This window comes from Acidovorax sp. Leaf160 (assembly GCF_001424265.1).
Classification (GTDB): Bacteria; Pseudomonadota; Gammaproteobacteria; order Burkholderiales; family Burkholderiaceae_C; genus Paracidovorax.
Genome location: NZ_LMOV01000012.1, coordinates 56,232 through 111,001 on the forward strand (window position 1 = coordinate 56,232; position 54,770 = coordinate 111,001).

The following is a 54,770-nucleotide window of genomic DNA, read 5'->3' on the forward strand; positions in this document are numbered from 1 at the left end:
GGCCAGCAGGGCCTGCAGCAGTGTGGCGCGCGCCGCGTCGCTGCGGGCCAGCAGGCGGGCGCCGGGCACGGGGGTGAAGGGCACGGCGACCACCGCTTTCGGGTAGTAATCCAGCCCGTGACGGCCGTAGGCGTCGGCCCAGGCCCAGTCGAAGACGTATTCGCCATAGGAATGCGCCTTGACGTACAGCGCGCAAGCCGCCTGCAAGGTGTCGCCCTGCCAGAGCGTGAAGAAGCGCGCGGTCCAGCCGGTGCTGGGCGTTGCGCTGCCGCTGTCCTGCAATGCGGCCAGATACGCATGGCGCAGGAAAGGCGTGGGGTGCGGCTGCCCGGCCAGCAGGGCATTCCAGGCCGCCGCGTCGATCTGGCCGGCCTGATCGGTGACGCGCAACTCGTACTCGCAAGGCATGGAGGGGGCGTCTGGCGTGGAGGGGGGAGCGGAGGGCGATGGCAAGGGCGGGTCTTTCGGTCGGGCAGAGATCGCCAGGTGGGGCGCTGCTGCGATGGTGCCACCGGATCGGCCACCCCGCGCACGCTGGGGTCGTGCCGGGGTGCGCGCCGGCCGGCACAATCACGGCCATGACGTCTTCCCGCCTCCGCCAACCCGTCCCCCTCGACCGCGCCACCCGGCTGATCAACCATGGCCCGACCGTGCTGGTCAGCGCCCGCCACGGCGGGCGCAGCAACGTGATGGCGGCGGCCTGGAACATGGCGCTGGACTTCGCACCGCCCAAGGTCGCGGTGGTGATCGACAAGGCCACCTTCACGCGCGGGCTGATCGAGGCTTCCGGGCACTTCGCGCTCAGCGTTCCCTGCCGCGCGCAGGCCGCGCTGACCACGGCCATCGGCGGCGTCAGCGGCCAGACGGTGGACAAGCCGGCCACGCTGCCGGGCCTGGCCTGGATCGATGACGAGCCGGCCAGCCCCGCGCCGCTGGTGGCCGGCTGCGTGGCCTGGCTCGCCTGCCGGCTGTTGCCTGAACCGCACATTCAGCAGACCTACGACCTGTTCCTGGGCGAAGTGGTGGGCGCATGGGCCGACACGCGCGTGTATTCAGACGGGCGCTGGCATTTCGACGGGCACGACGAACTGCGCACGCTGCACCATGTGGCAGGAGGGCACTACCTGCTGGCCGGAGCGGCCGTGGGCACGGACGCAGGCGCGGCCGGCTGACCGTGCAGGCGCCGGCCGCCCGGCGCGCCGCCCCGCTGCTGCTGGCCGCTCACTCCACGGCGATGGCGGCCCGGTGGGCCAGCGCGCGGTAGCGGCTGATCTCCTGCTCCATCATCTGCCTAAAGGCCGGGGCGCCCAGGGCAACGGGTTCCATCCCCTGATTGCGCAGCTGGGCCTGCAGTGCCGGGTCGGCCATCAACGCCGTGGTTTCACGCGCCAGCCGATCCACGATGGGCTGGGGCGTGTTCCTAGGCGCCGACAGCGCGTACCAGCCGTCGAAGACTGCATCGGGAAGCTGCAGCTCGCCCATCGTCGGAATGCCTGGCAGCAGGCTGGCGCGGGTCGTTCCCACGATGCCGAGTGCGCGCAGCCTGCCCGACTTCACGTGGGGTGCCACCGAGGCGACCGTGTCGACCGCCATCTCGATCTCTCCGCTCATGAGCGCCATGGCGCTCTGCGCGCTGCCTTTGTAGGGCACGTCCTGGAGCTGCACGCCGGCTGCAAGGGCGAAGAGTTCGCCGGCCAGATGCGGCGCGGAGCCCGGCCCGAAGGTGGCGTAGTGCACGGATCCGGGCCTGGCCTTCGCGGCGGCGATCAGGTCGCCCACCTGCCGCCAGGGCTTGTCGCTGCTGACCACCAGCACCAGCGGCGTTCGCGCGACGACCATGACCGGCGCCAGGTCGCGCAGCGGGTCGTAGGGCAGCTTGCTGCGCAGTGCCGGGTTGACGGTGTAGCTGGTCGAGCCCGACAGCAGCAGCGTGTAGCCGTCGGGCGCAGCCTTGGCGGCAGCGTCGGTGCCGATGATGGTCGAGGCGCCTGGACGGTTGTCGATCACGACCGGCTGCTGCAGCCGCTCGGCCAGCCGCTGGCCCACTGCGCGGGCCACCAGATCGGTGCCGCCGCCGGGCGGGAACGGCACGATGAGCTTGATCGGGCGGACGGGCCATGGGCTGTCGGCCCGCGCGGCAGCAGGTGCCAGGCTGGCGCCGGCAGCGACTGCCAGCGCGGACGCGGCGGAGAGGGCGAAGCGGCGGCGGGAGAGGTGCATGGTGTGAGGGCTCGGCAGGGTTTCAGGATCAGGCTGCGGGGGAGGCGGCAGAAGCGCCGGATGCGGCAGGGCGGGCGGGCCAGGGCGCTCCGCCGTGCGAGGCGGGCTCGCCCAGATCCCAGTAGAGGCCCGCCATCACCCGCAAACCCTCGCGCACGACGGGGGCCAGCAGGTGTTCGTTGGGCGCGTGCTGGGCGCAGGCAGGGTACGAGTGCGGCACCCAGAGCGTGGGCAGTCCCAGCACGTGCGCAAACGCATCGTTGGGCAGGGAGCCCGCCAGGTTCGGAAGCACGTCGGGCCGCTGCCCCGCGCTGCGCTCGATGGAATGCTGTGCCCATTGCGCCCAGGCGTGGTCGGGCTCCAGCCGCGTGGCCGCGCCCGACAGGGTGATCGCGACGTCGATGCCCTCGAAACCCTGGGCCGCCAGGTGGTCCTGCACTGTCTCTGCCAGCCGTTCCCAGGCCGTGCCCACCACGAAGCGCAGCTGGCAATGCACCACCGCCTCGCCCGGAATCGCATTGATCGGCCGCTGCGGGTTGCCGGCGCCCATGGCCAGTACCTCCAGCGTGTTCCAGCCCATCAGCCGTTCGGCTGGCGACAAACCCGGCTCGCCCCAGCCTTCGCTGAGCGCCGGGTCGTCGGCGCCACCGCCGATCGCGATGGGAGCGAGCGACTCGCGGACGGCGGGCGAGATCGGCGGTGGACGCAGCCCGGCGATGGTGATGCGGCCGCGCGTGTCGACCATCGACGCCACCGCGTTGCACAGCACGGTGGCCGGGTTGGCCAGCACGCCGCCCCAGTTGCCCGAGTGGAAGGCGCGCGCCCGCTCCTTCAGGCGCAGGGTGAAGTTGACGGCCCCGCGCGATCCGAGAAACAGGGTCGGCCGGGCTGTGCTCACGCGCGGGCCGTCGCTGGCGAGGAACACGTCGGCCCGCAGTGCCTGGCGCTGCTGCTCGCAGAAGGCATGCAGGCCCGGCGAGCCGGCCTCTTCGCCCATCTCGAACAGCCAGGTCAGGTTGTAGCCCAGCCGGCCCTGGCGCGACTGGAGCGTGGCCTGCAGCGCGCCGAGGTTCACCGTGTGCTGCCCCTTGTTGTCCGCCGTGCCCCGGCCGTAGAGCCGGTCACCCTCGGCCGTCAGCGCCCAGGGGCCCAGCCCTTCGCGCCAGGCGGCATCCTGGCCGCTGACGACATCGCCATGGCCATAGCCCAGCACCGTCGGCAGATCGGGGTGCTCCACGCGCCGGGCGATCAGGAACGGGCCGCCCTGCGGCACCGGATTGGGCAGCACCCGGCAGTCGAACCCCAGCGATTCGAGTGGCGACACCAGTGCATCGCGCAGGTAGGCCTCCAAGGCGGGGGTGACGGTGCCGGTGTCGCTTTCGGTGCGCAGTGCCACCCGGCGCTGCAAGTCCGAGAAGAATGCCCGTCGTCGAAGTAGGTGCTGGCGAGATCGAGCGCGTGCTGGCGTGGCATGAGGCTTCCTGACATGGAATGCTGCTGGGGAGGTGGGAATAAAAGCCCTGAGCTGCATTGCGGGAAGTGCTGTTTTTGCAGGGGGGTGTTGCCTGCAAGGCAACACGGAGCGTGGCAGGCCACAATCGGGCCATCGCTTGACTGCCTTGCTGCCCACGCTCCCATGGCTTGCCCGCCCCTGCTCAGCACACCCATGCGCCACTTCCTGGAAGTGGCCCAGGCCGGCTCGGTCCATCGCGCCGCCACCCGGCTGTTCGTGGCGCCGTCGGCGGTGAGCCGGCAGATCGCCAAGCTGGAAGACGGGCTGGGCACGCCCCTCTTCGAGCGGCAGTCGCGCGGCATGGTGCTCACCGCCGCGGGCCAGCGGCTGGCCGGGCATCTGCGGCATGTGGTTCTGGACGCCGAACAGGTGCTCGACCAGGTGCGCCACCTGGGGCGGCAGTCCGCGGCCCGGGTGCGGGTGTGCTGCACCGAGGGCTTCGCGTCCGGCTTCATGCCCGCGTTCATGCAGGCGTTCATGGCCGACACCCCCGGCAGCCAGATCGAGCTGCTGGTCGGCTCTCCGGACGAGGTGGCCGGGTGGGTCCTGCGGGGCGACGCGGACATCGGCCTCAAGTACGCGGTGGCGCCCGAGCCGGGGCTGCGCGTGGCCCACGCCGCCCAGGCCCCGGTGATGGCCGTCATGGCGCCCGACCATCCCCTGGCCGGGCGCTCGGTGGTCACGTTGCCGGAGGTGGTGGGCTATCCGCTGCTGGTCGGCAGCCAGGGCATGACGGCCAGGCAGCTGTTCGACCTGGCCTGCAGCGCGCGGGGCTTGCGCTACACGCCCGTGTTCGTCAGCAATTTCTCGTCGGTCATGCTGCCCCTGCTGCGTTCGCCTCAGGTGCTGCTGTCCGGCCTGCTCACGGTGCACCACCTGCTGTCGGCGGGCCAGGCGGTGGTGCGGCCGTTCGACGAGCCGGTGCTGACGCAGCGCCGCCTGCTGGTGCTGGCGCTGGAAGGCCGCACCCTGTCAGGCCCCGTGGCGGCCTGCATCGAGCGCATGATCGACTTCGTGGGCCGCCATTCCGGCGAGCCTGCCGCGCCGGCCAGCGCTGCCGGCCCCTTGCGCGCAGGCCCCGATGCGGCAACGCCGCAGGGATGACCTGCCCGGGCCGGGGCGCCGGCACCGGCGGGCCGCGATGCGGATGACATAATCGTTTCAGTCTTTTTCTCCCCTCCGTATGTCACTCGTCATCAGCATCGCCCAGTTCAACTTCATCGTGGGCGATTTGCAGGGCAACGCCCAGAAGATCATCCAGGCCGCCCGCGACGCGCATGCTGCCGGCGCCCGCCTGCTGCTGACGCCCGAGCTGGCCCTGTGCGGCTACGCGGCGGAAGACCTGTTCCTGCGTCCCGCGTTCCTGGCGGCCAGCGATGCGGCGCTGGGCGAAGTGGCGCGCGGCACGGCCGATCTGGAGGGGCTCGCCATCGTGGTCGGCCATCCGCAACGCCTGCCTGACGACCCCGCCGGCCGCTGCGCCAACGCCGCCAGCGTGGTGCGCGCGGGCCGCATCGAGCAGACCTACGCCAAGCAGGAACTGCCCAACTACCAGGTGTTCGATGAACGCCGCTATTTCACGCCCGGCTCCGGCACCTGCGTGTTCGAGGTCGAAGGCTTGCGCATCGGACTGCTGATCTGCGAGGACGCCTGGTTTCCGGGCCCGGCGCGGCGTGCCGCCGAGGCCGGGGCGCAGCTGCTCGTGAGCATCAATGCGTCGCCGTTCCACGCCGGCAAAAGCTCCGAGCGCGAGCAGATCATGCGCGACCGCGTCACGGAAACGGGTCTGCCACTGCTCTACGCCCACCTGGTCGGCGGCCAGGACGAGGTGGTGTTCGAGGGCCGATCGTTCGCGCTGAACGCCGACGGATTCATCGCCTTGCGAGCGCCCGGTTTCGAGGAAAAACTGGTGCTGGCGCAGGTGGAATCTACGCAGGGCGCTATAAAAATAATAGCCGACGTGGCGCCGGTGCCTCCGCTGGAGGCCGATCTCTGGTCGGCCCTGGTGCTGGGCGTGCGCGACTACGTGGGCAAGAACGGCTTTCCAGGCGCACTGCTGGGCCTGTCGGGCGGCATCGATTCCGCGCTGGTGCTGGCGGTCGCCGTCGACGCGCTGGGCGCCGACAAGGTGCGCGCGGTGATGATGCCGTCGCCCTACACGGCGGACATCAGCTGGATCGATGCCCGCGACATGGCCGAGCGCCTGCACGTGCGCTACGACGAGATCTCCATCGCGCCGCAGTTCGAGGCCTTCCAGGCGGCGCTCGCGGGCGAATTCGCCGGCTTGCCCGAAGACGCCACGGAAGAGAACCTGCAGGCGCGCATTCGCGGCACGCTGCTGATGGCGCTTTCCAACAAGTTTGGCGCCATCGTGCTCACCACCGGCAACAAGAGCGAGATGGCGACGGGCTACTGCACGCTGTATGGCGACATGGCGGGTGGCTTTGCCGTCATCAAGGATGTGCCCAAGACCCAGGTGTTCGCCCTGGCGCGCTGGCGCAACGCCAACGACCCCTTCGGCACGGGCGCAAGCCCCATTCCCGAGCGCATCATCACGCGGCCGCCCAGCGCCGAACTGCGGCCCGACCAGACCGACCAGGACAGCCTGCCGCCCTACGAGGTGCTCGATGCCATCGTGGCGCGGTACATGGAGGGCGACGAGCCCATCGAGTCCATCATCGAAGACGGCTACGACCGGGCCGATGTCGAACGCGTCACCCGGCTCATCAAGCTCAACGAATACAAGCGCCGCCAGGCGCCGGTGGGCATCCGGGTCACGCGCCGCAGCTTCGGCAAGGACTGGCGCTATCCCATCACCAGCCGCTTTCGCGCCTGACACCCGCAGGCCATCCTTGCACCCGCACCCGCACCCGCACCCGCACTAGCCCCTGCATTCGCCCCGCACACCATCCCAGGAGACACCCCCCATGCAAATGATCACCGCCGTCATCAAGCCCTTCAAGCTGGAGGAAGTCCGCGAAGCGCTTGCCGAGTGCGGCGTTACCGGCCTCACGGTGACCGAGGTCAAAGGTTTCGGCCGCCAGAAGGGCCACACCGAGCTCTATCGCGGTGCCGAGTACGTGGTGGACTTCCTGCCCAAGGTGAAGGTCGAGGTCGTCGTCAAGTCGGACGACGTGGACCGCTGCGTGGATGCCATCGTCAACGCCGCCCGCACCGGCAAGATCGGCGACGGCAAGATCTTCGTGACGGCGGTGGAGCGGGTGGTGCGCATCCGCACGGGCGACCTGGACGAAGCGGCGGTGTGATCCTGTCGCGGGCCGTCGCTCCCTCGGGCGGCGCGGCCCCCGCGGCTGTTCGTCAATGGTGGCGCTGGGGACCGTGTGCCCTGCCGGCCGCCCGGCTCAGATGACTTCGCGCAGGTTGCCGGAGTCTTGCGGGTAGCCCGCCTCCTGGATGAGCCGGGCCAGAAGCGGCTCGACCTCGGTCTGCGTGGCGAGCAGGCCCATCTGCCAGTCGCTCATCAACCCGTTCTTCACGCTGGTCTGCAGGAAGCTCAGCAGCCCGTCGTAGTAACCATCGACGTTGAGCAGGCCCAGCGGCTTGTCGTGGTAGCCCAGCTGCCGCCAGGTCCAGACCTCGAACAGTTCCTCGAAGGTGCCGATCCCGCCGGGCAGGGCGACGAAGGCATCGCAGCGCTCGGCCATCATGGCCTTGCGTTCGTGCATGCTGGTGACGACGTGCAGCTCGTCGCACTGCTGGTTGGCCAGTTCCTTGTCCACCAGCGCCTGTGGAATGACGCCCACCACCCGCCCGCCCGCGAGGCGCGTTGCCTCGGCCACGGTGCCCATCAGGCCGCTGCGGCCGCCGCCATACACCAGCTGCCCTCCATGCTCTCCGATCCAGCGGCCGACATCGGTGGCCGCGTGGGCGAAGCGGGGGTTCTCTCCGGCGCGGGAGCCGAGATAGACGCAGAGGGAAAATGCGGGATCAGCCATGGACGAAAAACCTTTGGTAGAGCGCTGCCGCCCAGACGCCCGAGCACATCAGCAGACTCAACAGCACCGCTGCGCTGCCCAGGTCCTTGGCACGCTTGGAAAGCGCATGCAGTTCAGGGCCGACGCGGTCGATGGCTGCCTCGATGCCGGAGTTGAGCAGTTCGGTGATCAGCACCAGCATCACCACGCCGGCCAGCAGGGCGACCTCCACCCAGCCGCGCCCCACCACGAAGGCGGCGGGCAGCAGCACGAAGGCGATGCAGCTCTCGGTGCGAAATGCCTTTTCGCTCCACCCTGCGCGCAGGCCCTGCAGCGAATAGCCGGTGGCGTGCCAGACGCGGCGGATGCCGGTGCGGGCTTTGTGCGGATGCGGTGAATGCGGTGGATGCGGAAGGGTGGACATGGTCGGCAAGAGCGCTATTTTGGCGCAGAGTGGTGGCGCCGGAGTGGAAGCCCGGTGAGAACCGGTGAAGACCGGCGAAGACCGGTGTCCCTGCCCGTCGGGCTCCAGGCCACTCTGGGGGGGGCGGGGCGGGCCCCCTCAGCGCTTGCGGGGCGGCAGTTGAAAGTGCACCAGCCGGGTGCCGGCGAGGGCGTCGTGCCAGAACTGGCCTTCCGGATGGAAGCGGCTGAGCAGAGCCCAGACCGCCACCCAGCCCAGCAAGATCACCGTGGACTCGGCGCCCGAGAGCTGGAACGGGGCCATGGCCGCCAGAGGAGGCAGAAACCAGAGCCAGCTGAAAACGTAGCGCAGCAGCGCGCGGCGCTGGCTGATGGGCCGGCCGTCCCGGCCCACGATGCGGATGTGCCAGGTTTTCATGGCGAGGGTCTGACCGCGCGCCCAGAACCAGGTGAAGTAGATGCCGAACACGATGAACAGAAAGCCCTGCAGTGCATGCCGGTTGTCGAGCGCGTTGCGGGTCTGGCTCAGGGTTCCGAACAGATAGCCGGCGATGAACACCACGCCGAACATCAGCATGCCTTCGTACAGCCAGCAGGCCATGCGGCGCAGGAGCGGAGGCGTCGTGCCCTGCAGGGCCGACCGGGCGGCTTCGGCGGGCGAGGGGACGGCAGGCTGCGTCGTTGTGCCCTCGGATGCAGGAGGAAGAGGCACGGGCATGCGGCAGTGGGAGGCAGGGCAGGCGAGCGGGGGCGCCGGCTTACTGCGGTGGATGGATGGGCGTGAAGTCCCGGTCCACTGGTGCCGCCGAAGTCTCCGAGGCACTGGCGGCTGGCGGCAGCGGCTGCGCCACCGCCGAGGGCACGTTCACCGGCGCCGTCTCCACCAGCCCGGGCGAGGAAAAGGGCGGCGACGAGGAGGAGGAAGCGGGTGCCAGCACCGGCAGGGCCTGCGGCGAGTGGAAGGCGCTCACGGGTGGAATCTTGGGCGGGTTGGCCGGGCTGGCGGCGGTCACTGCCGCGGCAGCGGGCACCTTGGCCAGCTTGCGCGGCGACACCGGGTGCAGCGACAGCGCCGCGCCGTCCGCCTTGGGCGCGGCCCTTGCCGCGAGCCTGTTCTTCTCTTCGGCGCTCAGCGCCTGGTAGGCCTCCCATTGGGCCCGCTTGCTGTCGGGCGCCAGCCTGGCCGTGGCTGCGTAATTGAACCGCGCCTGGCTGCGCTGCTGGGTGCTGAGGCTGGCCCACACGGTCATGCGCTCGACCATCTTGGCTTGCTCTTCGGCAGAGAGCGAGCGGAAGCTGCCGGCCAGGTTGATCCAATGGCGCTTCTGCGCTTCGCTGAGCACGGGCCAGCGTTCGGCCAGCGGCGCCAGCGCCTGGCGTTGGGCGGAGGTGAGCTCGTTCCAGCCGGGGCCCACGGGCTCGGCGGGTTCGGGGGTGCTCACGCGCCGAACGGCGGGCGGGGCGGCCGAAGCGCTGCGCGCCTTGGCATGCTGCGATGCCAGCGCTTCCGCCGGCACGGCCGTGCCCGGCGCGGTGCGCACCTGCGCGATGACCTGCCAGCCCCCGTAGGCGAGGCCACCCAGCAATGCAAAAGCCAGCACGGCGGCTGGCAGGATGCGGGGAGCGTCAGACGGGCTGAGGGGCATGCAGATCGAATCAGCGGCTGTTGTCAGCCGTCTTGAGGAATTGGAGGAAACCAGGGTCGGTATAGGCGGAAGGAGGCAGGTCGTCGGTCAGCAGGGCCGTGTCGACCTCGGCGATCTCGTGCGCGATGTGCTCGTCCTGCGCGATGTTGATGAACACCAGGCCCACCACCAGTGCCGTGAGGGGCGCCGCAGAAATCAGCGCGCGCCACCAGTTGCCGCCTTCGCCGCCCCAGCCAAGGGTAGCACTGCCGCCGGAAGACACCATGACAGGTGCGGCAACCGTCTGGCGAACCGGTACGACTGCCGGCTTGCGGCGCTTGTCCAGGGCCTGCACGCGCGCGGCGCGCAGCCGCTCGGTGATGTCGTAGGGCAACCCGTCGGTGCCTTCATTGAGGCGCGCGGTCACACGGCGCGCGAAACGGTCGGCGGCCAGCTCTGCGGAAGCGGAAGGGGTGCGGTTCATAGTTCTATTCCTTTGGCCTTCAGTGCCTTGCCCAGGGTCTGGACCGCTCGGAAGCAATGCGTCTTCACGCTGCCTTCCGAGCAACCCATGGCCGCTGCGGTTTCTGCAACATCCATTTCCTCCCAGTAACGCATCAGGAATGCCTCTCGTTGACGAGGGGGCAGTTCATGTATCTCGGATTCGATGTCGCGAAACACCTGGGCACGGCGGGCGAGGTCCTCGGCACTGTGGGCCATCTCGTTGCCGGCGTAGGTTTCGAGCAGGTCGAAGTCTCCGCCCTCGTCGTCCGGCCCCTCGAAATCGCTCATGCTCGAAAACAGGGCATTGCGCGTTTTTTGCCGCCGGAACCAGTCGAGCGTGCAGTTCGAGAGGATGCGCTGGAACAGCATCGGCAACTCGTTGGCCGGTTTGTCGCCGTAGTGTTCCGCCAGCTTGAGCATGCTGTCCTGAACGATGTCCAGTGCGGATTCCTCATTGCGTACGTGATAGAGCGAGCGCTTGAATGCACGCTTTTCGACGCTTTTGAGGAAATCGGACAGTTCTCGTTCGGTGGCCAAGTGTGCAAGGGCCCGCGGGCGGGCGAACAGCGGAATGGGGCGCCGCAAGGGCAATAGCGACCCATCCGGGCCCGGCGCCAAAGGGCGCGATTATGGCATCCGTGGTGTATTTTTCCGACAGGCGAACTGTTGCAGTGCGGCAAATGACATAATGCCCCTTGCAAGTCAAAAGGCAAACGGGTCCCGGTCCGGCGTAGCAATCATCTCGCCCATGATCGAGGCCTCAAGTTCCGAGGCGGCTCCACAAGGGCTGGTTCGAGGAGCACCCAAGGTTTTTCGTCAGAGAAATTCGCAAAGGTTGATCATGGAAATCTCCAAAGCCGAAATCGCATCGGCAGCGGCCGCCGTTCAAGGCGCCGCCGGCCCCCAGGACCTCATGGGCGCCGAAATCCTCGTCAAATCGCTTCAAGCCGAAAACGTCCAGTACATCTGGGGTTATCCCGGCGGCGCCGTCCTCTACATCTACGACGCGCTCTACAAGCAAGACACCATCCATCACGTCCTGGTGCGCCACGAGCAGGCGGCCGTCCACGCCGCCGACGGCTACGCCCGCGCCACCGGCGAAGTCGGCGTGGCACTGGTCACCTCCGGCCCCGGCCTGACCAACGCGGTGACGGGCATCGCCACCGCGTACATGGATTCGATCCCCATGGTGATCATCTCCGGACAGGTGCCCACGCCCGCCATCGGGCTGGATGCCTTCCAGGAATGCGACACCGTGGGCATCACGCGCCCCATCGTCAAGCACAACTTCCTGGTGAAGGATCCGCGCGACCTGGCCATGACGCTGAAGAAGGCGTTCCACGTGGCGCGCACCGGCCGCCCGGGCCCGGTGGTGGTCGACATTCCGAAGGACGTGTCGTTCAAGAAGGTGCCCTACACCGGCCATCCGCAGACGGTGGAGATGCGCTCGTACAACCCGGTGCGCAAGGGCCATGGTGGCCAGATCCGCAAGGCGCTGCAACTGCTGCTGACCGCCAAACGCCCCTACATCTACACCGGTGGCGGCGTGCTGCTGGGCAACGCCTGCGAAGAGCTGCGCACGCTGGTGGACATGCTGGGCTACCCCGTCACCAACACGCTGATGGGCCTGGGCGCCTATCCCGCCAGCGACCGCAAGTTCCTCGGCATGCTGGGCATGCACGGCACGGTCGAGGCCAACAACGCGATGCAGAACTGCGACGTGCTGCTGGCCGTGGGTGCGCGCTTCGACGACCGCGTGATCGGCAACGTCAAGCACTTCGCGCAGAACGACCGCAAGATCATCCACGTCGACATCGACCCGTCGAGCATCTCCAAGCGCGTGAAGGTCGACATCCCGATCGTCGGTGACGTGAAGGACGTGCTGACCGAGCTGATCGCGATGATCCGCGAGACCCCCATGCGGCCCGAAGCCGGTGCGCTGGCGACCTGGTGGGACACGATCGAAGGCTGGCGCAAGCGCGACTGCCTGAAGTACAGCATGGGCAGCGGCGATGTCATCAAGCCGCAATACGTGGTGGAGACGCTCTGGAACATGACGCGCGACGCCGACGCCTATGTGACGTCCGACGTGGGCCAGCACCAGATGTGGGCCGCGCAGTACTACCGCTTCGAAGAGCCGCGCCGCTGGATCAATTCCGGCGGGCTGGGAACGATGGGCGTGGGCATTCCCTACGCCATGGGCATCAAGCTCGCCAAGCCGCAGTCGGAGGTGTTCTGCATCACCGGCGAAGGCTCGGTGCAGATGAACATCCAGGAACTGGCCACCTGCCGCCAGTACGAGACGCCGATCATCATCTGCTCGCTCAACAACCGCTTCCTGGGCATGGTGCGCCAGTGGCAGGAGATCGAATACTCCGGTCGCTACAGCCACAGCTACATGGATTCGCTGCCGGACTTCGTGAAGCTGGCCGAGGCCTACGGCCACGTCGGCATGCTGATCGAGCGGCCCGAGGACGTCGAGCCCGCCCTGCGCGAGGCCCGGCGGCTGAAGGACCGGACCGTGTTCCTGGACTTCCGCACCGACCCCACCGAGAACGTGTTCCCTATGGTGCAGGCGGGCAAGGGCATCACCGAGATGCTGCTCGGGTCGGAAGACCTCTGAAGCCATTTCACGCGGGATCGGGCGGCAGCGCCCGGTGCTCCTGCGCATGTCGCTATCGAACCGATAGCAATCCCATCGACGAATCTATTGCCTGCCGAGCCCGCCGCTTACCGGCGCCGGGGGAGGGCAGCAAGAAGAGGAATCCGCATCCATGAAACACATCATCGCCGTCCTGCTGGAAAACGAACCGGGCGCGCTCTCGCGCGTCGTGGGCCTGTTTTCCGCGCGGGGCTACAACATCGAGTCGCTGACCGTTGCGCCCACCGAGGACGCCTCCCTGTCGCGCATGACCATCCAGACCCACGGATCGGACGACGTGATCGAGCAGATCACCAAGCACCTGAACCGGCTCATCGAAGTCGTGAAGGTGGTCGACCTGACCGAAGGTGCCTACACCGAGCGCGAGCTGATGATGGTGAAGGTGCGCGCCGTGGGCAAGGAGCGCGAGGAGATGAAACGCATGGCCGACATCTTCCGTGGCCGCATCATCGACGTCACCGACAAGAGCTACACCGTCGAACTCACGGGCGACCAGTCCAAGAACGACGCGTTCCTCCAGGCCATCGACCGCAGTTCCATCCTGGAGACCGTGCGCACGGGCGCCAGCGGCATCGGCCGGGGCGAACGCGTGCTGCGCGTCTGAGCGCGCCGGCGCCCGTTCCCTGCACGCGCCAACTCGGTGGCGGCCGGCGGAGCCCCGCCGGCCAAGCCTGGCGTGCTACCCGGACGTTCGCCCACCCGATGTAAGACAATTCCCCCGTTTTCCATTTTCGACCCACCTATTTCAACCGGAGCACCCATGAAAGTTTTCTACGACAAAGACACCGACCTGAGCCTGATCAAGGGCAAGACCGTCGCCATCATCGGCTACGGCTCGCAGGGCCACGCCCACGCACAGAACCTGAACGACAGCGGCGTGAAGGTGGTGGTCGGCCTGCGCAAGGGCGGTGCCTCGTGGGACAAGGTCGGCAAGGCCGGCCTGACGGTGATGGAAGTAAACGACGCAGTGAAGGCCGCCGACGTGGTCATGATCCTGCTGCCCGATGAAGACATCGCGGCCGTCTACAAGAACAACGTCGAGCCCAACATCAAGCAAGGCGCATCGCTCGCCTTCGCCCACGGCTTCAACGTGCACTACAACCAGGTCGTGCCCCGCTCCGATCTGGACGTGTGGATGGTCGCCCCCAAGGCCCCTGGCCACACGGTGCGCAACACCTACACCCAGGGCGGCGGCGTGCCCCACCTGGTCGCCGTGCACCAGGACAAGTCCGGCAAGGCCCGTGACCTGGCTCTCTCCTACGCTGCAGCCAACGGCGGCGGCAAGGCCGGCATCATCGAGACCAACTTCAAGGAAGAGACCGAGACCGACCTGTTCGGCGAGCAGGCCGTGCTGTGCGGTGGTGCGGTCGAACTGATCAAGATGGGCTACGAAACCCTGGTCGAAGCCGGCTACGCGCCTGAAATGGCCTACTTCGAGTGCCTGCACGAACTGAAGCTGATCGTTGACCTGATCTATGAAGGCGGCATCGCCAACATGAACTACTCGATCTCGAACAACGCCGAATACGGCGAGTACGTGACGGGCCCCGAGGTCATCAACGAAGAGTCGCGCAAGGCCATGCGCAACGCCCTGAAGCGCATCCAGAACGGCGAATACGCCAAGATGTTCATCCAGGAAGGCCGCCTGAACTACCCGTCGATGACGGCCCGCCGCCGCAACACGGCCGACCACAGCATCGAAGTGGTGGGCGGCAAGCTGCGCGCCATGATGCCCTGGATCGCGAGGAACAAGCTGGTCGACCAGACCCGCAACTGATCTCCCATCCGCTGGGGCCAGACGCTGCCCCACACCTCGCAAAAGGCCACCCTCGGTGGCCTTTTTTCATGGGCGATGCAGGCAGCCGCCTACACTGCGCTGTTCGCGCGCGCTTGCCCGCACCTCTCTGATATGATTTTGATAGCAGCCTGTGCAGTCTGCACGGGCGCTGGAGGCCATTTTCGATGCAAAAAAGTGATGACAGAAGCCGCAGTGGCGACGTGCTGGTCCGCCGGCGGCGCAAAGGCATCTACATCCTGCCCAATCTGTTCACCCTTGCAGCGTTGTTCGGCGGCTTCTATGCGGTGGTGATGGCCATGGATGGCCGCTTCGACATGGCGGCGGTGGGCGTGTTCTGCGCCATGGTGCTCGACAGCCTGGACGGCCGCGTCGCGCGCATGACCAACACGCAGAGCGCCTTCGGCGAGCAGATGGATTCCCTCTCCGACATGGTGTCCTTCGGCGCGGCGCCGGCGCTGATCGCCTACGAATGGTCGCTGCGCGGCCTGGGCCGCTGGGGCTGGATCGCCGCCTTCGTGTATTGCGCCTGCGCGGCGCTCCGGCTGGCGCGCTTCAACGTCAACACCGGCGTGGTGGACAAGCGCTACTTCCAAGGGCTGCCATCGCCCGCTGCCGCGGCGCTGGTGGCCGGCTACATCTGGCTCATGACCGAGCTGGGAGTGAAGCCGGGCGACGATCTCTGGCTCAGCTGGAATCAGGTCACCTGGATCACCTTCGCGTTCACGCTCTACGCCGGGCTGACCATGGTGACCAACGTGCCGTTCTACAGCTTCAAGGACATCCAGATGAAAAAGAGCGTGCCGTTCGCTGCGATCGTGCTGATCGCGCTGGCGATCGCCATCGTCAACATCCACCCGCCCACCGTGCTGTTCAGCGTCTTCGTGCTCTACGGCCTGTCGGGATATGCGGTGTATGCATGGCGCAAGGCCAAGGGCCAGCACAGCAGCGTCATCAGCATCTCCACCGACGAGCCCGATGAGCGCGGCCTGCACAAGTGAGCTCCGCGCCCGCCTTTCGACTACGAACCCTTCCATTGCAAGCAGGAGACCACGATGGCTGACAAACTGATCATTTTCGACACCACCCTGCGTGACGGCGAACAGTCGCCCGGCGCTTCGATGACCCGCGACGAAAAACTGCGTATCGCGCGTCAGCTCGAACGCCTGAAGGTGGACGTGATCGAAGCCGGCTTCGCAGCCAGCTCCAACGGTGACTTCGAGGCGGTACAGACCATCGCCCAGGCGATCAAGGATTCGACCATCTGCTCGCTCTCGCGCGCCAACGACCGCGACATCGCGCGCGCGGCCGAGGCCCTGAAGGGCGCCAACAGCGGGCGCATCCATACCTTCATCGCCACCAGCCCGCTGCACATGGAAAAGAAGCTGCGCATGACGCCGGAGCAGGTGCTGGAGCAGGCCAAGCAGTCGGTGCGCTTCGCCCGCAACCTGGTGGGCGACATCGAGTTCAGCCCGGAGGACGGCTACCGCAGCGAGATGGATTTCCTCTGCCGCGTGCTGGAAGCGGTCATCGCCGAGGGGGCCACCACCATCAACGTGCCCGACACCGTGGGCTACGCCGTGCCGGAGCTGTACGGCCAGTTCATCAAGACGCTGCGCGAGCGCATCCCCAACAGCGACAAGGCCATCTGGTCGGTGCACTGCCACAACGACCTCGGCATGGCGGTGGCCAATTCGCTGGCCGGCGTGAAGATCGGTGGCGCGCGGCAGGTCGAATGCACCATCAACGGCCTCGGCGAGCGGGCAGGCAACTGCTCGCTGGAGGAGGTGGTCATGGCCGTGAAGACGCGGCGCGACTATTTCGGTCTGGAACTGGGCATCGACGCCCAGCACATCCTCGCCGCGAGCCGCATGGTCAGCCAGACCACCGGCTTCGTGGTGCAGCCCAACAAGGCGGTGGTGGGCGCCAACGCCTTCGCACACGCTTCCGGCATCCACCAGGACGGGGTGCTGAAGGCGCGCGACACCTACGAAATCATGCGGGCCGAAGACGTGGGCTGGACGAACAACAAGATCGTGCTGGGCAAGCTCTCGGGCCGCAACGCCTTCAAGCAGCGGCTGCAGGAGCTGGGCGTGCAACTGGAGAGCGAAGGCGAGATCAACGCGGCGTTCTCCAAGTTCAAGGAGCTGGCCGACCGCAAGAGCGAGATCTTCGACGAGGACATCCTGGCGCTGGTCAGCGATGAAAGCGTGACGACCGAGCGCGAAACCTACGGCTTCGTGTCGCTCTCGCAGAGCAGTGAAACCGGCGAGCGCCCTCAGGCCCGCATCGTCTTCACCGTGGAGGGGCGCGAGGTGCACGGCACGTCGGACGGCAACGGGCCGGTGGATGCCTCGCTCAAGGCCATCGAAACCCACGTGCAGAGCGGGGCGGAAATGGTGCTGTACTCGGTCAACGCCATCAGCGGCTCCACGGAGAGCCAGGGGGAAGTCACGGTGCGCCTGCAAAGCAGCGGACGCGTGGTGAACGGCGTCGGCGCCGATCCCGATATCGTGGTGGCGTCAGCCAAAGCCTACCTCAGCGCGTTGAACAAGTTACAAAGTAAAGCCGAGCGCGTCGCAGCGCAAGGCTGAACTGCGAATTTATAATTCACGCAGTTTCTAAAAGAGTCGCGCAAGGCCTTGATCTTGCGCGACTTTTTTTGATTCAGTACACTGTTTCACACTTCTTTCCGCTTGGAGCACCCAGATGCATGCACGCCCCGGCATCGCCGCCCGTCTCGTTCACGCCTTGGCTTTCGTCACGCTCAGCGTTGCGCTGGCGTCTCCCGCTGCCCATGCGGCGGAACGCAAGAAGACGGTGGTGAAGAAGCAGGCGTCATCGGTGGCGGCCAAGCGTCCGGTGGCGGCATCGTCCACCAAGGTATCGCGCAAGGCGGTGACCCGCGTCAAGGCCACCCGCGTCGCGGCCCGCAGCGCCCGGGCCCCGGTGCGCGCCGCTGCCATCGTGCCAGAGCGCCTCTCGTTCGGCCAGCTGGCGGGCCTGCATTCCGTCACCGACCCGCTGGACCTGAAGTCCAGCGTGGCACTGGTGGTGGACCAGGAAACGAATGAGGTGCTGCTCAGCAAGAACGACCATGCCGTGTTGCCGATCGCGTCGCTCACCAAGCTGATGACCGGGCTGCTCATCTCGCAGGCCCGCCTGCCGATGGACGAGCCGATCACCATCACCCAGGACGATGTGGACACGGAAAAGTTCAGCAGTTCGCGGCTGACCGTCGGCACCACGCTGACGCGTGGCGAAATGATGCATCTGGCCCTGATGTCGAGCGAGAACCGCGCCGCCCATGCGCTGGGCCGCACCTACCCGGGTGGCCTCAACGCGTTCGTGTCGCAGATGAACCTGAAGGCCAAGCTGATCGGCATGACCGACACCCACTACGTGGAGCCGACCGGTCTGTCGAGCCGCAACCAGTCCACTGCCCACGACCTGGCCATGTTGGTCAATGTGGCCCATACCGATCCCCTGCTGCGGGAGCTGTCCACCTCGCCGGGCTACGAAGTGGCCGTGGGCCGCCGCACGCTGCAGTTCAACAACACCAACCGCCTGGTGAAGAACCCGGGTTGGGACATCGGCTTGCAGAAAACCGGCTACATCTCCGAAGCAGGGCGCTGCCTGGTGATGCAAACGCAGATCGCCGGCCGCAAGCTCATCATGGTGTTCCTCGATTCCGCCGGCAAGTTCAGCCGGCTGGGCGACGCGGAACGGGTGCGCAACTGGGTGGAATCGCTGCCGGCGCTGGGCAGCGACAAGAGCTTTCACGCGGGCGCCCACATCAAGGGTTGATTCCGCGCGGCCGCTCGGCTGGCGGGCGCGACATCAGGGCTGGATGCATTCCAGCCTTTTTTATGGGCGTCAGCCCTGCGTGAGGGCGTTGCGCTTGCCGCTGGTGTAGCCCAGGGCTTGTGATATCGCGTCAGCCGTCGATTGCAGCTTGGGCAGCCAGCCTTCGTCCAGCCGGTCCGCCGGGGCGGAAATGGACAGCCCCGCCACCAGCTGGCCCTGGTCGTCGTAAATGCCTGCGGCCATGCAGCGCACGCCCAGCTCCAGTTCTTCGTTGTCGTGAGCGATGCCGTACTGGCGCGCCCGTCCCAGTTCACGTTCCAGCACGGGCACCTGGGTGATGCTGTTGCGCGTGTGGCCGGCAAGCCCCGTGCGGGTGGCATACGTGCGGACGCGCTGTGGGTCGTCGGCAGCCAGGAACAGTTTGCCGGTGGAGGTGAGGTGCAGCGGAGCCCGCCCACCGATGGCGCGCACCACCTGCATGCCGGAACGCTCGCTGTACGCCCGTTCGATGTAGACGATCTCGTCGCCCTGGCGCACGCTGAGGTTGACGGGTTGCTGGATCAGCTTGTGCAACTGGCGCATGGGCACAAGCGACGCATCGCGCACGCTCAACCGCGCCTTGACCAGATTGCCAAGCTCCAGCAGACGCATGCCCAACCGGTAGCTGCCCGACTCCGGGCGGTCCACGAAGCGCCCGATGGTTAGGTCGTTCAGGATGCGATGCGCGGTGGACGGGTGCAGGCCCGTCTTCTCGCTGATTTCCTTGAGCGAGATGGCTTCCTCACGCGAAGCAAGCACGTCCATCAAGGTGAACATGCGCTCCAGCACCTGAACGCTGGGCTTCAACGGGACATCCGAAGGCTGCTTTTTCATGGAGTTTCCGGTCGCTGCCAAACAACCCGGAATTTTACTTTATGAAAATTGCGGCATGTCGCCGCGCGTGGAATCGGCGGCAATGGCGGGCCACCTCGCTGGCACGTTCAAGGCGTTGCCCGGTGCCCGCGCTGCCAGACTCCGTCCACACGCACTTCGTGCGGCATGAAGTTCGCCTTGTAGTTCATCTTCGGGCTGGCCTCGATCCAGTAGCCCAGGTAGACATAAGGCAACCCCAGGCTGCGCGCCTGCTCGATCTGCCAGAGAACGTTGTAGGTGCCGTAACTGGCGCGTGCCTCGGGCTCGTAGAAGGTATAGACCGCCGAGAGGCCATCGCCCAGCACGTCCAGGATCGACAGCATCTTGAGCGCTCCGGGCGAGCCGTCCTCACCCGGCGGCTCCCTGAATTCGACCAGCCGCGAGTTGACCCGGCTCTGCAGCAGAAACTGGGTGTACTGGTCGATGCTGTCGTGGTCCATGCCGCCCCCGACGTGGCGGGTGTTCTGGTAGCGTAGGTACAGCTCGTAGTGCTCCGCCACGAAGCCCAGCCGCAGCACCCTTGCCTGCAGCCCCCCATGCCGCTGCCACGCTCTGCGCTGGCTGCGGTCGGGCACGAACGAATCCGCCAGCACCCGCAGCGGGGTGCAGGCCTGGCATCCGTCGCAATAGGGCCGGTAGGTGAACATGCCGCTGCGCCGGAACCCCCGTGCCACCAGGTCGGTATAGACGTCGTTCTGGATCAGGTGGCTGGGTGTGGCGACCTGCGAGCGGGCCTGCCGGTCGGGCAGGTAGCTGCACGGGTACGGCGCAGTCGCATAGAACTGCAGGGTTTGCAGAGGGAGGTCGTTGAGTTGCGTCATGCCGCCGGCACTTCTGGCAGAAGCTCGTTCCAGTATAGGGGGTCGAACGCCCAGGTCATCGCGGGTGCGTCGCGCGTCTTCCCCACATGGTCCAGGAAGGCGCTGCGCGCGATTTCCCTGGCGCCGAGGGACGCCAGGTGCCGGGTGTTCTGCTGGCAGTCGATGAGCGCCGCACCCTGCGCGCGGCAGAGCGCCACCAGGCCGGCCAGCGCGATCTTCGATGCGTCGGTGGCATGCGCGAACATGGATTCGCCGAAAACCGCCCGCCCGAAGGCGATGCAGTAGAGGCCGCCCACCAGCCGGCCATCCACCCACGTCTCCACGCTGTGCGCATGGCCGGCGGCATGCAGGGCCTCGTAGGCACGCACCATCTTGGGCAGGATCCACGTGCCCGACTGCCCGTCGCGCGGAGTCGATGCGCACGCCCCGATCACGGCGCTGAAGTCGCGGTCGATGGTCAGCTCGCAGCCGGGCTGCGACCGGAAGCGCTGCAGCGTCTTGCGCAGCGAGCGGTGCAGCCGGAAGTGCTCCACGGGCAGCACCATGCGCGGGTCCGGGCTCCACCACAGGATGGGTTGACCCGCGCTGAACCACGGGAAGATCCCATGGCGGTATGCCGAGACGAGGTGCGGCACGTCGAGCAGGCCGCCGGCAGCCAGCAGGCCGGGCGCGGGCGATGCGGCACTCCAGGCATCGGCCACTGGCGGGAAAGCGTCTTCCGGCTCCAGCCAGGGCAGTGGCGGGTTCGGCGGCGACTCGCTGGTGGTCACGGCCAGGCCCCTAGGGTTGGCGCACCAATGCCGTGGGCGTGCCGCGCGCGGCGTAGAGCCCCAACCGGACCATGGTGCGGTGGTTCAGTTCGACCGGCACGGCCGAGCGTGCGAGGGCCGACTGGATGCGTGGACTGCCCTGGCTGGTGGGGTAGACGTCCGGCTGCGCGCGCTGCTCGCCGGCCGTGTCGATCAGGCTCGCGACCAGCGGAAAATTCGGCTTTTCTCCCCGCCGCAGCACCACGGCCGTCTCGCCGTTGTCGAGTCGCACGAAGGTGCCTGGGGGGCACAGGCCCACGGTGCGCACCAGGGCAAAGCCGACCTCGTCGCTCTGATCGGCGTCCTGCCCGACGATGGCACGCACCGAATCCGTCGCGCTGCGGCCGGCGCGCGACTTGCGCGGGCTGATCATGGCGGCGTAGCGGTCGATGGTGGCAAGGACGCGGCTCAGCCTTTCCGATGCGACCAGTTGCTGGAGCGGCTGCGATTCCGGCGTGCGCTCCGGCAGCAGGTGGTGCTGGCCGATCACGTCCAGCCACAGGTCGTCGCGCACTTCCAGCTGCTCCAGCAGCTCGACGCCGCGCTGGGGGTGGGTGTCGATGGCCTGCTGCTGGGCGGCGGAGGGGCGCTCGCGCTGGTCGGCAAGCTCATCCTGCAGCGCAGTCATGCCGATGTTCATGGTGAAGGCGGCTCGCACCAGGCTGTCGCGCTCGTGCGGCGGCAGGGGCAGCTCCTGCGCCAGGATGTGACAGAGCGTGCCGCAGACCAACGCGTGCGAGGTGCTGTAGCCGACCGACGACGTCGCGGCGAGCTGGAACATGAGGTAGAGCGCGGCGTCGATGTCGTGCGCCACCAGGTCCTGCAGCCAGCGGTCGCACTGGCGCACCTTGGCGCTGAAGTCCTGCACCTGCAGCGGGCGCGCCAGCAGCACCGACAGCGCCGACTCCAGGTCGGACCACAAGCCCAGCAGGTCTTCGTATTCGTCGTCGAGTCGATCGCCCGGGGCGTGCTGTGTCATGGGCATGTCAACGGCGCCTCTCCAGCACCATCTCGTCGTTCAGCCGCGTCATCTGGAAGGCGGACAGAAAGCTGTTGCCCAGCAGGACGTAGGGGATGGACTGCGGCGTGACCACCGCATCTACGCCGCGCAGCTCCACGTCGCCCACGCGGACCGCATCCAGTTTCAGGCGCCATCCCTGGATGGTGCCGTTGGCAGTGGTCATCAGCACCTGCGGGCCGTCGCGGTACGCCAGGCCCAGGCGGTCGGCCTCGGGCTGGCCGATGGACACCGCGGTTGCTCCGGTATCGACCATGTATTGCATGGCGCGCCCATTGATGCTGCCGCTGCCCATGAAGTGGCCGCGCGCGTCGGACTTCAGCACCACCCGCTGGCCCGCCGATGCCGAGCGGATGCTGACGGGAGCCGCGCCCAGTACGACGGTGCGGCGCTGCCCGGCGATATCGACCACGGCTTCGTCGCGGCCCACCCAGACCACGGTGACACCCCGGTGCGTTTCGCCGGGCGCCACGCTGCGGGGTGCGGTGCCGTCCACCACCAGGAGCGCGCGCGGGCCGAGAATGCCGCTCAGCGCCACCACCTGCGCCTGGACGGCGAGCGGGCTGGCGAGCGCCAGGAAAACCCAGCAGGCGCCCCAGGCGGAGGCCCTCGGCGGCGCCAGGTGGCCGGGCGTCAGCGACGGGCGGCGCCAGGGGCATGAAGGGCTGCGGGCGGCCGGCATGGCGAGGGCCACGGGCAAGGGGAGGGGCGCGTCTCAGTCGCGGAAGTTGTCGAACGACAGCGGAATGTCGGTGACTTCCTTGCGCAGCAGCGCCATCGCGGCCTGCAGGTCGTCCCGCTTGGCGCCGGTCACGCGCACTTTCTCTTCCTGGATGGCGGCCTGCACCTTGAGCTTGCTTTCCTTGATGATCTTCTGGATCTTCTTGGCCAGGTCGCTTTCGATGCCGTTGCGCACCTTCACCAGCTGCTTGACCTTGTCGCCGCCGATCTTCTGCGGCTTCTCGATGTCGAGGAAACGCACGTCGACGTTGCGCTTGGTGAGCTTGTTGCGCAGGATGTCTTCCACCTGCTGCAGCTGGAACTCGGCGTCACCGAACAGGGTGATCTCCTTGTCCTTGATCTCGATGGCGGCGGATGTGCCCTTGAAGTCGAAACGCGTGCCGATTTCCTTGGCAGTGTTCTCTACCGCGTTCTTGACTTCGACAAGGTTGGCTTCACAGACGGTATCAAAAGAAGGCATGGCATCACTCTCGGAAACTGGGTGGTAACCCGGCCGGTCGGGGGCCGGGTGCGACAATCCAGTGGATGTTAGTCGAGAAAAATGCCCCCCTGCAGACCTGCAACACCTTCGGCATCGTCGCCCGCGCCCAGACGCTGGTGCGGGCGCGCTCGGTGCAGGACGTGCAGGACCTGCTGGCCGATCCCGAGCTGGCCGGCAGGCCGGTCTTCGTGCTGGGTGGTGGCAGCAACATCGTGCTCACCGGCGATGTGAAGCCGGTCGTGCTGAAAATGGAAATCAAGGGTTTGCGCCTGGCGGCGGAGACCGAACGCCACTGGATCGTCGAGGCCGGCGCCGGCGAGGTCTGGCACGACGCCGTGGCCTGGACGCTGGAGCATGGTTTTCCCGGGCTGGAGAATCTGGCGCTCATCCCGGGCACCGTGGGCGCATCGCCCGTGCAGAACATCGGGGCCTATGGGGTCGAGCTGCAGGACCGCTTCGATTCGCTCGACGCCATCGACCTGGCGACGGGCCAGGCCTTCTCGCTCACGGCCGCGCAGTGCGCGTTCGGCTACCGCGACTCGGTCTTCAAGCACGCGCCGCAAGCCGCAGGCGACGGAGCAGCCCTGCCACGCGGCATGGGGCTGGCGGGGCGGGCGGTCATCACCCACGTGCGCTTCCTGCTGCCCAAGGCCTGGAAGCCCGAGCTGGGCTATCTGGATCTGGAGCGCAAGCGCGCCGAGGCCGGTGTGCAGGTGCCCACGCCGCGCCAGGTGTTCGACTGGGTGTGCGAGGTGCGCCGCGCCAAGCTGCCCGACCCGGCCGTGGTCGGCAACGCCGGCAGCTTCTTCAAGAACCCGACCGTCACGCCGGACCAGTGTGCCGACATCATCGCGCGCGAACCGAAGATCGTGCATTACCCCATGCCCGACGGCACCATCAAGCTGGCGGCGGGCTGGCTGATCGACGCCTGCGGCTGGAAGGGCAAGAGCGTGGGCAAGGCGGGCGTCTATGAAAAGCAGGCGCTGGTGCTGGTCAACCGGGGGCGGGGCGCCGACAGCGTCACCGGCGGCGAAGTGATGACGCTGGCCCGCGCGATCCAGACCAGCGTGTACGAGCGCTTCGGCATCCGGCTCGAGCCCGAGCCCGTGGTCGTCTGACGCCTGGGCAGGGTTTTGCTATAAAAAAAATAGCTGAATGCGGCCATGCATCCAGCGCTGGAGCCTGAAAAGGCCATGATTTCGCCGCCGCGTCCGCCCTCGGCGGCAGCCGCCCACCCGCGTCGATGAGCCGTCGCGGGTAGAATCCGCGCCTTTCGTCGATCCATGGGTTCCCTCGCCCCCATGCACAACGCCCGGCACCGCCGGGGGTTTCTCCCAAAAAGGACTGCCATGACTTCCGTTCAGGCGCCGCCGTCGCGCGTGCCGCTTTATCTCTCCCTGCTGGTGGCGTTCCACATCGCCATCGTCATCGCCAGCAACTACCTGGTGCAACTGCCGATCACGCTGTTCGGCTTTCGCAGCACCTGGGGCGCGTTCAGCTTTCCCTTCATCTTTCTGGCAACCGACCTCACCGTGCGGCTGATCGGCAAGGGCCCGGCGCGGCAGGTGATCGCCCGCGCCATGCTTCCGGCGCTGCTGGCGTCGTACGCGGTCGGCGTGCTGTTCCACGATGGGCAGTTCAACGCTTTTGCCGCGCTGGGCGAATTCAACGGGTTCATTTTCCGCATCGCATTCGCCAGCTTTGCCGCCTACGTGCTGGGGCAGTTGCTGGACATCCAGGTGTTCGACCGCATCCGCCAGCGCAGTCGCGCCTGGTGGCTGGCGCCTGCGGCTGCAGCCGTCTTCGGGCAGGCGCTCGACACCGTGGCGTTCTTCGGCATCGCCTTCTGGCGCAGCACCGACGCCTTCATGGCCGCGCACTGGGGCGAGATCGCCGTGGTGGACTACGTCATCAAGCTGGTGGTGAGCCTGCTGTTCTTCGTGCCGGCCTACGGGGTGGCGCTGGCGGCCCTGGCGCGCACCCTGCGTGCGGGGCAGCCCGCGTCGGCTGCCGCCTGAGGCCTTCCCGCCTGGGGTCGGCGGCGCCGCCGGGGCGGTGGGCTCATCGCTGGCCTGCCGCCGCTGCCGCCGATTCAGGCAGTGGCGCACGCAGCGCGATCTGAAAGCGGTTCCAGCCATTGATGGCGACCACGGCCAGCGTCAGCTCGACGATCTCCGCTTCGGAGAATTGCGCTTGAACTGCCGCGTACAGATCGTCCGGCACCCCCTCCGTGGCGGAGAGGCGCGTCAGCGCTTCTGCCCAAGCCAGTGCCGCGCGCTCGCGTGCATCGAACAATCCTGCCTCGCGCCAGGCGGCCAGCAGGTGCAGGCTGCGGTCCGTCACGCCGTGGTTGCGGGCGACGGCCGCATGCATGTCGATGCAGAACGCGCACGCGTTGATCTGCGAGACGCGCATCTTCACCAACTCCTTGAGCTGGATGGGGAGCGTGCCGGCCTTCAACTGGTTCTCCAGTGCCATCATGGCCTGCACAGTGGAGGGGTGTTGCTTGAAAAGGTCGATGCGGGAATGGGACATGGCGGTCTTTCGATGAGCGAGGGGGTGATGAAAAGAAAACGCGGAGCGGATTGCCGCAAGCCGCCGCTGGACTGCACCCGTTTGGCGTGGCTGACGGGAGGAGCCCGCAGGCGCGCGGCCTACAAGCCGCGCAGCTTGTCGGGGTTCAACACGGTGTAGATGCCGTGAATGTGGGTCTCGTCGGTCTGCAGCGCGAGCGCGAGTCGGGGCACGCTGCCTTCACGCAGCAGCAAGCCTGGCGCGCCGTTGATCTGGACTTCGCACGCGGTGAGGTGCTGCAGATGCAGCCGCCACACGGCGAGCGCCAAGCGGCTGAGGGCGCGCGGGCCGCGCAGCACCTTGGTGGCGGCCGGCACCTTGCCCCCGCCGTCGGGCGTCCAGGTGGCGTCCTGGGCGAACAGCGACAGCATCGCCACGTGGTCCTGCGCCCGCATGGCGTTCACGAACCGGTGCAGCAGCGCGCTGGCCGCATCCGGCGTGGGCGTGAAGCGCACCTGGTTCTTGCGCACCTGGGCGCGGGCGCGGTGCACCAGTTGGCGGCAGGCCGCCTGACTTCGGTCCAGCACCGCGGCCACTTCGCTGTAGTCGCTGTCGAACACGTCATGCAGCAAGAAGGCCGCTCGCTCATCCGGCGACAGCCGCTCCAGCACCACCAGCAGGGCCATGGACAGGTCACTCGCCAGCTCGGCCCGTGCGTCGGCTGGCGGGGCCGTCGCTTCAACGATCCAGGGCTCAGGCAGCCAGGCGCCGCTGTAGTGCTCGCGCTCGTGCCGGACGGCCCGCAGCCGGTCAACACACAGCCGGGTGACGGTGGTGACGAGCCAGGCCTCGGCGGTGTGCACCCTGTCCGGATCTGCCTGCTGCCAACGCAGCCAGGCGTCCTGCAGCACGTCTTCGGCATCGGCGCGGCTGCCGAGCATGCGGTAGGCCACGCCCATCAGGCGCGGCCGGTGCTGCTGGAAGGTGGCGGTGATCGAATCCATGGTGGCGGGTGTGCTGGCGTTCATGCCTTGAAGACGGCTGGCAAACCCGGTTTGTGACACCGATCGGCAGAAATGGCCGCACCACGAAAAAACCGCCCGGCCTTGCGGCGGGGCGGTTGCTTCTATTTTCATAGCTGCCAGCGCTTATGCATCAAGCGCCGGCGGCGTATTTTTCACTTTTTTTCGCTGTCGTCGCCCAATTGCGCCAGCGCTGCATCGCTCCCGAGGGAGAGCAGGCCCGACTGGGCGTAGATGCCGAGCTTGGCGCGGGTGTCCACGATGTCCAGGTTGCGCATGGTCAGCTGGCCGATGCGGTCGGCCGGGCTGAACGGCGCGTCTTCCACCTTTTCCATCGACAGCCGCTCGGGGGCGTAGGTCAGGTTGGGCGACTCGGTGTTGAGGATGGAGTAGTCGTTGCCGCGGCGCAGCTCCAGCGTCACGGTGCCCGTGACGGCATGGGCCACCCAGCGCTGGGCGGTTTCGCGCAGCATGATGGCTTGCGGATCGAACCAGCGGCCCTGGTACAGCAGGCGGCCCAGCTTCAGGCCGTTCATGCGGTATTGCTCGATGGTGTCCTCGTTGTGGATGCCGGTCACCAGGCGCTCGTAGGCGATGTGCAGCAGCGCCAGGCCCGGGGCTTCATAGATGCCGCGGCTCTTGGCTTCGATGATGCGGTTCTCGATCTGGTCGCTCATGCCCAGGCCATGCCGGCCGCCGATGCGGTTGGCCTCCAGGAACAGGGCCACCGGGTCGCTGTACTCGACGCCGTTCAGGGCCACCGGCTGGCCTTCCTCGAAGCGCACCGAGACTTCCTCGGACTTCACCTGTACGTCGTCCTTCCAGAACGCGACGCCCATGATGGGGTTCACGATGCGGATGCCCTGGCTCAGGAATTCCAGGTCCTTGGCCTCGTGCGTGGCGCCCAGCATGTTGCTGTCGGTGCTGTAGGCCTTCTCGGCGCTCATCTTGTAGCCAAAGCCTTCCTTGGTCATGAAGGCCGACATTTCGGCGCGGCCGCCCAACTCGTCGATGAAGCGCTGGTCCAGCCAGGGCTTGTAGATCTTCAGTGCCGGGTTGGTGAGCAGGCCGTAGCGGTAGAAGCGCTCGATGTCGTTGCCCTTGTAGGTCGAGCCGTCGCCCCAGATGTGGACGTCGTCTTCCTTCATGGCCGCCACCAGCATCGTGCCGGTCACGGCACGGCCCAGCGGCGTGGTGTTGAAGTAGGTGATGCCGGCGGTGCTGATGTGGAAGGCGCCTGCCTGCAGGGCGGCGATGCCTTCCTGCGCCAGCTGCTTGCGGCAGTCGATCAGGCGGGCCTTCTCGGCGCCGTATTCCATCGCCTTGGCGGGGATGGCGTCGTAGTCGGGCTCGTCGGGCTGGCCCAGGTTGGCGGTGTAGGCATAGGGCAGGGCGCCCTTGTTCTTCATCCAGCGCAGGGCCGCGCTGGTGTCGAGGCCGCCGGAGAAGGCGATGCCGACCTTCTGGTTCAGGGGGAGGCTTTGGAGAATGGTGGCCATGGGCGGAACCTTGTCTTTCAGCCGAAGTGGCAGATGTAGTGGTAGGCGGTGGTCACGCGGATCTCGAACTTCGAGTTGCCGGGCACGCTGAACTGCTCACCCGCACCGGAGCGGACCCACGCATCCGCGCCGTCGAGCTTGTATTCGCACTCGCCGCCCACGCCTTCCATGATCTCGGGCGCGCCGGTGTTGAAAGTGAGCGTGGCCGGCAGGATCACACCCACCGACTTCTTCGTGCCGTCCGGAAACGTGATGTTGTGGCTCACGCACTTGCCGTCGAAATACACGTTGGCCTGGGTGGTGACGGACACGCCGTCGATTTTTTCGGTGGTCATGGATGCGGGCAGAGGAGGGGACAAACCGTCGATTTTAGGCACGCGCTGCGGCCGCCGCGCCCCCCGGCTGCTGCGGGCATGAAAAAAGGAGCTTTGCAAAGCTCCTTGAAGGTGGGTTGGCTGGCGCGCTCAGCGAGGCAGGCTGGCTGCGCAGCGCTCAGCGCCAGTAGGGATCGCGGTGGCGCGGGCCGTAGTAGGGCTGGCCCCAGGCGTCGCGGTACTCGATCACCACCGGGGCGGGAGGCGGCGCCTGCACATAGGCCACCGGACCGGGCTGGGTCGTCACGACCACGCCGGGTTGCACATAGCCCGCGCTGGGCGGATAGCTGGTCATGCCCTGGACGGCCGGCTGGACGTTCAGCGGAATCCAGGCGCCCGGGTCGGTCTGCGTGCGGGTGGTGTACTGCCGGCCTGCGTACTCGTAGACCACGTTGTAGCCCACGGCACGGTTTTCGTAATAGGTCTGGGTCGAGCAGCGCTGCACGTTCTGGTAGCCGCCCCGCGTGCCTTCCACGTTGTTGCCCAGAACCGCACCGCCGATCAGGCCCAGCGCCGTGGCCGCAGCACGGCCCCCGCCGTGGCCGATGGAATTGCCCACCGCACCCCCGGCCACCGCGCCCAGCAGCGCGCCGGCACCGCTCGGGCCCTGTTCCGAATAGATCGTTTCATTGCCGCACACCTGTTGCGGCACCGCCACCTGCTGGGTAATGGGCGTCGCCGACAGCACACGGCCCTGTTCCTGGGCGCTGGCGCCGGCTGCCACGGCGGCAAGCGCTGCGAAAGCAAGTATCTTTTTCATGGTGGAGATGCTCCTTTGGATGGGTGTACAACGCACCGCACGGGCAATAGGTTGAAGCAATAGGCTGTAGCTGGTGGGTACGTGGCGTAAAGCTGCGTAAAGACGTTGATGTCACCTGACAGATCTCGCCCAGGTGCCGATCGCCGCACTAGCTTTTGGAGCGCTCCGCCAGCCTTTCGTTCCATGTTGCAGCGTCAAATCCCACGGTCACCAGGCCATCCGCCGTGCCGGCCCACTCCACCACGGGGCGCTTGATGACGGAGGCATTCGCCTCCATCAATGCGGCGGCAGTGGCGGCGTCCTGCACGCCAGCCTGGGTCGCGGCATCGAGCTTGCGCCAGGTGGTGCCCTGGCGGTTGACCAGCCTCTCCCAGCCCACCGCCGCCATCCAGCCGCCCAGCCGCTCGACAGGCACGCCCTGCTTCTTGAAGTCGTGGAAGCCGTAATCGAGCCCTTGCTCGGCGAGCCAGGCCCGGGCTTTCTTGACCGTGTCGCAGTTGGGAATGCCGTAGAGGATGATTGCGGGGGTACTCATGGGGTCGATCATCGCCCATGCGCGCGTCGGCGACAATTCGCGGCAGCATGAACACCCCACTCACCACCCTGGCCGACTGGCTGGCTCACTGCGAGCGACTGCATCCGAAGAACATCGACATGGGGCTGGACCGCGTCCGCGAAGTCGCGCGGCGCATGGACCTGCGTTTCGAGTGCCCAGTGATCACCGTGGCTGGCACCAACGGCAAGGGCTCGACCTGCGCCATGCTCGAAGCCGTGGCCTTGCAGGCCGGCTACCGCCCGGGCGTCTACACCTCGCCCCACCTGGTGCACTTCGAGGAGCGCTGCCGCATCCACGGCGAGATCGTGGCGGCGGACGATCTCGTGCCGCACTTCGAGGCAGTGGAGGCTGCACGCACCGGAGGCGACGAGGCGGTGTCGCTGACCTACTTCGAATTCACGACCCTGGCCATCCTTCGGCTCATGAGCCAGGCGCGGCTGGACGTGGCGATCCTCGAGGTCGGCCTGGGCGGGCGGCTCGACGCCACCAACGTGGTGGACGCCGACTGCGCGGTCATCACCAGCATCGACATCGATCACGTCGAGTTCCTGGGGCCGGACAGGGAGTCCATCGGTCGGGAAAAGGCCGGCATCATGCGGCCCGGCCGCCCCGTGGTGGTGAGCGACCCCGTGCCGCCGGAAAGCGTCATCCGCCATGCCCGCGAGATCGGCGCCGATCTCTGGCGTTTCGGCGAGGACTTCAATTTCTCCGGTGACAAGCAGCAGTGGTCTTGGGCGGGCCGCGGCCGGCGCTATGCGGGCCTGGCCTATCCGGCGCTGCGCGGCGCCAACCAGCTGATGAACGCCAGCGGCGCACTGGCCGCGCTGGAAGCGCTCAGGGACCGGCTGCCGATCACCGCGCAGTCGGTACGTACCGGCCTGGCCATGGTCGAGCTGCCCGGCCGGTTCCAGATCGTTCCCGGGCAACCGACGCTGGTGCTGGATGTGGCGCACAACCCGCATTCCGTCGCGGCGCTGACGGCGAACCTGGACGCCATGGGCTTTTTCCCCACCACCCACGCCGTATTCGGTGCCATGGCCGACAAGGACCTGGCCCCCATGCTGGCCAAGGTGGGCCCGCTGATCGACCGTTGGTACTTCACCGATCTGCCCACGCCCCGCGCGGAAACGGGGGCCGGGTTGCAGCAGAAATGGAACGCGCTGCAGATCGTCTCCGGCGGCCGCCGGCAGGTCGCGACCAGCGTGCATGCCGACCCGGTGCAGGCGCTCCAGGCCGCCGTCGATGCGGCTGAGCCCACTGATAGAATCGTGGTCTTTGGCTCGTTCTACACCGTCGGCGGGGTTCTCCACGATGGAACGCCGCGCCTTCAGGCCAAGCATCTCGGCGCATAACGGGTCCGCATTCCATGGCATTTTTCAAGTTCCGTTGGCCCGGCCAGAAGGCGCAGGGCGAGAGCGCCAAGCCGACCCGGCGCTCCCGTGGTGGCTCGCATGCCGAGAGCATCGACGTCATGCGCCGCCGCGCCCGCCATCGCCTGATCGGCGCCGCCGTGCTGGTGCTGCTCGGCATCATCGGCTTTCCCATGCTGTTCGACACGCAGCCCCGGCCGGTGGCCGTCGATATCCCGATCGAAATCCCCGACCGCAACAAGGTTGCGCCGCTGGTCGTTCCCGAGCCTTCCAAGTCGGCCGTGGCCGAAGCCAAGCCGACGGCGCCGAACTCCGGCGCGGTGGCGGGCGGCAGCACTGCCGGGCTTGACGCGGGCGAGGAGGTGGTGACCTCCCGGCAGGCGGGCAAGATTGTGGCGCCGGCAGCGGCCGCGTCCAGGGCCGAGCCTGCGCCCGCGCCCGCTGCGGCGGTGGCGGCGCGCTCCGAGCACAAACAAGAAGCCAAGGCCGAATCCAGGCAGGAACACAAGCCTGAGGGGCGGCACGAGTCGCGCGCGGAAACCAAGCCTGCCGCACCGGCCGAGCCCGCCAAGACGGCGCGCAGCGATGACGCAGCCCGTGCCCGCGCGCTGCTGGAAGGCCGCACGGCGACCTCGCAGCCGACCCCTGCTGCCCCTGCCGCCCAGCCCGCGGCTGTCGCTGTCAAGGCCGACGAAGAAGGTCGTTTCATCGTGCAGGTGGGTGCCTTCGCCGATGCCGAGAAGGCCCGTGAAGTGCGATCCAAGCTGGAGCGCGCAGGTCTGAAGTCTTATACGCAGGTGGTGGATACCAAGGACGGCAAGCGCACGCGGGTGCGGTCCGGGCCTTTCGCCAGCCGCGCGGAAGCGGACAGGGCGGTCGGCCGCATCAAGGGCCTGGGCCTTTCTGCTTCCGTGCTGACGCTCTAGCGAATGGAAGCCGGGTCGTTGCCCTCCGGCTGGCACCTGAGCGGGTTGGACTGGGTGTTTCTCACCGTCCTCGCGGCGTCGCTGGTGATCGGGGCGTGGCGCGGTCTGGTGTTCGAGCTGGTGTCGCTGGCCGGTTGGGCCGCTTCCTTCATCGCGGCGCAATGGTTCGCCAGTGACGTGGGGGCCTGGTTGCCGATGGGCGATGCGCAGGGTGCGCTGCGCCACGCGGCAGGCTTTGTGCTGGTGTTCGTCGGCGCGGTGTTCTTTTTCGGATTCATTGCCTGGCTGGCCAAGAAGCTGGTCGATTCGGTGGGCCTTCGGCCGGCGGATCGGGCGCTGGGCGCGGTTTTCGGTGTGTTGCGGGGTGTGATCGTGCTGCTGGCGCTGGCCTTGGTGGCGCTCTGGACGCCCCTGCACGAGGCGGACTGGTGGAAAGAGTCCCGGGCCGCCCCCATGTTGCATGAGGCGCTCGCCTGGCTGCGGCCGGTCGTGCCCCTGGAGTTTGCGAGGCATCTGCCTTCTTGATGTTTGCCAGCCGTGGTCTGCGGCCGGTGAGCGGTTTTTCGGCGGGACGGTCCCGCCTCTCAATGGAACGCGAATATGTGTGGAATCGTCGGCGTGGTGAGCGCAGCTCCCGTCAACCAACTGATCTATGACGCCTTGCTGTTGCTGCAGCACCGGGGGCAGGATGCCGCCGGCATCGTCACGCAGGAAGGACGCAAGTTCTTCATGCACAAGGCCAAGGGCATGGTGCGCGACGTGTTTCGCACGCGCAACATGCGTGCGCTGCCCGGCCCGGTCGGGCTGGGCCAGGTGCGCTACCCGACGGCGGGCAATGCCTACAGCGAAGAAGAGGCCCAGCCCTTCTACGTGAACGCGCCGTTCGGCATCGTGCTGGTGCACAACGGCAACCTCACCAACGCCCAGGAGCTGCGCGCCGAGCTGTTCTCGACCGACCACCGGCACACCAACACGGAGAGCGATTCCGAAGTGCTGCTCAACGTGTTTGCGCACGAGCTGGAGCGCGCCTCGCGCGGCGTTCCCCTGCAGGTGGACGACGTGTTCGCCGCCGTGGAAGCAGTGCACAAGCGGGTCAAGGGTTCCTACGCGGTGATCGCCCTGATCGCCGGCCACGGCCTGGTGGCCTTCCGTGACCCGCACGGCATTCGTCCGCTGTGCATGGGCCGCAGCGCGGACGGCACGGTCATGGTTGGCAGCGAATCGGTGGCGCTGGAAGGCACCAACCACGTGTTCGAGCGTGACGTGCAGCCTGGCGAAGCGCTGTTCATCACGCAGGACGGCACGGTGCATTCGCGCCAGTGCGCGCAGGCCCCGCAGCTCAATCCCTGCATCTTCGAATTCGTGTACCTGGCCCGCCCCGATTCCGTGCTGGATGGCATCTCGGTGTACCAGGCACGGCTGAATCTCGGCGAGTCGCTGGCCAAGCGCGTGATCTCCACGGTGCCCCCGAGCGACATCGACGTGATCATTCCGATCCCCGAGTCGAGCCGTCCGAGCGCGACGCAGCTGGCCCATCTGCTGGGCATTCCGTACCGTGAAGGCTTCGTCAAGAACCGCTATGTCGGACGCACCTTCATCATGCCGGGGCAGGGCGTGCGCAAGAAGTCGGTGCGCCAGAAGCTCAACGTGATCGCCAGCGAGTTCAAGGGCCGCAACGTGCTGCTGGTGGACGACTCCATCGTCCGCGGCACGACGTCGCGCGAGATCGTGCAGATGGCACGCGATGCCGGTGCCCGCAAGGTGTACCTCGCGAGCGCCGCGCCGCCGGTGCGCTTTCCGAACGTGTACGGCATCGACATGCCGACCAGCAGCGAACTCGTCGCTTATGGCCGCACGGTCGAAGAGGTGCGCGAATCGATCGGCTGCGACGCGCTGATCTATCAGGACGTCAACGCGATGAAGAAGGCCGTGGGTTCGCTCAACGGCCGCATCGAGGGCTTCGATGCCTCGTGCTTCGACGGCGTCTACGTGACCGGCGACATCAATGCGGACGACATCCAGCGCATCAACGAGGCGCGCGTGGGTCAGGAAGACGCGCTGGGCGAAGACACATCACGCCTGGCCCTCCCCAACGCGCAGGAGGCATGATGGCCAGCCAGGATCTCCCCTCCGGCCTGCACCGCGACACGCTGGCCGTGCGCGCGGCGGCGGACCGCAGCCAGTACGGCGAAAACTCCGAAGCACTGTATCTGACCAGCGGCTACGTCCAACCGTCGGCAGAGGCTGCTGCGCGCCGCTTCGCGGGCGAGGAAGATGGCTATACCTACGGCCGCTACGGCAATCCCACGGTGGCCAGTTTCGAGCAGCGGCTGGCCGCGCTCGAGGGCGCCGAGGCCGCCATCTCCACCGCCTCCGGCATGTCCGCCATCCTCATGATGTGCATGGGTCTGCTGAAGTCCGGCGACCATGTGGTGTGCTCGCAGTCGATGTTCGGCTCCACCATCAAGCTCATCGGGTCCGATCTGGCCAAGTTCGGCATCACGTCGAGCTTTGTGCCGCAGACCGATCTGGCCGCATGGCGTCAGGCGATCCGGCCCGAGACCCGCCTGTTGTTCGCAGAAACGCCGACCAACCCCTTGACCGAGGTGTGCGACATCGCAGCGCTGGCCGACCTGGCCCACAACGCCGGCGCCCTGCTCGCCGTGGACAACTGCTTCGCCACGCCCGTGCTGCAGCGGCCCATCGCGCTGGGCGCCGACATCGTGATGCATTCGGGCACCAAGTTCCTGGACGGCCAGGGGCGCGTGATGGCAGGTGCGCTCTGCACCCGCCAGGCCCTGGTGGACGAGAAATTCCTGCCCGTGCTCAAGAGCGCCGGCATGACGCTCTCGGCATTCAACGCCTGGGTCGTGCTCAAGGGCCTCGAGACGCTGGATATCCGCGTGCGGGCGCAGTCGGCCAATGCCCTTGCGTTGGCCGAGTGGCTGCAGGCCCACCCTGCCGTCGAGCGCGTGTACTACCCGGGTCTCCAGAGCCACCCGCAGCATGCGCTGGCAATGGCCCAGCAGTCGGGCGTGGGCGGCGCGGTGCTGTCCTTCGCGGTCAAGGCCGCAGGGCCCGAGGCCGCACGCGCGGGCGCCTTCCGCGTGCTCGACAGCCTGCAGGTGCTTTCGCTCGCCACCAACCTGGGCGACACCAAGACCATGGCGGCCCACCCCGCCAGCACCTCCCATGGCCGCCTGACCGAGGCCCAGCGTGAAGCGGCGGGCATCGGCCAGGGGCTGGTGCGCGTGGCCGTGGGCCTGGAACACATCGATGACATCAAGGCCGACCTCGCGCGCGGCCTGGACACCCTGGCATGACCCACATCCGTACCCGTTTCGCTCCATCGCCCACTGGCTTCATCCACCTGGGCAACATCCGCTCGGCGCTCTATCCCTGGGCTTTTGCCCGGGCGACCGGCGGCGATTTCATCCTGCGCATCGAAGACACCGACGTGGAGCGCTCCAGCCAGGCGGCTGTCGACGTGATCCTCGAAGGAATGGCTTGGCTGGGCATGCAGCCCGACGAAGGCCCGTTCTACCAAATGCAGCGCATGGACCGCTACAAGGCGGTGCTCGCGCAAATGCAGGCGGATGGCCTCGTCTATCCCTGCTACATGAGCGTGCAGGAGCTCGATGCGCTGCGCGAGAGCCAGATGCAGGCCAAGCTCAAGCCCCGCTACGACGGCACCTGGCGCCCAGAGCCCGGCAAGACGCTGCCGCCCGTGCCGGAAGGGGTGAAACCGGTGCTGCGCTTTCGCAACCCTGCGGAAGGCGTCGTGGCGTGGGACGACAAGGTCAAGGGCCGGATCGAGATCCGCAACGACGAGCTGGACGATCTCGTCATCGCCCGGCCGGACGGCACGCCCACGTACAACTTCTGCGTGGTCGTGGACGACATCGACATGGCCATCACCCATGTCATCCGCGGCGATGACCATGTGAACAACACGCCCCGCCAGATCAACATCTTCAAGGCATTGGGCAAGGAGCCTCCGGTGTACGCCCACCTGCCGACCGTGCTGAACGAGCAGGGCGAGAAGATGAGCAAGCGCAACGGCGCCAAGGCGGTGACGCAGTATCGCGACGAAGGCTACCTGCCAGAGGCCATGATCAACTATCTGGCTCGCCTGGGCTGGAGCCATGGCGACGACGAGATCTTCAGCCGCGAGCAGTTTCTGCAATGGTTCAACCTGGACCATCTGGGGCGCAGCGCTGCACAGTTCGACGAGGCCAAGCTCCGCTGGGTGAATTCCCAGCACCTGAAGGCCATGCCGGATGAAGCGCTGGCTGACCTCATCAAGCCACTGCTGATCGCCCGCGGTCTGCCGCAAGAGGAACTGGCCGACGGCCGGCTTCCACGGATCTGCGCACTCTTCAAGGACCGTTGCGACACCACCCTGGTGCTGGCCGACTGGGCTGCTGTGTTCTATGGCGATGTGACGCCGAACCCCGCAGAGAAAGCCAAGCACGTGACCGAGGCCATCTGGCCGGCGGTCGAGGCCTTGCGCGCCGCTCTGGCGACCTGCGCCTGGGACAAGGCATCCATCGCCTCCGCGTTCAAGCAGGTGCTGGCAGAGCAGGGCTTGAAGATGCCCCAATTGGCCATGCCGGTGCGGGTGCTCACCGTCGGGACGGCGCACACGCCATCGGTGGATGCAGTGCTCGAATTGCTCGGACGCGAAAAAATTGCTGCAAGATTGCTGAGGGCCTAAAAACCTGTCTATAATTCGAGGCTCAGGTGATGACGACAAGCATATTAGGCAAGTCAAAGTCAAGTGGGGGTATAGCTCAGCTGGGAGAGCGCTTGCATGGCATGCAAGAGGTCATCGGTTCGATCCCGTTTACCTCCACCACTGAGAGAGTTTGAGGAAAGTCAGTTCCCAGGTTTTGACCCTATCGTCTAGAGGCCTAGGACATCACCCTTTCACGGTGAGTACCGGGGTTCGAATCCCCGTAGGGTCGCCAAGTTTGTAGCACTTGGTTTGGATGTGCCAAGCAAACGCTGCCTGCCAGGAGTGGTAGTTCAGTTGGTTAGAATACCGGCCTGTCACGCCGGGGGTCGCGGGTTCGAGTCCCGTCCACTCCGCCAGTTCATGCTTTGAAGGGTTGTACCCTTCCAGGCATTCTTGGTGAAAGCCAGGAAGTGGGGGTATAGCTCAGCTGGGAGAGCGCTTGCATGGCATGCAAGAGGTCATCGGTTCGATCCCGTTTACCTCCACCATTGAGTGAGTGTGATTGAGTCTGTCAGTGAAGTCAGTCCAGGTTTTGACCCTATCGTCTAGAGGCCTAGGACATCACCCTTTCACGGTGAGTACCGGGGTTCGAATCCCCGTAGGGTCGCCAAGTTTGTAGCACTTGGTTTGGNAGTGGATCGAAGGCCTGCAGCTGTCCGGCCGCGAGGCCGAGATCGCGCGCGACCTAGTTCCCAGGTTTTGACCCTATCGTCTAGAGGCCTAGGACATCACCCTTTCACGGTGAGTACCGGGGTTCGAATCCCCGTAGGGTCGCCAAGTTTGTAGCACTTGGTTTGGTACTTGATGTGCCAAGCAAACGCTGCCTGCCAGGAGTGGTAGTTCAGTTGGTTAGAATACCGGCCTGTCACGCCGGGGGTCGCGGGTTCGAGTCCCGTCCACTCCGCCAGTTNTGTGCCAAGCAAACGCTGCCTGCCAGGAGTGGTAGTTCAGTTGGTTAGAATACCGGCCTGTCACGCCGGGGGTCGCGGGTTCGAGTCCCGTCCACTCCGCCAGTTGGTTGCAAAGCCGCCGCAGTCGAAAGATTGCGGCGGCTTTTTGCATTGCTGAATGCGAACGCTGGCCCCCATGTCGTTCGGCGGTGAGGAATGTCGGCGAGGATTATCCGCCGCAGGCTCTGCACCAGGGCTGCGGCGGTGGGTCGCCCTGAAGGTTCAGCGCGGCGCGAGGCGAATCGCGCCGTCCAGGCGAATGACTTCACCATTCAGCATCTCATTTTCAACGATGTGCTTCACAAGCTTGGCGTAGTCCTGCGGGGTGCCGAGGCGGCTGGGGAAGGGCACACCGGCCGCCAGCGCATCCTGCACCTCCTGCGGCATGCCGAACAGCATGGGGGTGCCGAAGATGCCGGGTGCGATGGTCATGTTGCGGATGCCGCTGCGCGCCAGATCACGGGCAATGGGCAGCGTCATGCCGACAATGCCGCCCTTCGATGCCGAATACGCTGCCTGGCCGATCTGGCCGTCGTAAGCAGCCACGCTGGCAGTCGAGATCAGCACGCCACGCTCGCCGGTGGACTCAGGATCGTTTCTGGACATGGCCTCCGCGGCCAGCCGGATCATGTTGAAGCTGCCGATGAGGTTGACTGTGACGACCTTGCTGAACGCAGCCAGGCTGTGCGCCCCGGTTTTCCCCACCGTCTTTTCCGCCGGCGCAATGCCGGCGCAATTGACCAGACCCATGAACTTGCCGAGCGCCACCGCCTTGTCGATGGCAGCTTGGGCATCGGCTTCCTGGCTGACGTCGCAGCGCACGAAGGCGCCGCCAATCGACTCGGCCAGCGCCTCGCCTTTTTCAGCCTGCATGTCTGCGATGACCACGGTGGCGCCGTCGGCTGCCAGCATGCGTGCCGTGCCTTCGCCCAAACCGGACGCACCGCCCGTGACCACGAATACTTTGCCTCGGATGTCCATCTGTTGTCTCCTTGTGACGTTGACGTAAACGTAAAGTTTGATTATGCCCAAGGCCGCGCTGTTGCACGCGTGAAAAAGCCCGGCATGCCGGGCTCTTGAGGATGCGCTGCGAAGCGTCAGCGGAAATTCACACGGTCGAGCATTTGCTGCACCTTGACCGTGTTGGCGCCCACCGCGCTGATCGGGATGGTTTCGCTCTTGAACGGCTTGCCGCCGGTCATCGTCTTGAGCGCCGGGTTGCCCGGGTCCACACCCTTGGCTGCCGGCCACTCGTTGTTGCCGTTGGCGAAGTAGTTCTGTGCGTCGGCGCTGGCCAGGTACTCCAGGAACTTGACCGCGTTGGCCTGGTTCTTGGTGTTCTTGGCGACCGCGCCGCCCGCGATGTTCATGTGCGTTCCCCAGGTCTGCTGGTTGGGGAACACCACGCTGACCTTGTTGGCTACAGCGACGTCTTCCGGTTTCTCGGAGCGCAGGATGCGTGCGAGGTAGTAGCTGTTGGTGACCGCGATGTCGCATTCGCCTGCAGCCACCGCCTTGATCTGGTCGGTGTCGCCACCCTTGGGCTGGCGTGCCAGGTTGTCCACCACGCCCTTGAGCCACTCTTCGGTTTTCTGCGGCCCCATATGCTCCATCACTGCGCCGAACAGGCTCAGGTTGTAGGGATGGGACCCGGAGCGGATGCAGATCTTGCCCTTGTTCTTGGGATCGCCCAATTCCTCGTAGGTGTCCACGTCTTCCAGCTTGACCTTTGCCTTGTTGTAGACGATCACGCGGGCACGGGTCGAAAGCCCGAACCACGGAATGCCGCCGTCGGCGCCCGGCGTGGCGCGCAGGTTGGCAGGGATGGCGTCTTCCAGTACCTTGGACCGGATGGGCAGAAAGAGGCCGTCGGTTTCCCCGCGATACAGGCGGGCAGCATCGACGAGCAAGATCACATCTGCGGGCGATGCCGTGCCTTCGGCCTTCAGGCGGGCGATGATGCCCGCGTCATCCGCATCGACGCGGTTCACCTTGATGCCCGTTGCCTTGGTGAAGCCGGAATACAGCGCCTCATCGGTCGCGTAGTGGCGGGCCGAGTACAGATTGACGACCTGATCCTGGGCGGACGCCGCAGTGGCGCCCGCGGCAGCGACGCAAACGGCCAGAACCGATCTCACGAATTTCGACATGGCAAAGCTCTTTCGATGATGGACAACAGCTGAGATGATAATTTAAACGCGAATGGTTCTTAACAAGAGCCCTGTGGTCGGGCGCGGTATTCGGGGGGCAGAGCGCTTGCCCGACAAAGCAAAACGCCCGGCAGTGCCGGGCGTTCAAGGGTTCGGATGGCGCAGGGGTGGGCGCAACCGGTTCATGCAGCGTGCGCTGGGCACGCCGAGCGATCAGCGCTTGCGCGGGACGGCGTTGGCCGTGGCGTTCTTCGCTGCGTTGGTAGCGGTGTTCGCCACAGCGCTGAAGTTGGCTTCGGCCACGTCGCTGGCGTGCTTCACGGCCTTTTGCACGGACTCGTAAGCCGTGTTGGCTGCAGAGACGGCGCTGCGCAGCACGGCCACACCGGTTTCCGAACCAGCGGGAGCGTTGCGAGCCGCGGTGTCGACCATGGTGCTGAAGTTGCGCTGCGCTTCGGACGCCTGGGCTTCGAAGGTCTTGCCGATTTCGGTGCTGGTGCCCGAAGCGATGTCGTAGAGGTGACGGCTGTACGCAGCGGTCTTTTCAGCCAGGGGCTGGAACATGCTGGCCTGCAGGGCGAGCAGTTCTTGCGCGTCCTTGACGCTCAGCATCGCTTGCGTGTGGTTGGCCGCTTCCGACAGGGCGGCGCGGGATGCGGTCACGTTCAGTTCGACCAGCTTCTCAACGCCCTCGAAGGCCTTGCTCGTCAAGCCGAACAGGGTTTCCAGGTGGGCCTTGTGCGAAGCGAGCATTTGTTCTGGGGTCAGCGTCATGAGATATCTCCTGTGAAAGAACTTGGTGCGTTGATGACTAAACACGGACAGCTGTCACAGCCCATAACCCATGTTGCAGTGCAGCATGGTTCAAATTTTAGTCTGTTACTCAAACCACGCAAGCGTTTTTGCTGCAGTGCAGCAATATTAGGGAGCTCACCTCAATTCCAGCGCTACCTGGCTTGGCTCAACGTCCTTTGGAAAACGGAGTGCCAGTGAGCTTGAAACCGGACCTGATGCCTTTCTTGTCGAACCAGCCCTGGTTCATTTCCAGCACGAAGCGCACGGGCTTGTCGGAGCAGTGCGAGTCGAGGGTCTGAGGTGTCATATCGGCCAGATTCACGATGGTTCCATCGTCGGCCACGAATGCGGCGGTCAGGGGAAGCAGCGTGTTCTTCATCCAGAAACACTGCACGGCCGGACGCTCGAACACGAACAGCATGCCTTCCTGGGCGGGCATGGAGGCGCGGAACATCAAGCCGATCTGCCTTTCCTCCGGCGTAACGGCGAGCTGGACGTCGATGCGGTGCATGCCCGCAGTGAGGTCCACGCGTTGCAGGTGGGTCTGGGGCTCCTGCGTCGGCTGCGCGTGCGCCGACCAGGCGCAGGTGAGCGCCAGCGCGGAAAGAACCGCTGCAATGGTCCGGCGCGAACGGGAGAGGGTGGGAGAGCTTTGGCTTGAGGTCATGGGAGGAGCATGCGTCGGAAAGCAGTCGATTGTCGAGCACCCGGAACGCCGCCAGGTGGGCCGGTAAATGTGCGTACGAAAACCAGAACGGGCGGAAAGAGAAAAGCCCGCACGAGGCGGGCTGTTCAAAGGGCACGGGCAGGGGCGAGTGCCCGCTGGCTGATCAGGCAGCCACCTTGTGCTTCTTGCTCTTCTTGTGAGCCACCTTCTTGCCGGAGGCCTTCGTGGCCTTGGCGTGGTGGTTGTGGGCCTTGGACGCCTTGTGGGCGGACTTGGCCTTCGGAGCCGGCGCATCCACGATGGAGGCGGCAGGCGCGGTCACGGCAGGGGTGGCCGCAGGCTGCATTGGGGCCGACGTTTGCGCGAACGCGGTGGCGGTCAGGAGACCAGCGGAGACCAGGACAGCGAGGAGTTTTTTCATATATGCCAGTTCCATGAGGACGATGCTCGCGGAACAGCCCGCGAGACGCTGTTTTTAACGGATTTTCGGACCTCCGCGTTGACAAAGTGCGCAATCCCTTTGTCGCTAGAATCAAAGGCTCGCCGACCCCTCGTCAGTGCCTAGAGGCACGCGCGGACCGCTTTCACCAGAGACCCCTACATGACCAGCTATCAGCACATCCAGGTGCCTGCCGAGGGCCAGAAGATCACCGTCAACCCGGACCTGTCGCTGAACGTGCCGGACCAGCCGATCATTCCGTTCATCGAAGGGGACGGCACGGGAATCGACATCACGCCCGTGATGCTGAAGGTGGTGGATGCCGCAGTCGAGAAGGCCTATGGCGGCCAGCGCAGGATCCGCTGGATGGAGATCTTCGCGGGCGAGAAGTCCACCCGTGTTTATGGTCCTGACGTCTGGCTGCCTGACGAGACGCTGCATGCGGTGCGCGAATACGTGGTGTCCATCAAGGGCCCTTTGACCACCCCGGTCGGCGGCGGCATCCGCTCGCTGAACGTGGCGCTGCGCCAGCAGCTCGATCTGTATGTCTGCCTGCGGCCCATCCAGTACTTCGAGGGCGTGCCTTCGCCGCTCAAGGAGCCTCAGAAGACCGATATGGTGATCTTCCGCGAGAACTCGGAAGACATCTATGCGGGCATTGAATTCGAAGCAGGGTCCGACAAGGCGCTTCGGCTGATCGATTTCCTGCGCAACGAATTCGGCATCCAGAAGATTCGGTTTCCCGAGACCTCGGGCATCGGCCTGAAGCCGGTGTCCCGCGAAGGGACGGAGCGCCTGGTGCGCAAGGCCATCCAGTACGCCATCGACCACGACAAGCCCAGCGTGACCCTCGTGCACAAGGGCAACATCATGAAGTTCACCGAAGGCAGCTTCCGCGACTGGGGTTACGCCCTGGCGCAGAAGGAGTTCGCGGCCGAGCTCATCGACGGCGGCCCCTGGATGAAGCTGAAGAACCCGAAGACCGGCAAGGAGATCACGGTCAAGGACAGCATCGCCGACGCGTTCCTGCAGCAGATCCTGTTGCGGCCGGCGGAATACAGCGTCATCGCCACGTTGAACCTGAATGGCGACTACATCAGCGATGCCTTGGCCGCTCAGGTGGGAGGCATCGGCATCGCGCCCGGCGCCAACATGTCCGACTCCGTCGCCATGTTCGAAGCCACGCACGGCACGGCGCCCAAGTACGCCGGCAAGGATTACGTGAACCCCGGCTCCGAGATCCTTTCCGCTGAAATGATGCTGCGGCACCTGGGCTGGTCCGAGGCGGCCGATCTCATCATCAGCGCCATGAAGAAGTCCATCCAGAGCAAGCGCGTCACCTACGACTTCGCCCGGCTGATGGAAGGCGCCACGCAGGTGAGCTGCTCCGGCTTCGGCAAGGTCATGATCGAGAACATGTGAGCTTCAAGGCGCGCGACCGGGACAGCGCTGGGTCGCTGCCGATCGCACGCGCTGTCTTCCTTCGCCGGGTCCGTCCCGGCGCATCCCTTTCTGTGTAGTGCACCCCGGGGCTGCAGGCCCCCTTAGAGGAGATTCCATGAGTAGCGAAAAGCCCACCATCATCTATACGCTGACCGACGAAGCGCCGCGCCTGGCGACCGCGTCGTTCCTGCCGATCGTGCGGACCTTCACGGCGCCTGCGGGCATCGACGTGGTCGAAAGCGACATCTCCGTGGCTGCGCGGGTTCTGGGCGAGTTTCCGGAGTACCTCAAGGACGACCAGAAGGTGCCCAACACCCTGAGCGAGCTGGGCAAGAAGACCCTGGAAGCTGACGCCAACATCATCAAGCTGCCGAACATCAGCGCCTCGGTATCGCAGCTCATGGCCTGCATCAAGGAGCTGCAGGGCAAGGGCTATGCCATTCCCGACTTTCCCGAAGACCCGAAGACGGACGAAGAAAAGGCCGTGCGCGCCCGCTACGCCCGCTGCATCGGCAGCGCGGTCAACCCCGTGCTGCGCGAAGGCAACTCCGACCGCCGCGCGCCCAAGGCGGTGAAGGAATACGCCCGCAAGAACCCGCACTCGATGGGCGAGTGGAGCCAGGCGTCGCGCTCGCACGTCTCGCACATGCACCACGGCGACTTCTATCACGGCGAAAAGTCGATGACGCTGGACAAGGCCCGCGACGTCAAGATGGAGCTGACCACGGACAGCGGCAAGACCATCGTCCTGAAGCCAAAGGTTTCGCTGAAGGACGGCGAAATCATCGACAGCATGTTCATGAGCAAGAAGGCGCTGCTGGCCTTCTACGAAAAGGAGATCGAGGACGCGCACAAGACGGGCGTGATGTTCTCGCTGCACGTCAAGGCGACGATGATGAAGGTGTCGCACCCCATCGTGTTCGGCCACTGCGTGCGCATCTTCTACAAGGACGCGTTCGAGAAGCACGCCAAGCTGTTCGAAGAGCTGGGCGTGAACGTCAACAACGGCATGGTGAACCTGTACGACAAGATCGCCACGCTGCCGAGCGCCAAGCAGGAAGAGATCAAGCGCGACCTGCACGCCTGCCACGAGCACCGGCCCGAGCTGGCCATGGTGGATTCCGCCAAGGGCATCACCAACTTCCATTCGCCCAACGACGTGATCGTCGATGCGTCCATGCCCGCCATGATCCGCAACAGCGGCAAGATGTGGGGCGCCGATGGCCGCCTGAAGGACGTGAAGGCCGTCATGCCCGAATCGACCTTCGCCCGCATCTACCAGGAGATCATCAACTTCTGCAAGTGGCATGGCGCCTTCGATCCCAAGACCATGGGCACGGTGCCCAACGTGGGCCTGATGGCCCAGCAAGCCGAGGAATACGGCTCGCACGACAAGACGTTCGAAGTGCCCGAAGGCGGCCAGGCGAACATCGTGGATCTGGCCACCGGCGAGGTGCTGCTGAGCCAGACGGTGGAAGAGGGCGACATCTGGCGCATGTGCCAGGTCAAGGATGCGCCGATCCAGGACTGGGTGAAGCTGGCCGTCACGCGCGCGCGCAATTCCGGCATGCCGGCCGTGTTCTGGCTCGACCCCTATCGTCCACACGAGAACGAAGTGATCAAGAAGGTCAAGAAGTACCTGAAGGACCACGACACGACGGGCCTGGACATCCAGATCATGAGCCAGGTGCGCGCCATGCGCTATACGCTGGAGCGCGTGATCCGCGGCCTGGACACCATCTCGGTCACCGGCAACATCCTGCGCGACTACCTCACCGACCTGTTCCCGATCATGGAACTGGGCACCAGCGCCAAGATGCTCTCCATCGTGCCGCTGATGGCCGGTGGCGGCATGTACGAAACGGGTGCCGGCGGCTCGGCGCCCAAGCACGTGCAGCAACTGGTCGAAGAGAACCACCTGCGCTGGGATTCGCTGGGCGAATTCCTGGCGCTGGCGGTGAGCCTGGAAGACCTGGGTCTGAAGGAGAACAACGCCCAGGCCAAGGTGCTGGCCAAGACCTTGGACCTGGCCACCGGCAAGCTGCTCGACAACAACAAGAACCCCAGCCCCAAGACCGGCCAGCTCGACAACCGCGGCAGCCAGTTCTACCTGGCGCTGTACTGGGCCCAGGAACTGGCCGCGCAGACGGAAGACACCGCGCTGCAAGCCAAGTTCGCGCCGCTGGCCAAGGCGTTGGCAGACAACGAGAAGACCATCGTCGAAGAGCTGAACCAGGTGCAGGGCAAGCCGGTGGACATCGGTGGCTACTACCAGCCGGACGCTGCCAAACTGGAAACCGTGATGCGCCCCAGCAAGACGCTGAACGAGCTGCTCGCCCAGGTGGCTGCCTGACGTTCCGGCGCGGTGGCTGGCCTGCCCGCCCGGCCGCCGACCGCCCGCGGCGCTCGCGCCCCACTCTTCGAGAAACCCGCTTCGGCGGGTTTTTTGTTGCCTGCGCCCGGCGCATGTGGGCCTGCGCGTCCGGGGGCTTGAGGGGCCGGGCCCGGATGCCCACTGTGTCCCGCTGTCCACCTACAGCCCGTGTGCATGGGGCCGCTGACAATCCCCGCCATGAAAAAGACCCGCAGCACCCTGGGCATCGTGCTCCTCACCTGTGTCGTGACCGTGGCGCTCGTGCTGCTGGCGCTGAATTTCACTGCGGGAGAGAAGAAGGTGCAGCAGCAGCTGCCCCGCCTCTACGGCAGCGCCAGCCCGCAGTTCGACCGGGCGATGGGCAACCTGCTCGGGCCGGGTGTCGTCGGCGGCAACGAAGTGATCGACCTGCAGAACGGCGACCAGATCTTCCCCGCGATGCTGAGCGCGATCCGCGCGGCCCAGCGCACCGTGACCTTCGAAACCTATATCTACTGGTCCGGCGACATCGGCAAGCAATTCGCCGACGCATTGAGCGAACGCGCGCGCGCGGGCGTGAAGGTCCATGTGCTGCTGGACTGGGTGGGCAGCGCCAAGATGGAGGAGAGCTATCTCGACGAGATGAAGAAGGCGGGCGTGCAGATCGAGAAGTTCCACGAACCGCATTGGTACAACCTGGCCCGCTTGAACAACCGCACGCACCGCAAGCTGCTCATTGCCGACGGCAACATCGGCTTCACCGGCGGTGTCGGCATTGCGCCGGAGTGGACCGGCAACGCGCAGGGGCCCGAGCACTGGCGCGACACCCATTACCAGGTGCGCGGCCCGGCCGTGGCGCACATGCAGGCCACCTTTCTCGACAACTGGCTCAAGGTCACGGGCGAGGTGCTGCATGGCGACGCCTACTTCCCCGCGCTCGCGCCCGTGGGTCCGCACCGTGCGCAGATGTTCTCCAGCTCGCCCTCCAGCGGCAGCGAGAGCATGCAGCTCATGTACCACATGGCCGTCACGGCGGCCGACCAGAGCATCGACCTGTCGGCTGCCTACTTCGTGCCGGACGAGCTGACGCTGAAGCTTTTAATGGATGCGCTGCAGCGCGGCGTGCGGCTGCGCATCGTCACGCCGGGCGAGCACATCGACACCGAAACGGTGAAGGCAGCCTCGCGCGGCACCTGGGGCCAGCTGTTGCAGGCGGGCGCCGAGATCTACGAGTTCGGGCCCACCATGTACCACTGCAAGGTGATGATCGTCGACCAGCGCATGGTGTCGGTCGGTTCCACCAACTTCGACAACCGCTCCTTCCGGCTGAACGACGAGGCCAACCTCAACGTCTATGACGAGGCCTTCGCGCGCCGCCAGTCGGTGGTCTTCGAGCAGGACGTGGCGCGCTCCCACCGTGTCACGTACGACGAATGGCTGAATCGCCCGTGGAAGGAAAAGCTGGCGGAGAAAGTGGCTGGCCTGCTCGAATCCCAGCTCTGATCAAAACGGCGAGGCACCGCGCCTTGCAGCGTCGCCGCCATGGCCTGAGTCGAAGTCAGGGCAATCGGGGCGATCCGTGGGCCGTCGATGCCACCGGGCCCCGGCTAGCGCGCTGCGGGCGGCGTGCTCTGGATGAAGGCCACCACATCGTCCAGCACCGGCGCGATCCAGCGCAGCGGCCAGGCAAATGCGCCGATCAGTGTGGTGTGGCTGGCGCCTGAATACATCCTCAAGGTGACCGGCGTACCCGCAGCCTCCAGTCGGGCGGCCAGTTGCCGCGTGCTGCGCTCCGGGCTGACGAGGCGGTCCTGGGTCGGCGCTCCCAGGAACGTGGGGCGTGCTGGTTGGTCTGCGAACGCGATGGGCTGGGCCCGGGGCGGATAGTTCGGATGGAAGAACACCGGCTGCGCATCCGGGTTGTCGGTCGGAAAGAAGTCGTAGGGGCCGGCCAGGCCGATCCAGCCTGCGAGATCCTTTGGCGCATGGCGATTCATGTCCAGCCAGCGCGGATCGAGCGCGACCATGGCCGCGTTGTATCCGCCGGCGCTGTGTCCCATCACGAACACCCGCTTCGGATCGCCACCCCACTGCGCAGCGTGGTCCAGGCCGAAAGCCACCGCCTTCGCGCTGTCCTCGATGAAGTCCGGGTAGCGGACCTCGGGGTAGAGCCGGTAATCGGCCACCAGGGCCAACACGCCGCGCGCGGACAGGGCCTCGCCCAGGAAGCGGTAATCGCCGCGTTCGCCGCTGTTCCAAGACCCGCCATAGAAGAACACCACCACCGGCCAGCCGGCGGCAGGCGCCGCGCCGAGCGGGCGGTACACGTCCAGCTGCTGGCGCGGCAGGCTGCCGTAGGCTACGTCGGCTTGCAGGGTGTGGCTGCTGCGGGGCGTCAGCGCATTCAGCGTGCCGACGGCGGAGCAACCGCTGAGCCAGGCAGCCAGCGCGGCGGCGCCAGCGATGGAGAGCGCGGCGCGGCGCCAGGAGATGCGGTGGGGCGTTGTCAAGGGTGGGCTCCGTTCACGCGTCCGGGGCCTGCCCGCACGGACCGGTACATGGCTGCCGGCGCATGACATTCTCCCCACCGGCCCGCCATGGTGCCGTCGGATGCCCGCCCGCCTGCCGGTGGGCTGCGGCGCACGGTATTCGTTCGGGCCGTCGGCGGGCTGGCCGGTTTCAGGCGCCGGGCTGTGGGACTTCCGTCACCCCGTACGCCGCAGTGCCTTCGGCCCAGGCCAGCAGGCGGTCGATGTTGGGGTGCTTGCCGGGGTGGGCCTGCGCGTCGGCCGTGTGCTCGGCATACCACTCCAGGCCCAGTCGCGCGGCTGCCGGGGTGACGACGCCGCCGTACAGCGTGGCTAGGGCGTGATAGACGGCCACCGAGCCAGCCTGGCCGGGCTTGTTTTCCAGCGTGGCCACCACTTGGCCTGCCGCATCGGTCAACGCGATGGAGGCGATATGGACAGCAGCCGGCAGTTGCTTCAGACGTTCGGAGAATTGCATGATGAAAACGGGATGAATGTGGGGTCAAAACGCGGTGAGCGCTTGAAAAACAAAGGGCTTTAGCTATAAAAATAATAGCAAAAGCCCTGGGGGAGGGAAGGGCGCCGGCCAGCCGGCCGGGCGCCCCCATGGGCAGGCGTTACTTGCCCCAGCTGTCTTTCAGCCCCGTCACCCGGTTGAACACCGGCTTGCTCGGCGCGTGGTCGCTGCGGTCCGCCACGAAGTAGCCGAAGCGCTCGAACTGGAATTTCTGGTCAGGCTGGGCCTGCGCCAGCGAGGGCTCGACATAGGCCGTCACCACCTTGAGGCTGTCCGGGTTGAGCAGCGCCAGGAAGTCCTTGCCACCCGCGTCCGGCTGGGCGTCGGTGAACAGGCGGTCATAGAGGCGCACCTCGGCGGGCACGCCATCGGCCACGCCCACCCAGGTGATGGCGGCCTTCACCTTGACCGTGTCCGCGCCAGGCGTGCCGCTCTTGGTGTCCGGCACCACCGTGGCCAGCACCTGGGTCACGCGGCCCTCGGCGTCCTTGTCGCAGCCGGTGCATTCGATCACGTAGCCGCCCTTCAGGCGCACCTTGTTGCCGGGGAAGAGGCGCTTGTAGCCCTTGGGCGGCGTCTCCTCGAAGTCTTCCCGCTCGATCCACACCTCGCGGCCCAGCGTGAAGTGGCGCACCGGCGCTTCCACGCCCTCGGGCGGGTGGGGCAGGGCGGGCAGGCTGCAGGCCTCCAGGTGGCCGGCGCCCATCACCTCGTCCCAGTTGGTCAGCACCAGCTTGACCGGGTCGAGCACGGCCATGCCGCGATGGGCCTTGTTCTCCAGGTCTTCCCGCAGGCAGCCTTCGAGGGTGCTGTAGTCGATCCAGGAATAGTCCTTGGTCACGCCGATGCGTTCGCAGAAGAGGCGGATCGACTCGGGGGTGTAGCCGCGCCGCCGCAGGCCGACGATGGTGGGCATCCGCGGGTCGTCCCAGCCGGCCACGGTGGCGCTGTCCACCAGGTGCTTGAGCTTGCGCTTGCTGGTGACCACATAGGTCAGGTTCAGGCGGGCGAACTCGTACTGGCGCGGCTGCGGCGCGGCGATCAGGCCGCCTTGCACCAGCCGGTCCATCAGCCAGTCGTAGAACGGGCGCTGGTCTTCGAATTCCAGCGTGCAGATGCTGTGGGTGATGTGCTCCAGCGCGTCCTCGATCGGGTGCGCGAAGGTGTACATCGGGTAGATGCACCATTGGTTGCCGGTGTTGTGGTGTTCCGCGTGCTTGATACGGTAGATGGCAGGGTCGCGCAGGTTGATGTTGGGCGAAGCCATGTCGATCTTCGCCCGCAGCACGGCCGCGCCGTCGGGCAGCTGCCCGGCCTTCATCTCGCGGAAGCGGGCCAGGTTCTCGGCCGGCGTGCGCGTGCGGAAGGGGCTGTCCACGCCCGGCTTGCCGAAGTCGCCGCGGTTGGCGCGCATCGCTTCGGGCGTCTGCTCATCGACGTAGGCGTGGCCGGTTTCGATCAGGTGCTCCGCCGCGCGGTACATGAAGTCGAAGTAGTTGCTGGCGTAGTAGAGGTGCTCGGTGCCGTTGGCCTGCCAGTCGAACCCCAGCCAGTGGACCGCGTCGATGATGGCATCGACATACTCCTGGTCTTCCTTTTCCGGGTTGGTGTCGTCGAAGCGCAGGTGGCAGACGCCGCCGTAGTCGGCCGCGAGCCCGAAGTTCAGGCAGATGCTCTTGGCATGGCCGACATGCAGGTAGCCGTTGGGTTCGGGCGGAAAGCGGGTGCGGATCTTCGCCGGGTCGGGCCGGCCGGCGGCATGGTGGGCGGCGTCGCCTGGGCTGCCGCCCCAGCGTGCCTGGGCATGCGTGCCCTGGGACAGGTCGGCTTCGATGATCTGCCGCAGGAAATTGCTGGGCCGGACGTTATCTGACGAGGTATCTGGGGAGGAGGGGGAGCTCATCGCCGCATTTTAGGCGGCGCTACCCTGCTTTTGCCCCGAGGCGCCTGCCGCATGACCCGGGGCAGGCTACGTCCGGAAACAACATTGCGGAGGCTTTGTGCCATCCTTTTCGCTACCTGGCGCGTTGTAGGTGGGTTCCAGGTCTTTGAGCGGCGTGCCAGCTGGCGGCGCCACCACCTACGAAAAAGGAGATTTCCATGACTCGACGCCTCACTTTCCGCGCCCTGGCCGCATCCGCCGGCGTGGGGTTGGCCTTGCTGGCTGGCGCCGGAGCCGCGCATGCCCGCAGCGACGTGCACTGGTCCATCGGCGTGGGCGTGCCGGGCGTGGTGGTCGGTGGCTCCAACAGCTACTACAGCCCGCCACCCGTCTACTACGCGCCACCCCGGCCGATCTACTACGCACCCCCGCCGGTCGTCTATACGCCGCCTCCGCCGGTCTACTACCAGCCGCCGCGCCCGGTCTATTACGCACCGCCCGTGGTGGTCAGCCCGCCTGCCTACGGCGGCTACTACTACCGAGAAGGCTACCGGGGCGATCGCGGACCGGGACACCGGCACGGGCACGGCCCAGGGCCGCGCGACTGGCGCTGAGTGCGCCCTGCAGCCACTCTGCATTCCCTCAAAGGCGGCCCGCAGGCCGCTTTTTTCTTGGGCGGTTGTCGGCCCGCCTGCGCTGGGGCTGCAGCGCGGCCCCGCATGCCGCCCGCAGGGGCAGCTTCATAATCGGGGTTCCCGTTCACCTCGCCAACCCTTGTTGTTCGCATGAAAACCGTCTTCGTCCTCAATGGCCCCAACCTGAACCTGCTCGGAACGCGCGAGCCCTCCGTCTACGGCGCGCAGACGCTGGCCGATGTCGAGCAGCTCTGCGCTGCCGCCTGCGCGCGTCACGGCTTTCAGCTGCAATTCCGCCAGAGCAACCATGAAGGCGCGCTGGTGGACTGGATCCATGAAGCCGGCCGCCTGCATGCCGCGGGCGACCTGGCGGGGCTGGTGTTCAATGCCGGCGCCTACACCCACACCAGCGTGGCGCTGGCCGATGCCGTGAAGGGCACCGGCGTGACGCTGATCGAGCTGCACATCAGCAACGTGCATGCGCGCGAGGCCTTCCGGCACCACTCGTACCTGTCGCCCGTGGCCAAGGCGGTCATGTGCGGCCTGGGCGTGCAGGGCTACCCGCTCGCCATCGACGCCCTGGCCGGCCTGTGACCGGACCCGCCGCCCTGGTACACCCCGAGGTCGCCCGCCTGCAGGCGCAGGCGCGGCGGCATGTCACACCCTGTGGAGCCGGCGAGATGGTGTGGCACTGCTGGGGCAGCGATGGCCCGGGGCAGCCCGCGCCGGCCCCGCTCGTGCTGCTGCATGGCGGCAGCGGCAGCTGGACGCACTGGGTGCGCAACATCGAAGCCCTGGCCGGGGCCGGGCGCAGCGTGTGGATCCCCGACCTGCCGGGGTTTGGCGACTCGGCGCTGCCCGGCGGCGGTTTCGATGCCGATGCCATCGTCCCGCCGCTTGCGAGCGGCATGCTGGCGCTGTTCGGCACCCAGGCGGTCGATCTGGTGGGCTTTTCCTTCGGCGGGATGACGGCCGGCCTGCTGCTGGCCGGACACCCGGCGCTGGCCCGCCAGCTGGTGCTGGTGGGGGCGCCGGCCATGGGCGTGGTGCCGCGCCGGCAGTTCGAGCTCAAGGCCTGGCGCCATCTGCCGGCGCAGGAGCAGGCCGACGTGCACCGCTACAACCTGGCCGCGCTGATGCTGGACGACCCGGGGCTGATCGACGGACTGGCGCTCGAACTGCACGTCGCCAATGTCATGCGCGACCGCATGCCGCGCCGCCGGCTGGCCCACACCGACCTGCTGGCCCGGTCGCTGCCGCGCGTGACCTGCCCGGTGCACGCCATCTACGGCGCGCGGGACGCGCTCTACAAGCAATGGATCACGGCGCTGGAAGGCGCCTATGCCGCCGCCGCGCCCGACTTCCGCGGGCTGGCGCTGATCGAGGGCGCCGGCCACTGGGTGCAGTTCGAGCGGCCTGATGCCTTCCTGACCGCGCTGCGGGCCGCGCTGCAGGCCGGCGCACCGGACTGAGCCGCCATGGAACGCCAACCCCTGGTACAGATCGACGAGCGCGAGGTGGAGTGGACCGCCGTGCGTGCGCAGGGTGCGGGCGGGCAGAACGTGAACAAGGTCTCCAGTGCCGTGCACCTGCGCTTCGACATCGCGGCGTCGTCGCTGCCGAGTGAAGTGAAGGAGCGGCTGCTGGCCCTGCGCGACAGCCGGCTGACGCAGGAGGGCGTCCTCGTGCTGAAGGCGCAGCAGTTCCGCACCCAGGAAGCCAATCGCCTGGATGCCCTGCGGCGGCTGCAGGAAGTGGTGGATGCCGCGGCCGTGGTTCCCAAGGCCCGCCGCGCCACCAAGCCGACCTATTCGTCCCGCATGCGTCGGCTGGAGTCCAAGACCCAGCGCTCCGGGGTGAAGGCGCTGCGCGGCCGGGTGCGCGACGGCGGCTGAACCCGCAGCGCCCCGGCCGCGGCAGGGGTTTGCAATACCAGGTTGCAAACCGGCACCCGAACGGTGCTTGAATGGGGGCGGGCACGACCCACCTCTTTCTTTTGACTGATCGTTCGACCTGCACCATGCCGAATCTGGACCTGCCGCTTTCCCATCTGCATCGCCCGCCCGCCGCCTCGACCCCGCAGCCCTGGCTGCTGGTGCTGATGCACGGCGTGGGCAGCAACGAGGACGACCTGTTCGGCCTGGCGCGCTTCGTGCCCGCGCCGTTCCATGTGCTGAGTCTGCGCGCGCCCTATCGCATGGGGCCGAATGCGAATGCCTGGTTCGAATTCACGGTGGAGCCCGATGGCCGCCGCTCCATCAACGAGCCGCAGGAGATCGCGAGCCGCGCACTGGTGGCGCAGACGGTGGAATCGGCCGCGCGCCAGCTGGGCGTGCCGGCCGACCGCGTGGTGGCGGGCGGCTTCAGCCAGGGCGGCATCATGGCCCTGACACTGCTGCTGACCCGTCCCGCCGCGCTGCACGGCGCCCTGGTGCTGCACAGCCGTCTGCTGCCACAGGCCCTGCCGCAGTCGGCTCCCGCAGCCGAGCTGACCGGCAAGCAGCTGTGGGTCAGCCACGGGGTGCAGGACAACGTCATCGCGCTGTCGAGCGCACATGCCATTCGCGACCATGCAGGCGGCCTGCCGCTGGCCCTGACCTACCGGGAATACCAGAGCATGCACGAGCTGCGCCCGGACGAGGTGCAGGACGCCATGGCCTGGCTGCAGGGCTTGGCCTCCAAGTGATGAGGTTTTCGGCCTCTGGCGCTTGATGTATCTGGGTAGTATGCTATGTAATTAATAGCATCCTGCCCGGTTGTGCGTTGCCGAGGGAACGCCGGGCCGCTTCGGGTGTCGCACTGCTGCTGCTGCTGCTGCTGCTGCTGCGACCTTCGCTTCGATACCGCCGACCATGAAAGGACCGAGCCATGCCTGAACGCGAACCCACCGACCCCTACCGCTCACGTCCCCGGCCCGCTTCCGGGTCCTGGGCAGTGCCGGCGGTGCTGGCTGTTGCCGTCGCCGCGGGGGCGGGATGGTGGTTCTGGTGGCGGCCGGCGCATGCGCCCGTGGCGCCACCCGTCGCCGCTGCGCCGCAGCCGGAAACCGCCGCAGCCGCGCCTGCGGCGGCGCCGGCATCCGCCCCGGCCCTTGCGGCCTCCGGTCCGCAGAACCGCATCGATGCGCTGGCGGCGCCGGCGGGCGACCTGCCCCCGCTGGCGGAATCCGACGCGCTGGTCGCCAAGTCGCTGGGCGACCTGCTGGGCCGCCAGAAGGTGGCGTCGTTCCTGCAGGTCGACGGCTTCGTGCGCCGCGTGGTCGCCACGGTGGACAACTTGGCGCGCCCGCAGGCGGCCTCGCGCCTCTGGCCCGTGCAGCCGGCGCCCGACCGCTTCCTGGTCGAAGGCCCGGCCGATGCCCAGACCCAGGCCATCGCCCCGGCGAA

General features: G+C 66.7%; 55 protein-coding genes, 8 tRNA genes and 1 pseudogene (2 of these 64 cut by a window edge). 35 read left to right on the top strand and 29 right to left on the bottom strand.

Going from position 1 to position 54,770, the window contains the following annotated elements:
* A protein-coding gene (locus ASF94_RS06810; protein ID WP_056663507.1) for a GNAT family N-acetyltransferase crosses the window boundary here: on the bottom strand, positions 1-408 show its 5' portion. 993 nt of this gene lie to the left of the window's left edge; the window shows 408 of its 1,401 coding nt (coding positions 1-408); the start codon lies at positions 406-408; the stop codon falls past the left edge of the window.
* 170 nt (positions 409-578) lie between these two features.
* Between ASF94_RS06810 and ASF94_RS06815 the strand changes: the two genes are divergently transcribed.
* Positions 579-1,172 (top strand): flavin reductase family protein, encoded by a 594-nt coding sequence (locus ASF94_RS06815; RefSeq protein ID WP_056663510.1) that lies wholly within the window; start codon positions 579-581, stop codon positions 1,170-1,172.
* A 49-nt stretch (positions 1,173-1,221) separates the two neighbouring features.
* On the opposite strand, the gene ASF94_RS06820 is transcribed toward ASF94_RS06815, so the two are convergent.
* Both ASF94_RS06820 and ASF94_RS06825 read right to left on the bottom strand, forming a co-directional pair.
* Positions 1,222-2,220 (bottom strand): tripartite tricarboxylate transporter substrate binding protein, encoded by a 999-nt coding sequence (locus tag ASF94_RS06820; RefSeq protein ID WP_082493034.1) that lies wholly within the window; start codon positions 2,218-2,220, stop codon positions 1,222-1,224.
* A gap of 28 nt (positions 2,221-2,248) precedes the next feature.
* Positions 2,249-3,693 (bottom strand): annotated as a pseudogene (locus ASF94_RS06825) (M20 family metallopeptidase).
* 193 nt (positions 3,694-3,886) lie between these two features.
* Between ASF94_RS06825 and ASF94_RS06830 the strand changes: the two are divergent.
* From ASF94_RS06830 to ASF94_RS06840, 3 genes are all read left to right on the top strand, one after another.
* Positions 3,887-4,837 carry a LysR family transcriptional regulator gene (locus ASF94_RS06830; protein ID WP_235505291.1) on the top strand — a complete coding sequence of 317 codons (951 nt, stop codon included), beginning with the start codon at positions 3,887-3,889 and terminating at the stop codon, positions 4,835-4,837.
* A gap of 79 nt (positions 4,838-4,916) precedes the next feature.
* On the top strand, positions 4,917-6,569 hold the full coding sequence (locus ASF94_RS06835) for an NAD+ synthase (protein ID WP_056663516.1): 1,653 nt from the start codon (positions 4,917-4,919) through the stop codon (positions 6,567-6,569).
* Positions 6,570-6,660: 91 nt separating this feature from the next.
* Positions 6,661-6,999 (top strand): P-II family nitrogen regulator, encoded by a 339-nt coding sequence (locus ASF94_RS06840; protein ID WP_056663519.1) that lies wholly within the window; start codon positions 6,661-6,663, stop codon positions 6,997-6,999.
* 96 nt (positions 7,000-7,095) lie between these two features.
* On the opposite strand, the gene ASF94_RS06845 is transcribed toward ASF94_RS06840, so the two are convergent.
* From ASF94_RS06845 to ASF94_RS06870, 6 genes are all read right to left on the bottom strand, one after another.
* On the bottom strand, positions 7,096-7,689 hold the full coding sequence (locus ASF94_RS06845; RefSeq protein WP_056663522.1) for a TIGR00730 family Rossman fold protein: 594 nt from the start codon (positions 7,687-7,689) through the stop codon (positions 7,096-7,098).
* Positions 7,682-8,092, bottom strand: a complete 411-nt coding sequence (locus ASF94_RS06850; RefSeq protein ID WP_056663524.1) for a diacylglycerol kinase — start codon at positions 8,090-8,092, stop codon at positions 7,682-7,684. Before ASF94_RS06850 ends, ASF94_RS06845 begins: the two co-directional genes overlap by 8 nt.
* 138 nt (positions 8,093-8,230) lie before the next feature.
* A complete protein-coding gene (locus ASF94_RS06855) occupies positions 8,231-8,809 on the bottom strand; it encodes an RDD family protein (protein WP_082493035.1) in 579 nt (192 codons plus the stop codon).
* Between the two features lie 40 nt (positions 8,810-8,849).
* Positions 8,850-9,737, bottom strand: a complete 888-nt coding sequence (locus ASF94_RS06860; RefSeq protein WP_056663531.1) for a DUF3106 domain-containing protein — start codon at positions 9,735-9,737, stop codon at positions 8,850-8,852.
* 10 nt (positions 9,738-9,747) lie between these two features.
* A complete protein-coding gene (locus tag ASF94_RS06865; protein WP_056663533.1) occupies positions 9,748-10,200 on the bottom strand; it encodes a DUF3619 family protein in 453 nt (150 codons plus the stop codon).
* Positions 10,197-10,757 carry an RNA polymerase sigma factor gene (locus ASF94_RS06870; protein WP_056663536.1) on the bottom strand — a complete coding sequence of 187 codons (561 nt, stop codon included), beginning with the start codon at positions 10,755-10,757 and terminating at the stop codon, positions 10,197-10,199. The genes ASF94_RS06865 and ASF94_RS06870 overlap by 4 nt, the downstream gene beginning before the upstream one ends.
* A gap of 304 nt (positions 10,758-11,061) precedes the next feature.
* Between ASF94_RS06870 and ASF94_RS06875 the strand changes: the two genes are divergently transcribed.
* The 6 genes from ASF94_RS06875 (at position 11,062) to ASF94_RS06900 (ending at position 18,484) form a co-directional block, all read left to right on the top strand.
* Positions 11,062-12,843, top strand: coding sequence for an acetolactate synthase 3 catalytic subunit (locus ASF94_RS06875; protein ID WP_056663542.1), 1,782 nt, complete (start codon positions 11,062-11,064; stop codon positions 12,841-12,843).
* 151 nt (positions 12,844-12,994) lie between these two features.
* Positions 12,995-13,486 carry an acetolactate synthase small subunit gene (ilvN, locus tag ASF94_RS06880; protein ID WP_056663545.1) on the top strand — a complete coding sequence of 164 codons (492 nt, stop codon included), beginning with the start codon at positions 12,995-12,997 and terminating at the stop codon, positions 13,484-13,486.
* Positions 13,487-13,642: 156 nt separating this feature from the next.
* On the top strand, positions 13,643-14,659 hold the full coding sequence (gene ilvC / locus ASF94_RS06885) for a ketol-acid reductoisomerase (RefSeq protein ID WP_056663548.1): 1,017 nt from the start codon (positions 13,643-13,645) through the stop codon (positions 14,657-14,659).
* Positions 14,660-14,844: 185 nt separating this feature from the next.
* Positions 14,845-15,678: a CDP-diacylglycerol--serine O-phosphatidyltransferase gene (gene pssA, locus ASF94_RS06890; protein WP_056663550.1), complete on the top strand. Its 834-nt coding sequence runs from the start codon at positions 14,845-14,847 to the stop codon at positions 15,676-15,678.
* A gap of 54 nt (positions 15,679-15,732) precedes the next feature.
* A complete protein-coding gene (locus ASF94_RS06895; protein WP_056663553.1) occupies positions 15,733-17,271 on the top strand; it encodes a 2-isopropylmalate synthase in 1,539 nt (512 codons plus the stop codon).
* Between the two features lie 115 nt (positions 17,272-17,386).
* The gene (locus ASF94_RS06900; RefSeq protein WP_056663557.1) at positions 17,387-18,484 is read left to right on the top strand and encodes a serine hydrolase; all 1,098 of its coding nucleotides are present in this window, start codon (positions 17,387-17,389) and stop codon (positions 18,482-18,484) included.
* 69 nt (positions 18,485-18,553) lie between these two features.
* Here ASF94_RS06900 and ASF94_RS06905 read toward each other — a convergent pair whose 3' ends face one another.
* The 6 genes from ASF94_RS06905 to ASF94_RS06930 all read right to left on the bottom strand — a co-directional run bounded on the left by ASF94_RS06905 (position 18,554) and on the right by ASF94_RS06930 (position 23,245).
* The gene (locus ASF94_RS06905; RefSeq protein WP_056663559.1) at positions 18,554-19,357 is read right to left on the bottom strand and encodes an IclR family transcriptional regulator; all 804 of its coding nucleotides are present in this window, start codon (positions 19,355-19,357) and stop codon (positions 18,554-18,556) included.
* A 107-nt stretch (positions 19,358-19,464) separates the two neighbouring features.
* Positions 19,465-20,217: an arginyltransferase gene (locus ASF94_RS06910; RefSeq protein WP_056663562.1), complete on the bottom strand. Its 753-nt coding sequence runs from the start codon at positions 20,215-20,217 to the stop codon at positions 19,465-19,467.
* The gene (aat, locus tag ASF94_RS06915) at positions 20,214-20,987 is read right to left on the bottom strand and encodes a leucyl/phenylalanyl-tRNA--protein transferase (RefSeq protein WP_082493037.1); all 774 of its coding nucleotides are present in this window, start codon (positions 20,985-20,987) and stop codon (positions 20,214-20,216) included. Before aat ends, ASF94_RS06910 begins: the two co-directional genes overlap by 4 nt.
* Before the next feature lie 10 nt (positions 20,988-20,997).
* Positions 20,998-22,011: an HD-GYP domain-containing protein gene (locus tag ASF94_RS06920; protein ID WP_056663567.1), complete on the bottom strand. Its 1,014-nt coding sequence runs from the start codon at positions 22,009-22,011 to the stop codon at positions 20,998-21,000.
* Between the two features lies 1 nt (position 22,012).
* Complete coding sequence (locus tag ASF94_RS06925; RefSeq protein WP_235505292.1) at positions 22,013-22,744, bottom strand: TIGR02281 family clan AA aspartic protease; 732 nt, start codon at positions 22,742-22,744, stop codon at positions 22,013-22,015.
* A gap of 15 nt (positions 22,745-22,759) precedes the next feature.
* On the bottom strand, positions 22,760-23,245 hold the full coding sequence (locus ASF94_RS06930) for a YajQ family cyclic di-GMP-binding protein (RefSeq protein ID WP_056663570.1): 486 nt from the start codon (positions 23,243-23,245) through the stop codon (positions 22,760-22,762).
* A 65-nt stretch (positions 23,246-23,310) separates the two neighbouring features.
* Between ASF94_RS06930 and murB the strand changes: the two genes are divergently transcribed.
* Together murB and ASF94_RS06940 are read left to right on the top strand one after the other, a co-directional pair.
* Complete coding sequence (murB, locus tag ASF94_RS06935) at positions 23,311-24,384, top strand: UDP-N-acetylmuramate dehydrogenase (protein WP_056663572.1); 1,074 nt, start codon at positions 23,311-23,313, stop codon at positions 24,382-24,384.
* Positions 24,385-24,615: 231 nt separating this feature from the next.
* Positions 24,616-25,284: a 7-cyano-7-deazaguanine/7-aminomethyl-7-deazaguanine transporter gene (locus ASF94_RS06940; RefSeq protein ID WP_056663575.1), complete on the top strand. Its 669-nt coding sequence runs from the start codon at positions 24,616-24,618 to the stop codon at positions 25,282-25,284.
* Between the two features lie 43 nt (positions 25,285-25,327).
* Here the strand turns inward: ASF94_RS06940 and ASF94_RS06945 are convergent, their stop codons facing one another.
* From ASF94_RS06945 to ASF94_RS06970, 6 genes are all read right to left on the bottom strand, one after another.
* Positions 25,328-25,801: a carboxymuconolactone decarboxylase family protein gene (locus ASF94_RS06945; RefSeq protein WP_056663580.1), complete on the bottom strand. Its 474-nt coding sequence runs from the start codon at positions 25,799-25,801 to the stop codon at positions 25,328-25,330.
* A 119-nt stretch (positions 25,802-25,920) separates the two neighbouring features.
* Positions 25,921-26,784, bottom strand: coding sequence for an RNA polymerase sigma factor SigJ (gene sigJ, locus ASF94_RS06950; protein ID WP_056664790.1), 864 nt, complete (start codon positions 26,782-26,784; stop codon positions 25,921-25,923).
* Between the two features lie 173 nt (positions 26,785-26,957).
* Positions 26,958-28,301 (bottom strand): argininosuccinate synthase, encoded by a 1,344-nt coding sequence (gene argG / locus ASF94_RS06955; protein ID WP_056663583.1) that lies wholly within the window; start codon positions 28,299-28,301, stop codon positions 26,958-26,960.
* Positions 28,302-28,318: 17 nt separating this feature from the next.
* The gene (locus ASF94_RS06960) at positions 28,319-28,636 is read right to left on the bottom strand and encodes a pyrimidine/purine nucleoside phosphorylase (protein ID WP_056663585.1); all 318 of its coding nucleotides are present in this window, start codon (positions 28,634-28,636) and stop codon (positions 28,319-28,321) included.
* A gap of 157 nt (positions 28,637-28,793) precedes the next feature.
* Complete coding sequence (locus ASF94_RS06965; protein WP_056663590.1) at positions 28,794-29,435, bottom strand: glycine zipper 2TM domain-containing protein; 642 nt, start codon at positions 29,433-29,435, stop codon at positions 28,794-28,796.
* A gap of 148 nt (positions 29,436-29,583) precedes the next feature.
* On the bottom strand, positions 29,584-29,970 hold the full coding sequence (locus ASF94_RS06970) for an arsenate reductase (protein WP_056664792.1): 387 nt from the start codon (positions 29,968-29,970) through the stop codon (positions 29,584-29,586).
* A 47-nt stretch (positions 29,971-30,017) separates the two neighbouring features.
* Here ASF94_RS06970 and folC point away from each other — a divergent pair, with 47 nt between their 5' ends.
* The 14 genes from folC (at position 30,018) to ASF94_RS07040 (ending at position 38,038) form a co-directional block, all read left to right on the top strand.
* Entirely contained in the window at positions 30,018-31,343 is a 1,326-nt protein-coding gene (gene folC / locus ASF94_RS06975) for a bifunctional tetrahydrofolate synthase/dihydrofolate synthase (RefSeq protein WP_056663592.1), read from the top strand.
* 14 nt (positions 31,344-31,357) lie between these two features.
* Positions 31,358-32,287 carry an SPOR domain-containing protein gene (locus ASF94_RS06980; protein WP_056663595.1) on the top strand — a complete coding sequence of 310 codons (930 nt, stop codon included), beginning with the start codon at positions 31,358-31,360 and terminating at the stop codon, positions 32,285-32,287.
* 36 nt (positions 32,288-32,323) lie between these two features.
* The gene (locus ASF94_RS06985; RefSeq protein WP_056664794.1) at positions 32,324-32,812 is read left to right on the top strand and encodes a CvpA family protein; all 489 of its coding nucleotides are present in this window, start codon (positions 32,324-32,326) and stop codon (positions 32,810-32,812) included.
* Between the two features lie 75 nt (positions 32,813-32,887).
* On the top strand, positions 32,888-34,396 hold the full coding sequence (gene purF, locus ASF94_RS06990; RefSeq protein ID WP_056663598.1) for an amidophosphoribosyltransferase: 1,509 nt from the start codon (positions 32,888-32,890) through the stop codon (positions 34,394-34,396).
* A complete protein-coding gene (locus tag ASF94_RS06995; protein WP_056664796.1) occupies positions 34,396-35,610 on the top strand; it encodes an O-succinylhomoserine sulfhydrylase in 1,215 nt (404 codons plus the stop codon). The genes purF and ASF94_RS06995 overlap by 1 nt, the downstream gene beginning before the upstream one ends.
* The gene (gltX, locus tag ASF94_RS07000) at positions 35,607-37,004 is read left to right on the top strand and encodes a glutamate--tRNA ligase (protein WP_056663600.1); all 1,398 of its coding nucleotides are present in this window, start codon (positions 35,607-35,609) and stop codon (positions 37,002-37,004) included. The genes ASF94_RS06995 and gltX overlap by 4 nt, the downstream gene beginning before the upstream one ends.
* Before the next feature lie 65 nt (positions 37,005-37,069).
* Positions 37,070-37,145: transfer RNA gene (locus tag ASF94_RS07005), tRNA-Ala, on the top strand.
* Between the two features lie 36 nt (positions 37,146-37,181).
* Positions 37,182-37,257 (top strand) — tRNA-Glu (locus ASF94_RS07010).
* A 47-nt stretch (positions 37,258-37,304) separates the two neighbouring features.
* Positions 37,305-37,381: transfer RNA gene (locus ASF94_RS07015), tRNA-Asp, on the top strand.
* 56 nt (positions 37,382-37,437) lie between these two features.
* A tRNA-Ala gene (locus ASF94_RS07020) sits at positions 37,438-37,513 on the top strand.
* Between the two features lie 46 nt (positions 37,514-37,559).
* Positions 37,560-37,635: transfer RNA gene (locus ASF94_RS07025), tRNA-Glu, on the top strand.
* Between the two features lie 91 nt (positions 37,636-37,726).
* A tRNA-Glu gene (locus ASF94_RS07030) sits at positions 37,727-37,802 on the top strand.
* A gap of 53 nt (positions 37,803-37,855) precedes the next feature.
* Positions 37,856-37,932: transfer RNA gene (locus tag ASF94_RS07035), tRNA-Asp, on the top strand.
* A gap of 29 nt (positions 37,933-37,961) precedes the next feature.
* Positions 37,962-38,038 (top strand) — tRNA-Asp (locus tag ASF94_RS07040).
* Between the two features lie 159 nt (positions 38,039-38,197).
* Here the strand turns inward: ASF94_RS07040 and ASF94_RS07045 are convergent.
* The 5 genes from ASF94_RS07045 to ASF94_RS07065 form a co-directional block, all read right to left on the bottom strand.
* Positions 38,198-38,956 carry a 3-hydroxyacyl-CoA dehydrogenase gene (locus ASF94_RS07045; RefSeq protein WP_056663601.1) on the bottom strand — a complete coding sequence of 253 codons (759 nt, stop codon included), beginning with the start codon at positions 38,954-38,956 and terminating at the stop codon, positions 38,198-38,200.
* 116 nt (positions 38,957-39,072) lie between these two features.
* Positions 39,073-40,125: an extracellular solute-binding protein gene (locus tag ASF94_RS07050; RefSeq protein WP_056663602.1), complete on the bottom strand. Its 1,053-nt coding sequence runs from the start codon at positions 40,123-40,125 to the stop codon at positions 39,073-39,075.
* Between the two features lie 213 nt (positions 40,126-40,338).
* Positions 40,339-40,899, bottom strand: a complete 561-nt coding sequence (locus ASF94_RS07055; protein ID WP_056663607.1) for a phasin family protein — start codon at positions 40,897-40,899, stop codon at positions 40,339-40,341.
* 187 nt (positions 40,900-41,086) lie between these two features.
* On the bottom strand, positions 41,087-41,587 hold the full coding sequence (locus ASF94_RS07060; RefSeq protein ID WP_056663610.1) for a DUF192 domain-containing protein: 501 nt from the start codon (positions 41,585-41,587) through the stop codon (positions 41,087-41,089).
* Positions 41,588-41,750: 163 nt separating this feature from the next.
* The gene (locus tag ASF94_RS07065; RefSeq protein WP_056664799.1) at positions 41,751-42,008 is read right to left on the bottom strand and encodes a hypothetical protein; all 258 of its coding nucleotides are present in this window, start codon (positions 42,006-42,008) and stop codon (positions 41,751-41,753) included.
* Positions 42,009-42,188: 180 nt separating this feature from the next.
* On the opposite strand from ASF94_RS07065, the gene icd reads away from it, so the two are divergent.
* From icd to ASF94_RS07080, 3 genes are all read left to right on the top strand, one after another.
* On the top strand, positions 42,189-43,448 hold the full coding sequence (gene icd, locus ASF94_RS07070; protein WP_056663613.1) for an NADP-dependent isocitrate dehydrogenase: 1,260 nt from the start codon (positions 42,189-42,191) through the stop codon (positions 43,446-43,448).
* A gap of 136 nt (positions 43,449-43,584) precedes the next feature.
* The gene (locus tag ASF94_RS07075; RefSeq protein ID WP_056663616.1) at positions 43,585-45,822 is read left to right on the top strand and encodes an NADP-dependent isocitrate dehydrogenase; all 2,238 of its coding nucleotides are present in this window, start codon (positions 43,585-43,587) and stop codon (positions 45,820-45,822) included.
* Positions 45,823-46,041: 219 nt separating this feature from the next.
* Entirely contained in the window at positions 46,042-47,325 is a 1,284-nt protein-coding gene (locus ASF94_RS07080) for a phosphatidylserine/phosphatidylglycerophosphate/cardiolipin synthase family protein (protein WP_056663618.1), read from the top strand.
* Positions 47,326-47,429: 104 nt separating this feature from the next.
* Here the strand turns inward: ASF94_RS07080 and ASF94_RS07085 are convergent, their stop codons facing one another.
* The 3 genes from ASF94_RS07085 to ASF94_RS07095 all read right to left on the bottom strand — a co-directional run bounded on the left by ASF94_RS07085 (position 47,430) and on the right by ASF94_RS07095 (position 50,770).
* Positions 47,430-48,332 (bottom strand): alpha/beta hydrolase, encoded by a 903-nt coding sequence (locus tag ASF94_RS07085; RefSeq protein WP_235505293.1) that lies wholly within the window; start codon positions 48,330-48,332, stop codon positions 47,430-47,432.
* A 169-nt stretch (positions 48,333-48,501) separates the two neighbouring features.
* Positions 48,502-48,828, bottom strand: a complete 327-nt coding sequence (locus tag ASF94_RS07090; RefSeq protein WP_056663620.1) for a DUF2322 family protein — start codon at positions 48,826-48,828, stop codon at positions 48,502-48,504.
* A gap of 139 nt (positions 48,829-48,967) precedes the next feature.
* Positions 48,968-50,770, bottom strand: coding sequence for a glutamine--tRNA ligase/YqeY domain fusion protein (locus ASF94_RS07095; RefSeq protein WP_056663622.1), 1,803 nt, complete (start codon positions 50,768-50,770; stop codon positions 48,968-48,970).
* Between the two features lie 197 nt (positions 50,771-50,967).
* Between ASF94_RS07095 and ASF94_RS07100 the strand changes: the two genes are divergently transcribed.
* The 6 genes from ASF94_RS07100 to ASF94_RS07125 all read left to right on the top strand — a co-directional run.
* Positions 50,968-51,363, top strand: coding sequence for a hypothetical protein (locus ASF94_RS07100; RefSeq protein WP_056663625.1), 396 nt, complete (start codon positions 50,968-50,970; stop codon positions 51,361-51,363).
* A 171-nt stretch (positions 51,364-51,534) separates the two neighbouring features.
* Positions 51,535-51,978 carry a type II 3-dehydroquinate dehydratase gene (gene aroQ / locus ASF94_RS07105; RefSeq protein WP_056663628.1) on the top strand — a complete coding sequence of 148 codons (444 nt, stop codon included), beginning with the start codon at positions 51,535-51,537 and terminating at the stop codon, positions 51,976-51,978.
* Entirely contained in the window at positions 51,975-52,856 is an 882-nt protein-coding gene (locus tag ASF94_RS07110; protein ID WP_056663630.1) for an alpha/beta fold hydrolase, read from the top strand. The genes aroQ and ASF94_RS07110 overlap by 4 nt, the downstream gene beginning before the upstream one ends.
* A gap of 6 nt (positions 52,857-52,862) precedes the next feature.
* Positions 52,863-53,279, top strand: a complete 417-nt coding sequence (gene arfB, locus ASF94_RS07115) for an alternative ribosome rescue aminoacyl-tRNA hydrolase ArfB (RefSeq protein ID WP_056663632.1) — start codon at positions 52,863-52,865, stop codon at positions 53,277-53,279.
* Between the two features lie 125 nt (positions 53,280-53,404).
* A complete protein-coding gene (locus ASF94_RS07120; RefSeq protein ID WP_056663635.1) occupies positions 53,405-54,070 on the top strand; it encodes an alpha/beta hydrolase in 666 nt (221 codons plus the stop codon).
* Between the two features lie 182 nt (positions 54,071-54,252).
* Positions 54,253-54,770: the 5' portion of a DUF3014 domain-containing protein gene (locus tag ASF94_RS07125; RefSeq protein WP_056663638.1), read on the top strand. It continues 415 nt past the right edge of the window; 518 of the gene's 933 nt are visible here — the first part of the coding sequence; the start codon lies at positions 54,253-54,255; the stop codon falls past the right edge of the window.

Coding starts and splice junctions, on each gene's coding strand:
- aroQ (WP_056663628.1), top strand. CDS start 51,535: ATGAAAACCGTCTTCGTCCTCAATGGCCCCAACCTGAACCTGCTCGGA.
- ASF94_RS07100 (WP_056663625.1), top strand. CDS start 50,968: ATGACTCGACGCCTCACTTTCCGCGCCCTGGCCGCATCCGCCGGCGTG.
- folC (WP_056663592.1), top strand. CDS start 30,018: ATGAACACCCCACTCACCACCCTGGCCGACTGGCTGGCTCACTGCGAG.
- gltX (WP_056663600.1), top strand. CDS start 35,607: ATGACCCACATCCGTACCCGTTTCGCTCCATCGCCCACTGGCTTCATC.
- ASF94_RS06910 (WP_056663562.1), bottom strand. CDS start 20,217: ATGACGCAACTCAACGACCTCCCTCTGCAAACCCTGCAGTTCTATGCG.
- ASF94_RS06945 (WP_056663580.1), bottom strand. CDS start 25,801: ATGTCCCATTCCCGCATCGACCTTTTCAAGCAACACCCCTCCACTGTG.
- murB (WP_056663572.1), top strand. CDS start 23,311: ATGTTAGTCGAGAAAAATGCCCCCCTGCAGACCTGCAACACCTTCGGC.
- ASF94_RS06840 (WP_056663519.1), top strand. CDS start 6,661: ATGCAAATGATCACCGCCGTCATCAAGCCCTTCAAGCTGGAGGAAGTC.
- ASF94_RS06905 (WP_056663559.1), bottom strand. CDS start 19,357: ATGAAAAAGCAGCCTTCGGATGTCCCGTTGAAGCCCAGCGTTCAGGTG.
- ASF94_RS07090 (WP_056663620.1), bottom strand. CDS start 48,828: ATGCAATTCTCCGAACGTCTGAAGCAACTGCCGGCTGCTGTCCATATC.
- ASF94_RS06815 (WP_056663510.1), top strand. CDS start 579: ATGACGTCTTCCCGCCTCCGCCAACCCGTCCCCCTCGACCGCGCCACC.
- argG (WP_056663583.1), bottom strand. CDS start 28,301: ATGGCCACCATTCTCCAAAGCCTCCCCCTGAACCAGAAGGTCGGCATC.
- sigJ (WP_056664790.1), bottom strand. CDS start 26,784: ATGGATTCGATCACCGCCACCTTCCAGCAGCACCGGCCGCGCCTGATG.
- ASF94_RS06820 (WP_082493034.1), bottom strand. CDS start 2,220: ATGCACCTCTCCCGCCGCCGCTTCGCCCTCTCCGCCGCGTCCGCGCTG.
- ASF94_RS06865 (WP_056663533.1), bottom strand. CDS start 10,200: ATGAACCGCACCCCTTCCGCTTCCGCAGAGCTGGCCGCCGACCGTTTC.
- ASF94_RS07045 (WP_056663601.1), bottom strand. CDS start 38,956: ATGGACATCCGAGGCAAAGTATTCGTGGTCACGGGCGGTGCGTCCGGT.
- pssA (WP_056663550.1), top strand. CDS start 14,845: ATGCAAAAAAGTGATGACAGAAGCCGCAGTGGCGACGTGCTGGTCCGC.
- ASF94_RS06835 (WP_056663516.1), top strand. CDS start 4,917: ATGTCACTCGTCATCAGCATCGCCCAGTTCAACTTCATCGTGGGCGAT.
- ASF94_RS07095 (WP_056663622.1), bottom strand. CDS start 50,770: ATGAGCTCCCCCTCCTCCCCAGATACCTCGTCAGATAACGTCCGGCCC.
- ASF94_RS07120 (WP_056663635.1), top strand. CDS start 53,405: ATGCCGAATCTGGACCTGCCGCTTTCCCATCTGCATCGCCCGCCCGCC.
- ASF94_RS06965 (WP_056663590.1), bottom strand. CDS start 29,435: ATGAAAAAGATACTTGCTTTCGCAGCGCTTGCCGCCGTGGCAGCCGGC.
- ASF94_RS06940 (WP_056663575.1), top strand. CDS start 24,616: ATGACTTCCGTTCAGGCGCCGCCGTCGCGCGTGCCGCTTTATCTCTCC.
- ASF94_RS06980 (WP_056663595.1), top strand. CDS start 31,358: ATGGCATTTTTCAAGTTCCGTTGGCCCGGCCAGAAGGCGCAGGGCGAG.
- ASF94_RS07050 (WP_056663602.1), bottom strand. CDS start 40,125: ATGTCGAAATTCGTGAGATCGGTTCTGGCCGTTTGCGTCGCTGCCGCG.
- ASF94_RS07075 (WP_056663616.1), top strand. CDS start 43,585: ATGAGTAGCGAAAAGCCCACCATCATCTATACGCTGACCGACGAAGCG.
- purF (WP_056663598.1), top strand. CDS start 32,888: ATGTGTGGAATCGTCGGCGTGGTGAGCGCAGCTCCCGTCAACCAACTG.
- ASF94_RS06900 (WP_056663557.1), top strand. CDS start 17,387: ATGCATGCACGCCCCGGCATCGCCGCCCGTCTCGTTCACGCCTTGGCT.
- ASF94_RS06970 (WP_056664792.1), bottom strand. CDS start 29,970: ATGAGTACCCCCGCAATCATCCTCTACGGCATTCCCAACTGCGACACG.
- ASF94_RS07060 (WP_056663610.1), bottom strand. CDS start 41,587: ATGACCTCAAGCCAAAGCTCTCCCACCCTCTCCCGTTCGCGCCGGACC.
- ASF94_RS06920 (WP_056663567.1), bottom strand. CDS start 22,011: ATGCCCATGACACAGCACGCCCCGGGCGATCGACTCGACGACGAATAC.
- ilvN (WP_056663545.1), top strand. CDS start 12,995: ATGAAACACATCATCGCCGTCCTGCTGGAAAACGAACCGGGCGCGCTC.
- ASF94_RS06845 (WP_056663522.1), bottom strand. CDS start 7,689: ATGGCTGATCCCGCATTTTCCCTCTGCGTCTATCTCGGCTCCCGCGCC.
- ilvC (WP_056663548.1), top strand. CDS start 13,643: ATGAAAGTTTTCTACGACAAAGACACCGACCTGAGCCTGATCAAGGGC.
- ASF94_RS06930 (WP_056663570.1), bottom strand. CDS start 23,245: ATGCCTTCTTTTGATACCGTCTGTGAAGCCAACCTTGTCGAAGTCAAG.
- ASF94_RS06830 (WP_235505291.1), top strand. CDS start 3,887: ATGCGCCACTTCCTGGAAGTGGCCCAGGCCGGCTCGGTCCATCGCGCC.
- ASF94_RS07080 (WP_056663618.1), top strand. CDS start 46,042: ATGAAAAAGACCCGCAGCACCCTGGGCATCGTGCTCCTCACCTGTGTC.
- ASF94_RS06995 (WP_056664796.1), top strand. CDS start 34,396: ATGGCCAGCCAGGATCTCCCCTCCGGCCTGCACCGCGACACGCTGGCC.
- icd (WP_056663613.1), top strand. CDS start 42,189: ATGACCAGCTATCAGCACATCCAGGTGCCTGCCGAGGGCCAGAAGATC.
- ASF94_RS07055 (WP_056663607.1), bottom strand. CDS start 40,899: ATGACGCTGACCCCAGAACAAATGCTCGCTTCGCACAAGGCCCACCTG.
- ASF94_RS06855 (WP_082493035.1), bottom strand. CDS start 8,809: ATGCCCGTGCCTCTTCCTCCTGCATCCGAGGGCACAACGACGCAGCCT.
- arfB (WP_056663632.1), top strand. CDS start 52,863: ATGGAACGCCAACCCCTGGTACAGATCGACGAGCGCGAGGTGGAGTGG.
- ASF94_RS06850 (WP_056663524.1), bottom strand. CDS start 8,092: ATGTCCACCCTTCCGCATCCACCGCATTCACCGCATCCGCACAAAGCC.
- ASF94_RS06895 (WP_056663553.1), top strand. CDS start 15,733: ATGGCTGACAAACTGATCATTTTCGACACCACCCTGCGTGACGGCGAA.
- ASF94_RS06960 (WP_056663585.1), bottom strand. CDS start 28,636: ATGACCACCGAAAAAATCGACGGCGTGTCCGTCACCACCCAGGCCAAC.
- ASF94_RS07065 (WP_056664799.1), bottom strand. CDS start 42,008: ATGAAAAAACTCCTCGCTGTCCTGGTCTCCGCTGGTCTCCTGACCGCC.
- ASF94_RS06875 (WP_056663542.1), top strand. CDS start 11,062: ATGGAAATCTCCAAAGCCGAAATCGCATCGGCAGCGGCCGCCGTTCAA.
- ASF94_RS06860 (WP_056663531.1), bottom strand. CDS start 9,737: ATGCCCCTCAGCCCGTCTGACGCTCCCCGCATCCTGCCAGCCGCCGTG.